A 57,671-nucleotide genomic window follows, 5' to 3' on the forward strand; every position below is an offset into this window, starting at 1 on the left:
ATTTTCACGGCAATCCTTCGATCCACCGTAATACTACAGGCCTAGTAGTCCCCGCGGGACGAATTGAAGACCACCACCAGCCCCGATGAGGGCGCATTTTTCTTCCGTTTCCACTCATCGTGCAGCGGATTTCCACCTCGTGGTCATTGCCAAGTTGATCAAGGGCAGCCCTTGGGATCGCGGGCCGACTCAAGAAGGGCGCCTCCTGAAGCCTTCCTGAACTTCAGGAACGCAGCAGCTCGAGTAGGGAGTAGGCGCGATATACGGCCATCCTATGGCGTCTCCAATCAAAGACAGACTTATTCCCCCTCCTTCAGCATGGACCTCGTATGAGTTCTGGGAAGTTGCTCCGAGCCTACGTCGAAATCCACCCTACTTCCAAGCAACGACCAAACGGATCGGCCAAAGAAGTTAGCACCGGCTTCGCCAGAATCTACCTCGCCTGGCTTCGAATTCCATCTTGCCCCAGCGAGGTCGCAGCAGAATAGGCTCAAGGCTCCTCGACAACCACAATCCGCAGTAGGTCTGACCGCACACTGAGCAGGGCGCTCAGCGCCGGAACAAAAAAAAGCGCGGCAGAGGCTCTGAACACCTCGTGCCGCGCTTGTATAGATTCGAATGCCTCAGGCAGGAGCGCCCACGACGTCTCCGGCAAGGGGACCGTCGTCATCCGGCTTGTCCTCTCCAGCCGCCTTGGCAGCAGCCTTCTTCTTCACCTCCTCCGGCACGGGAGGAGGCTTCGGAGCGCTGGGAGGATTCCGCATCTCGCCGTGATCGATGATGTCCCTCACATGGGCCGCATCGAGCGTTTCATACTCGAGTAGCGCCTTCGCAATCAGCTCGACCGTATCCTTGTTCTTGGTGAGCAAGTCGGTCGCCTCCTGGTACGCATCATCGATGAAGCGCTTGATCTCCACGTCGATCAAACGGGCGGTGTCTTCGGAGTAGTTGCGGCTCTTCGACATCTCCCTGGCCAGGAAAACCGGACCCTCACCGTCGCCGTACTCAATCATTCCCAGCTTCTCGCTCATCCCCCATTCGCACACCATGTTGCGGGCGAGCGAGGTGGCTTGCCGGATATCGCCGGAAGCACCATTCGAGACATCGTCGGTGACAAAGGCTTCCGCGATGCGCCCACCCATCGTGACCACCAGGTTGGCCAAGGCTTCCTTCCGCTGAATGGAATACTTGTCGCCATCCGGCAAATACATCGTCGCACCGAGGTAGGGTCCCCGCGGGATGATCGTGACCTTGTGCAGCGGATGGGTGTGCGGGAGGACCATGTTCAAATAGGCATGTCCCGCCTCGTGCCACGCGGTGCCAATGCGCTCCTTGTCAGACATCGCCAAGCTGCGCCGTTCGCGCCCCCAACGGACCTTGTCGCGAGCCTCTTCCATTTCCGCCAAAGTGACCGCGGTCAAGCCCCGGCGTGCGGCCAACAGGGCAGCCTCGTTGATGAGATTCGCGAGCTCGGCTCCGGAGAAGCCCGGCGTTCCGCGGGCGATGACCGCAAGGTCGGTTCCAGGTGCCAGCTTGATCTTCTTGACGTGGACGCGGAGGATTTCCTCGCGGCCGTTGACGTCGGGAAGCGAGACGGTGACCTGCCGGTCAAAGCGGCCGGGCCGCAGAAGCGCGGGATCCAGCACGTCAGGACGGTTGGTGGCGGCGATGATGATCACCCCTTCCTGGGTGTCGAAACCGTCCATCTCGACCAGCAACTGGTTGAGCGTCTGCTCGCGCTCATCATGCCCACCGCCCATGCCATGACCGCGATGGCGGCCCACGGCGTCGATCTCATCGATGAAGATCAAGCAAGGGGCATGCTTTTTCCCCTGCTCGAACATGTCGCGGACACGCGAAGCTCCTACCCCGACAAACATTTCGACAAAGTCGGAACCGGAGATCGAGAAGAACGGCACGTCAGCCTCGCCGGCAATCGCTCGCGCGAGCAAGGTCTTGCCAGTACCAGGCGCGCCAACCATCAGGACACCCTTGGGAATCGATCCACCGAGTTTCTGGAATTTCCGGGGGTCGCGCAGGAAATCAACGATCTCCCACAGCTCTTCCTTTGCTTCCTGAATACCCGCCACGTCTTTGAACGTGACCTTGTTGTGATCACGCGTCAGCAGCCTCGCCTTCGACTTTCCGAACGACATGGCCCCCCTGCCGGCCGCCTTCATCTGCTGGCGGAACAGGAAGAACAACAACAGCACGATCAGCAGAACCGGAAGGAACGTAAAGATCGCACTGCGCAGGAAATCGTTGTTCGGCTTGAAGGTGCCGGTTTCCTTGAGCAGCGCACCCACGTCGTCGCCCAGCATCATCAGCGGGGCGGTGACTTCGAAGTAGGTCGGCTCGACCGGTTTGCCATCCTTGTCGGTCGCGGCCGACTTGGCTGGCTCGATCTCGCGCACGCCCACGACCACCCCGTTCTCGCCGTCGGTCGAATAAACGGTCAGCGGGGTGTTGTCGTCGATCGGCTTGATCTCACCGAGCGCGGCCGCGCGGCGGAAACCGGCCGGCGAAAGCGTGATCACGTCGGCCGGGGTGGCGGGGGCATCCTCGTGCTTCACCTGGTAGACCACCGACTCGCCGAGAATTCCGGTCAATTCGTCGATCCGCAGTTGAACCTTGAAATCCTTCTTCGTTCCCGCCTCTTCCCCCGGACCACGGGCCGGTTCCTGGGAAATGTAGCCATTGATCACCGCGTTGTAAGCGCTGTCACCATTGGTGACCTTGAGCGGATACTTCGGGTCGTCGGTCTTGATCCGTCCTTGATCCCAGTACGTCTTGAACTGCGCGAAGGTGATGGTCTTCGGCGTGGAAGTCATTCCGGGATTGAAGACCGCGAGGCCGAGGATGAGGAATGCCGCGCCGAGCAGAATGGCGAGACGCCAGTTGAAACCGGGGGGATCGTTAGGCCCGCGTGAGCCTTGGCCCTGCGGCGGGCGGTGTTGAGGCGATTCTGACATGATGGGTGGTTGAAGCGGCTGCTGCCGGTGCTCGCGAAGATCGTAGCACGAGAAACGAGCCACGCAAAAGGCGGCGCAGGGTAACTCTGCATTTCCGAAAGAAAACCCAATTTTTTCCGACACTCTTGCGGGTCAAGCCCGCCTTTGCCATGCATGGGCCGGATGGATCGAGATACCGTACCCGACGAGGTTCCGGAGCCCCGCGCGGGGACGGGGAGCAACCTCGGGTCATGGTGGCGGAGGAGATTGCAGGCCGGGGCCTCGAGTTCCCGGGTCCTCGGACTGATGGTCGACGCCTTCGCGGGCTTCGCGACGATCGACGGCCGCCTGGATCCCGACGAGGCGGATCAAATCCTCGATTTGCTGCGCAATGCCTTTCCTGAAGCCGATCACAGCTGGCTGGCGCGCCGGGTCCAACGGGCGGTAAGGGACCAAAAGCCGCTTGCCCGCACCGCGCTGGATCTCCGTGAACTGCTGGACGACACCCAGAAAATGGCCGTCGGTTTGCAGCTTTTCACGCTCGTCGATGCGGTTGGCAGATCGGGCAGTGGACGAACCTCGTTCGAGGTATTCCTGCGCCGCCTCGGCCGCCCGGACCACGCCCGTCAGATCCTTTCGGAGATGGGAGCGGAGAATCCCGACGAGCAACCCGGCTTCGAGCGGGTGATCTTCGGTCGTGGCGAACTCGCTGACATCCAATTGCCCGACCAGGCGGACGGCCATGCATTCAGGGTTTACCGGGCCTCCGACCTGGTGCTGGTCCGGAACACCGGCGACCAGCCGCTCTGGGTGCGGGGCCGGTCGCTGGAAAGCGGGGCCTTCCTCCGCATGAGGGAGCGCCAGCAGATCGTGATGCCCGGCTGGACGCTGACCTGCGAGGACCTGATCTTCTTCCTCAACGTCAAGCTCACCGGCAAAAGCCCGGCGATCTTCCTCGCTTCCACCGAAGACGGCCTGTCGAGCGAGCGCGCAAGGAGCAGGCAAAGTGCGGTGAGAATCCGCTTCGGCCTGAAGGCGGAAGTCGAAGCGCTGCGCCCCACCGACCTCGTCATCGACGGTTTGGGCGCCCTCAAGCCGGGGAAGCCGGTCCTTTGCTCCCACCATGAACGGCTCAGTGATCCCGCCGGATTCTCCACCACCCTCGACGCCCTGCGCAGACGGCGCGCAGAAGCCGGGGGGCGCTTCCGGCTCGAGGCGGACCAGCGCGACTTCCGCGTCTCCAACGACCCCTCGGTCCTCGAGCGCGGAGACCTTCTGCTGGCACCCGAACTCGCGCCGCGGGTGGTACTTCGGGTGCGCTTCGATCTCGAACGCCGGACCGGTGACCTCTACGTGCGCGAGGCCGAGGGAGCGGTCACGGTCGATGGCATCCCGGTGAAATCCTCCGCGCCGCTTCGCGATGGCTCGATCATCCGGTTGTCGACCACCCAGGCCCTGCGCTGCCGCTTGAGCGAGGGCATCATCGACGAGGAGCGGAATCTCATCGAATCGCTGCGGGCGCAGGACCTGATCCACGAATTTGTTCCCGGAACGCGGGCGCTCGACAACGTGAGCTTCGACGTCGGCCGCGGCGAAATGCTCTGTATCATCGGGCCCAGTGGCAGCGGCAAGAGCACGCTGCTGTCGGTATTAGCCGGCCAACTCGCCCCCACCCGCGGCCGGGTTCGGCTGAACGATTCCTCCTTCTACCAGAACCGGATGGAGTTGATCCGCTTCATCGCCTACATGCCCCAGGAGGAGGCGCTCAACCCACAGCTCACGGTCCGCGAGCACTTGCGTCACGCGACGACCATCCGTCGCCCCTTCCTTTCGTCCCAGGAAGTGGCCCGGCGGGCCGATGCCATCATGGCGGAGCTCGGTCTGCAGGCGATTTCCCGCCGGCGGGTCGGTTCTCCCGGGGAAAAGACCCTCAGCGGCGGCGAGCGCAGCCGCCTCAACCTCGGCCTCGACCTTGGCAGCGCCGCGGAAGTGTTCTTGTTCGACGAACCGATCTCCGGGTTGTCCTCCAAGGACTCCGAGCACGTCGCGGAAACCCTCCGATCGCTCGCCCGCGACAAGATCGTCATCGCGTCGCTCCATCGCCCCGGCGCCTCGGTGCTCAACCTCTTCGACAAGGCCTTGCTTCTGGACAACGGCGGCCGGGTCGCCTTCTTCGGGTCGCCGGCGGCGATGATCGCCTATTTCCGGGAGACCTCGCATGAGCTGGGCATCTCTCATCCGGCCGTCTCCGAGAACGTGCCGCTTGGCGCCGACTTCGTCTTCGATGTGCTGGAAACCCCGCTCGCCCAGATCGGCGGCGGCCAAAATCCCTCGGCGGCCCGGCGCTTCCCGCCCAACTTCTGGCAGGAGCGCTTCGAGAGCCAGGCCTTGGTCAAATCGCTGGGCGAGGTCGCCCCACCGTCGAGGATCGAACGCCTGGCCACCACCCCGACGCCCGCTGTGCATCGCCCGACCGGATGGATGCGCGGGGCGAAACGAAACCTCGCGGTCTTTTTCACCCAGTTCCAGCGCTCGCTCTATTCCAAGGTGCGGAACCGCGGCACGATGTACTCGACGCTGCTCGAGGCACCGCTGCTCGCCATGTTGATCGGCGTGACACTTCGCTCGTCTCCGGAGGGAGCCTACGAATTCCCCACCGCCCTGCATCTTCCCGCCTATCTCTTCCTTTCCGCCACGGTGGCCATGTTCCTCGGTCTCACCAACTCGGCGACGGAGATCCTGCGCGACCGCCCCATCCTCCGCCGCGAGCGCAATTGCCGGGCGAATCCCCTGCTCTACGTCACCGCGAAGTTCTGCGCGCTCGGACTGGTCGCTGCCGGCCAATGCCTGGCCTACACCGCGATCGGCCACTACCTGCTCGATATCCGCGGCACGGTGACAGAGCAGTGGCTGTGGATGACCGTCACCGCGGTGACCGGCACCGGCTTGGCCCTGCTGGTCTCGTCTCTGGTCAGAACCGAGCGGGCCGCCCTGACCGCGGTGCCCCTGCTTCTGGTGCCGCAGATGCTGCTGGCGGGCGCGCTGGTCCCGTTCCGCGAAATGAACCGGGGGCTTTTTGAAAACAGTGGGATCGAGCGCGAGCGCGGTGGCACCCCCTACCCGTCCCGCTTCATGCCCTTGAGGCACGCCTTTGAGGGCATGGTCGTGACCCAGGCAACCCGCAATCCCTACGAACTCGAACGCATCCGCATCCAGCGCCGGGTCGACGGCTTCAAGGAGATTTCCACCACCCTCGAACCCGCGGTGGCGGAGCGCCTGCAACTGATGCTGATCTCATTGGTCAAACTGGGCGCCGCCCAGGCCACCGATCCCGAAGATGCCAGTCGTCTGGCCGAGCGGATCACAACCCTCGCCCGCGGCGGCACGCGGCTGCAAGTCGAGTCGATCAAGGTGCAAAGCAAGGATCCGGAAGCGCGGCCCATCTCGGAGTTCTTCGTCAACAACCGGATCGACCTGCTCATCCGCGAGGCGGAGACCTTCCGGGTCGACTACCGCAACAAGGACAAGCCGCGGCACATCTTCCTCGGATTGAAAAAGCCGTTCGGCGACGATTGGATCGACACGGTCGACTACGACGGAGGGATTCTCGTGCTGGTTATCCTCGGTTCCGGACTCGCCACCTCCCTGGTCCTGACCATCCAGAACCGTAGGACCCGTTAGGTCGCGCTTTCCCGCGGGGTCGCCGCCTGGCTGAGGGCCTGGGAGATCTCGCCGACGACCGACGCGGCGAGCGGCCGCGGCACCACGGCGCCGAGCACCAGGCAACCGAACGCCGTTTCCACCGGCACCACTTCCAGCACCGCGTTGGCGCCGATCTTCACGTGGACATTCCCCGCCTGCCCCGACACCGGGCGATAAGCCTGAGCCAGGCTGCGGGCGAGGAAGTGGAGCTTGCCGAACGCCGGATCTTCCATGACCGGCTTGCCCTCGCGATCGAGGATGAAAACACCCTGCGCCCCGGTGTGGCGGATCAGAGCTTCCCGGAAGCGGGCCAAGCGGTCCAGCAGTGGACCCCGTCCCGGCGGGGCGGGTGCTGCCACGGGAGCTTCCGCCGCCGGCGGCGGTGAGACCTCCGGAACCGGGGCCGCTTCGAACACCCTTGCCGGCACCTCTTCCACCGGGGCGGCAGCCTCAGGTGCGGGCTCCGCCCGGTCATCGGCAAAGCCGACGAATTCGGTGCCAAAACCGGTATCCGGGGTGGCCTTCACCTCGGTCTCCTCGGCATTCGCCAGCAAGCGCTCCGCCAGGCGGCGGGCGGCCGAGGCATCAATCCATGGTTCAAGCGGATCCATCTCGACGGGAGGGGAGCGGCGCTCCGGATCGTTCAAGTTTCATTTCCAACTCGGCACGCAGCGCGTCAAAAACCGCAAGGGCTCCCTCCCCCTCCTCCAGCACCCCGACCGGCAGGCCGCGGGCACTGGCTTTCACGAACAACCCGTCGCGGGGAATCATCGTCCGCAAGACCAGGTCGCCCGGCAACAACTGCCGGAGGGCGGCAACCGACTCGCGGCTTTCCGCCATTTCCTGCTGCAACATTGTCATCAGGACCCCGAGCACCATCAGCCGAGGATGGATCACCCGCAGGCGGTTCAACCCTTCGAGCATCTTCGGCACCGAGCGGATGCCGAGGGGCTCCGCCTGCTGCGGCACCAGCACCGCGTCGCAGGACGCGATAATATCGGCAGTCAGCCCGAACAAGCCCGCCGGCGAGTCGATCAGGCAAACGTCAAAGCCCCTCGCCTCGACCGCGCGGACAAAACCCCGCACCCGCGCGAGGTGGGCGCCGGTCGGGGCCCCGCCGACCTCGTAATCGCTGGCCTGGCCGGCGGCCACCAGCGTGAACGTTTCCAATCGTGTCGGCACCAGCAGCCGTTCGAGGGGAATCCCGGGATCCGCCAGGTAGTCGTAAAAACCCGAAAGCATCCGCGACTGCCGGGTCAGGGAAAGGCCCACCGACCCCTGGGGATCGGCGTCCACCAGCAAGGTGCGCAAGCCCGCCCGCGCGAATGCATGTGCCAAATTGATCGAGACGGTGGTCTTGCCCACCCCACCTTTCTGACTGGAAACCGCTATACTGATCACGCTGGTATGCTCCGGGAAATCGCTGCCGCAGCGTAGCTTCGGCTTGTAAGCACGAAAGCCTTTTCTGCAAGGTGCTTCCGTCGCCCCCCGGGTGATGTTCCCCATCATGTTCAGATCCGGCCACCGCGTCCTCCTTCTCGCCGCCCTCCTCGTCAATCCGTCCTGCCGCGACCATGAGGCAACTGCAGTCAAGGCCGGCAAGGTTCCGGTCGTTGATCCGCGGCTCCTCGAAAACCGCATGCAAGCCGGCGCGCCCCAGGGCCTGCTCGCCTCGCGCGCGGACTCCCCGGTCCACTGGCAGCACTGGGACCCGGCCGTGCTGACCCGGGCGAGCAAGGCCAACCGGCTGGTGGTCGCCTTCATCGGTTCCGCCACCTACCCCGGCTGTGTCGATTCGCTCGACGCCATCGACCGGAACAGCGCCTTGGTCGCCCGTCTCAACGACGAGTTCGTCCCCGTGCTGGTCGATCTCGATTTGGCGCGCGAGGCCGGCCTCGCCGCCGGATTGCTCAGCCAGGAACTCAAGCTTCCGGTGGGATTCCCCTTCCTTCTGGTCCTCTCGCCTACGGGCAACGAGGTCGCCTGGCGGCCGATCCATTACCGCTCCGAAGAAACCATCGACGACGTTTTTACCGCGTCCATCGATGTCGTCGCGCGGATGTGGCAGGAGGATCCCGAATACGTCGAAAGAAACAGCACCAAGGATCACGCCAACCGGCTTGCCCGCCTGCCGCGGCCGGATACCTCGCCGCCCGACGCGGCAGTGCGGTCGGAATTCCTCACCTCCTCCGCCCGCCAGCTTGTCAGCCTCTACGACGCCGACATCGGTACCCTGTCCGGCACCGGCGGCTTGCTGCCGATCGGGATCCTCCAGTGCCTCGCCTCCGCCTCGCTCGATCCGGAAATGCCGCGCGATGTCGCCACCCGCAGCGGCAAAGCCGTCGCCGCCTTCGCCGACAACGTGCTCAAGAGCGCCATGGTCGATCCTCTCGACGGCGGCATTTACGCCAGCCGCCGCGGCAAATCCTGGAACCTGCCGACCACCAACCGCAATTGCATGACCCAGGCCCGGGCCGCCCGGGCCTTTGTCACCCTGCATGCCGCCACCGCCGAACCCGGCGCGCTGGATGCGGCCGTCGGTGCGGTGCGCTTCGCCGAGGAACAGTTCGCGGTCCAGGACGGCTTGTTTGCAAACCAGCGCCAGCCGCAGCCGGACACCCCCAACGACGGGCTGTGGACGCTCGAACAGATTGAAAGCATTCTCACCCCGAAGGAAACCGAGCTCTGGACCGCTTGCTGCGATCTCAAGGCCCTCGGCAACCTGACCGATGCCGGCGGCGACTTTTTCCGGCTGAACTCCCTGGGCTTCCGCACCGGCCTGCGCGAAGCCGCCGTCAGTGTCGGCATCGATCCCGCAGATGCCGCCGGTATCCTGGAGTCCGGCCGCCTCAAGCTTCTCGCCGCCCGGCAGGCCCGCCAAACGGCATCCTCCCCTGCCAGCGCCGCGCTGGCCGCCCCCAGTTTCCGCATGATCTCGGCCTACGCCGCGGTCTTCACCGCGACCGGCGATTCCACCTTCAGGGACAAGGCCGTCGCCCTCGCCGGACGCTGCCGCGAGACCTTTGCCAAGGGCAACCTGCTGGTCGAACAGAACCCTCCGCTCCCGGCGGAAACCTGTGACGCACGCGCCTTCACCTACGCCCTCGCCATCCAGGCGGCGCTGGACCTCGCCGAAATCACCCTCGACGAGAACTGGCGGATCTGGGCCGGCGACCTCGCGACCACCGTCGCGGAAAACTTCGTCACCGACGATGGCAAGCTGGTCGAGGCACGGCCGGCCGTCACGCCGTTGCAGATGCCGATCGAGGACCGGGTCATGCTCTTCGACGACTCGACCGCAGGGATCATGCGGATGAACCTCGCGCGACTCGATTCCCTCGGCCAACCGCCGCCGCCCGCCATCGCGCCGTGGATGACGTCCCTGCCGCCGATGGGGATCTTCCCGGTGATTTGCACCGATTCGATCCTCGCCACCGCCTTCGCCCGTTCGCGCGTGATCCTTGAGCTGCCGGCCGATGCCTCCGCCGAATGGCGCGATGCCGTGACCCGCCTCCCGCTCGACCGCATTGCCCGCCGCATTGGAACCGCCAATGCTGTCTCTGCGCGGCGTCCGGATGGCAGCGTCATGGTCATCCAGGATCCCGGCGATCTCCCCAAGATCGTGTTCCCCGCCCAACCTTGAGCGGATTTTCCGCTCGCCTCGGCGCCCTTCCGTCGGATTGTCTCCCCGCAATGAAAGCCCACTTCCTTTTCCGTCTCCTGCCTCTCTTCGCCATTGCCGGCGCCTCGGCCGATACCTTCGAGCTCAAGGACGGCACCAAGCTGGAAGGAACCATCCTGCGCGAGGACGGCGCCGACTACATCCTCGAGGTGCAGGTGACCAAGTCGATCCGCGACGAACGCCGGGTCCCCAAGGCCGACGTGGTCAAGCAGATCGCCGAAAAGAAGGATGAGACCGCCTTCGAGGAGATCGCCAAGCTCGTCCCCACGCCCGACCTGCTGAACGATGCCGAATACGCCTCGCGCAGCCGCAAGGTGAAAGCATTCCTCAAGAAGTTCCCCAAGAGCCCGAAGAACACCGACGCCCGCAAGATCCTCGATACCCTCGAGAACGAACGCGCCGCGGTCTCGACCGGCGGGGTCAAGTTCAACGGCAAGATCATCTCGGCCGAAGAACGCGCGCCCAATGCCTACGCGCTCGACGCCAAGATCCTCGCCACCGAGATCGAAACCGCCGCCGCGGCCGGCGACGTGCTCACCGCGCTGCGCGCCTGGACGAAGCTCGAGAAGGAATACCAGGGCAGCTCCGCCTACGTCAGCACCATCCCGAAGATCCTCACCGTGATGAAGAGCTACCTCGGCTCGGTCACCTCGACCCTCGCCGGCTACGACGCGCGGGTGAAGGAACGCGCCGCCAACCTCGCCGGCATGGCCGTGGGTGACCGCACCCGCAGCGAGCAGGCGATCGCCGAAGTCGAGAACGCCTACACCGCGCGACTGGCCCGGGAGAAGGCCGACGGGGAAAAGTGGGTGTCGGTGGACGCCTACCAGAAGCAGCCGCTGGAAGAGACCAAGCGGAAGCTCGAATCCGAAATCCGCCGCCTCGGTTCCATCAACACCGACAACTTCCCCAAGACCGAGGAGGCCTACGAGACCGCCTACGCCGAGATCACCAAGCCCGAGGTCACCAAGCAGGAAGTCGACACCGCCCTCTCCAAGGCCCGCTCCGCCAGCATGCCGCAGGCCTACCTCGATCTCCTTGCCAAGGCCGCCCCGGAGTTCCCGACGCCCTGATTTCCCCACCGACGACGTTCCCATGCCAGCGCGCACCTCTTCCCGGAACCGCAAGACCGCGGAAACCCGCATCGACCTCTCCATCGATCTCGATGGCGAGGGCTCCTCGACCATCAATACCGGCATCGGTTTCTTCGATCACATGCTCACGCTGTTCGCGCGGCACGGGCTGTTCGACCTGAAGCTCGAAGCCGACGGCGACCTGGAGGTGGACTTCCACCACACCGTCGAGGACACCGGCATCACCCTGGGAGAGGCGATGAAGGAAGCCCTCGGCGACAAGTCCGGCATCCGCCGCTACGGCTGCTGCTACCTGCCGATGGACGAGACCCTGGCCCGTGTCGTGGTTGACCTGAGCAACCGGCCCCACCTCGAATTCCGGGCCGCCCCGGGAACCCCGTCGGCGCCGAATTTCCCCTTCACCCTGGTGGAGGAATTCTGCCGTGCCCTCGCGTCCAACCTGCGGGCGAACATCCACGTCGAGCTCATCTACGGCCGCGACGGTCACCACATTGCCGAAGCCATCTTCAAGGGACTGGCCCGCGCACTGCGCGAAGCCTGCGAAAACGACCCCCGCGTCAAAGGCATCCCCAGCACCAAGGAAGCCCTCTAACAAGGCGGCATGACCATCGGAATCATCGACTACGGCGCCGGCAACCTGCGCAGCGTCGCCAATGCCGTCCACGCCCTCGGCATCGAACCGCGGCTCGTCGCCAGTCCGGCGGAAATGGACGGGCTGACCCACCTGATCCTGCCCGGCGTCGGCTCTTTCGGCGACTGCATGGGCGAGCTGGAGAAGCGCGGGCTGACCGGACCGATCCGCGACTGGGTGGCCGCCGGCAAGCCCTACTTCGGCATCTGCCTCGGCTACCAGATCCTCTTCAGCGAAAGCGAGGAGACTCCCGGGGTCCCCGGCCTCGGCATCTTTGCGGGCAAGGTCCGGCGCTTCACCGAGGACGGCCGCAAGGTTCCTCACATGGGATGGAATGCCGCCGTGCCGGTCCACCCCGGGGAACCGATCTGGGCGAAACTCGGCAAATCCCCGTACTTCTATTTCGTCCACTCCTACTTCCCGGAGCCGGCGGACCGCTCGATCGTCGCCATGGAAACCGCCTACGGCGAGACCTTCGCCAGCGCCATCCATTCCGGCGCGATCCTCGCCACCCAGTTCCACCCGGAAAAGAGCCAGCAAGCCGGACTCCGGCTGCTCGGGAACTTCCTCGGCGTGGCCGCGGACTGAGTCGACTGCGGGCTTGTGAACGGTCTGCGCACTGACTAGATAGTCAGTGATGCTGAAATACCGTGTCACGAAGTCCGCCCTGCTCCGGCTGCTGGTATTGTGCTCGCTCGCCGGATTGTTCTTCGTCGGCGTGCTCCCGGAATTGGAAGCCATCGGCAAGCCGCGGACCCCGGGCGAGATCCATTTCACCTCGCCCCGACCCGATCCCGTCGCCGCGAGTTCATCCGCGGAACCCCGGCGCCGCCCTTCCGGGCGCGTGTCCGACTGGTTCAGCGGACGCTTCGACGAACTCATGACCTGGGAGCACAATCCCTGGAAAATCAAAAAGACCACCTTCGGCAGCCATTACTTCGAGTTGCTTGCGTCGAAGGACCCGAAGGACAAGGCCAAGGCGGCGGAGTTGCGCCAGCGCGCAGAAGCGCTGCTCCAGCGGGTGTTGGAACGCTACCCGGAGCTCGCCGTTACCATGAAAAACGTACCGGCGGCGCAGAACGGCTTCCTCAAATGGCTCGAGCTCTCCGAGCGCATCAATGCGGATCCGAGCCGCCCGGGAACTCCTGGATACCGGGATATCGGCCTGCCGAAATCGTGGACAGAGTTCATCAATGACAAAGCATCATGGGACGCCGCGGCCATCAGAGCCTGGCTCGCCGGGGAAAAGGATCTGCTCGAGGAAGTTCGCGCCATCGGCTCGCTGCCGGATCAATCGGTCAACGGCATCGATATCGACCGCTATGGCTTCATTTCGGCCCGACTTGGCAAGAGCCTTACGGAGATGCTGCTGATGGATGCCCGCCTCGCGGCCGAAGAGGGTGATGTCGACCGGGCCCTCTCCTCGGTCAAGGCCGCGACCGGTCTCGCCGCGCATTTCGGGAATGTGGAAACGCCCTCGCTGCTCGCGGTCACCGTTCAGATCCTGATTCAGCGCCAGGTCGAGGATTTCACCGTGTCCCACATCCTGCCCGCGCTGCCCGCCGGTCAACTCGATGCCCGGGCTTGGGAAGAGGTCGTCGATGCCCGCGTGCGACCACCGGCCGAGTTCGCCCGCATCATGAAAGGCGAGTGGCACATCACGGCCCGCCAGTATCTCCTGCCCATGCTGACCGACACCGAAGACCCCAAGTATCCGGTCGATCCGGAGGCCCTGATCGACCATTTCTCCGGCGGCTTTGTCCAGGTGATCGAGAACTACCAAAGCACCTCCCCTGCCGACTGGACCACCGTGTCGCCGCCCGGATTCCCGGACAACAGCCACCTTTCCCGAGAAAGCCGCGAGTTGACCGATACCCTCTTCGTCGGCACCAGGGCGTGGAGCAGGGGCTTGGAGCGATCCCAGAACGGATCCGGGTTGACCCAAGCTGCCTTCGCCATCTTGCAGGGCCAGCCGGTCCAAAACGACCCGATCCACAATCTTCCCTACCGCTGGAATCCGGCGACCCGTGAACTGGCCGCACCGGATTCACCGGAGTTTGAGGGGATGGATCTCCCCACCATCACGGTGCCGGCCCCATAGCCCGGCGGGATTTCCCCCGGCCCCCTGAATGGGTCTATTTCCTAGTCACCCGCTCGGGAGCTGCCTAAATCAATCCATCGTGCGTCACGTTGCCGTCATCATCGAAACCTCCACCGAATACGGTCGCAACCTGATCCGGGGCATCGCCCGCTTCGGCCGGCTCCATGACTGGCAGATCCATTTCGAATACCGCGGCAAGACCGCCGGCGAGCCGGAATGGCTCGAGGACTTCGAGGGCGACGGCGTGATCACCTCCAGTCCCGACCAACGCTTTTCCAGGAAGCTGGCCAAGCGCGGCATCCCGGTGATCGACCTGCAAGCCACGGTTTCGGACGACAAGGGCGAGCACCTGTTCATCGACAGCAATCACCGCGCGGTCGGCCGGCTGGCCGCGGAGCACTTCATCGGCAAGGGCCACCGCCACTTCGCCTTCCTCGGCTACAGCGACCACAACGTTTCGCTCGAGCGCGAGATCGGCTTCACCGAGGCGCTCGCCGCCCGCGGGCACAAGCCCTTGAGCCACCACACCCCCGAGCGCAAGGACCGGACCTACGAGTCGATGTATCGCGGCAACGAAGCCTTCATCGCGTCGCTGCCGAAGCCCTGCGCGCTCTTCTGCGCCTGGGATGAGGTCGCCTTCCGGGCCGTCCAGACGGCCATCGAACAGGGCATCTCCGTCCCGGAAGACCTCGCGGTGCTGGGGGTCGACAATGATCCGGTGTTCTCCAGCACCTCACGCATCCCGCTTTCCAGCATCGACCCCGACATCGGCCGGATGGGCTTCCTGACCGCTACCTGGCTGGGCGAGATGATGGCGGGCAAGCGGCCGAAGGAAATCCAGCTCGAGCGCCTCGTCCCGCCGAAGGGCCTGGTCGTGCGGCAATCGACCGCCCTGGACGCCATCGAGGACCCCGTCGTCCGCCGATTCCTCGAGCTGTTGCGGCGCCAGCAACCGGGGCTCTTGACCATCGAGGATCTCGCCCGCGACTGCCACGTGTCGCGGCGCCTGCTGGAACAGCGGGTGAAGGTCGCCACCGGAAAAACCCCGCGCCAATGGTTGAGCCAAACACTGGTCGAAGCGATCCAGCGCTTCCTCACCCAGACCGACTTCACCCTGGCCCACATCGCCGATCAATTGGGCTTCGGCCATGCCGAACGGCTCAGTCATTTGTTCCGCCGGCAGACCGGAATCACCCCCGGTGAGTTCCGGAAATCGCACTCAAAATAGGCCCCGGGCGCCTTCGCAAAACCGCAAAGCACCTTCCCGTCATCGTATTGCGGAACAGCCCCTTCCGACCCTAGTGTTTCGGTATCAGCTGCAGGAAAAACCTGCCTTTGAAACCTCGAAACCAATGTCAGTTCCAACCGCCATCTCCTTTCCCGTCACCAACGGCACCACTTCGCAAAACGGCACCCGCCCGTAAGCGACAGGCTCTCGACACAACACCGGCCCCTCTCACGAAGGGCCGGTGTTTTCGTGTCCGGAAATCGCAATTGTTGCGTGAAAAGATGATCTGCTGACTACTCGAGGGTCTTGATCCGGATGTTCTTGTAGAAGGTGATGCTGTCCGGATCGTGGGCCTGCAGCGCGATCGCCCCGCCGCCCTTCTGCAGCTTGCTCTTGTCCGCCTCCGGCGTGTAATCGACCAGTTCCTTGCCGTTCACGCTGATGGTGATCTTGCCGTCATCGACGCGGATCACGTACTTCATCCAGGTGTTGTCCTCGAAGGGCTCCTTGTTATCGACCACCGCATAGAGGCCTCCCGACTTGCGCCAGTCCGACTGGGTGTTGTTGACCTGCACCTCGTAGCCCTTGCCCGGCCAGCCCTCGTCCTGCCACTCGCTGTGGATGAAGATTCCGCCGTTGGAGTGCTCCTTGGTCATCACGTCCATCCTCAGCTCGAAGTTGTCGAACTTCGCGTCGTTCACCTTGCCGACGTAGAAGGCATGGGAGCAGCCTCCCTGGGCACGGATCGCGCCGTCCTCGATGCGGAAGGCCTCCTTGTTCCCGGCGACCTTCCAGCCGTCGAGGGTTTTGCCGTCGAAGAGCGAGGTGAAGCCTTCCTCCGTTTCGGCGGTGGCGGTGAAGACGAGCGCCGCTCCCGCGGCAAGGGCTGTGATTAGCTTTTTCATAAGACGATCAGCTTACGAATGGAGCAATTCCCACATTTCGCAACACGCGATGCGATGACAGGAATGATCACTTTCCCAAGGCCGCCATCGAACGGTCGTGGAAAGGCCGCAAGACGAGCAGGGAAACCAGTCCCCCGATCCCGGCCAGGAACATGTCCGTCTGCGTGTCCCATGGATCGCCCTGGGTGCCGAGGAACGATTCGGACGCCTCCGCCGATACCAACGCCGCCGCCCATTCGATGAGCTCGTAGCAAGCGCTGAACGCCAGCGTCACCGACAGCGCGGTGAAATTCAGCCAGCCGCGCCGGGCGAAGACGCCGTTGCGGATGAAGATTTCACGGCTCAGCATCGCCGGCACGATACCTTGGAACAGGTGCCCGAGCCGGTCGTAGTGGTTCCGCTCCGTGCCGAGCAGCCCCTTCACCCAATCCCCCGCCGGCACCCGCGCATAAGTGTAGTGGCCGCCCACCAGCAGGATCACCATGTGGATCCCGATGAAGGCCAGCAGGAAGGTCGACAGCCGCCAGCCGCGCCGTGCGGCCATCCCCAGCGCGATGAAGCCGATGAACACCGGCACCGTCTCCAGCCACCAGGTGGTGCGGTCGTAGGGCTGCCACGCCGACCAAGCGATCCACGGCAACACTGCCACGAGGAGGATCAGGTTCGGACGCAGCGGCATCCCCCATCATTGCCACGACCGGCGGGGCCTCCATTCAAAAAATCGGGGGACGGAAAGCAAACCCACCCGGGTCTTCCCTCCGTCCCCCATCCCTCTTCTGTCGGAAGAACTGTTGGTCAGGCGTCCAAGCGCAAGGCCGCCTTCTGGGCGGCCGATTTCGCCTCGCCCTTGCTCGCGGCGTCGTCGGAGTTGGTCAGGCGCATGCCGACCGGCTTCGACACGCCGAACTCCTCCATGGTGACGCCATACATCACGTCGGCGCGGGCCATGGTCCGCTTGGAGTGGGTCACGATGATGAACTGCGAATTGTCGATGAAGCGGTCGAGCACCTTGACGAAACGGTTGATGTTCGACTCGTCGAGCGGCGCGTCGAGTTCGTCGAGCACGCAGAACGGGCTCGGCTTGATCATGTAGATCGAGAACAGCAGGGCCACCGCGGTCATCGAGCGCTCGCCACCGGAAAGGAGCGAGATGCTCTGCAGCTTCTTTCCCGGTGGCTTGGCGATCACCTCGATGCCGGACTCCAACGGATCGTTTTCGTCCACCAGCATCAGGTCGGCCTTGCCCTGTTCGCCGAAGAGTTCCTTGAACATGTCGCGGAAGTTCAGTTTCACCTGCGCGAAGGTTTCCGAGAAGCGGCGCTCGGTCTCCTCGTTGATCCGCTCGATGACCTCGATCAGGTTCGCCTTGGAGTTCACCAGGTCGTCGTAGTTCGAGCGGACCTCGTTGAAGCGCTCCTCGAGTTCTTCGTATTCCTGGATGGCATCGACATTGACCGGCCCCATCGAGTCGAGGCGGCGCTTGAGATCGCCCACCACGGCCTCCACGAAGCTCCAGTCGGGCTCGCCGGTCATCTCGCCGGGAAGCACCGGAAGTTCGTCCTCGTCCTTGGTGGCATCGACCACCACGATCGGCTGCTCCTCTTCCTCGGAGTCTTCGTTTTCGACCAGGGTCTGGCGGCCGCCGCGCGACTGCTGCGACTTCTGCGAGGCGATGCAGGAAAGCAGCGCGTGGGCATCCGGTTCGAAGCTCGCCAGCTCGACCTGGTGCCGCTCGAGGATCGAGTTCACCAGGTTCTCGAGCCGCAGCTCGATCTTGGTGATCGCCACCTCCTCGCGGCCACGCTGTTCGGAAGCCTTCGAGTAATGACGGCGGGCCTCGGCCAAGGCAGCCTCGGCCTTGTCGATCGCTTCCAGCAATTCGTTGCGACGGCCGGCGCGGGACTCGATCTCGACGGCAAGATCCTCGGACTCGGCCTGGTGCGTTTCGACTTCCTCGGACAGCCGGGCATTCTCCGCGGCGGCGGCTTCAATGCGCTGCACGAACGAGTCGATCTCGGTCTCGCGGCGGATGGAAAGTTCACGCAGCTCGCTCAGCCGCGCCTCCATCGGCTGCTGCTGGGCTTCCGCGGCCTGCTTGGCCTGCCGCTCGACCGCCAGCGAAGTCCTCAGCTCGTTGAGTGCCTGGTTGAGTTCGGCCTCGTCGCGCTGGGATTCCTCCACCTGCGACTGCAGGCGCCGCTGGTCTTCCTCGTGGCCTTCGAGACGTTCGCGCGCCATTGCCAGCTCGCTCTCCAGGCCGCTGCGGCTGTCGTGCGCCGCCTGATCGCGGCTTTCCAGTTCGCCGCGCTCCCAACGGACATTGTCGAGCTTGGTCTGGACGCTTTCGACCTCGCGGGCCGCCAGCGTGAGCTGGCCCTGCAGGGTGGAAAGCTCCACCTTGTGACGCTGGACGCGCTCGCGGCTGCTTTCGACTTCCTCCTGCAGCTCCTTCATGCGGGCCTCGAGATCCTTCACCCGCTGCACCGCGGCCGCCTCGGCCTCGGTCAGGGCGGCGACTTCCGTCTCCAGATCGCGCACTTCGTTCTGCAGCTCGAGCACCGAGACATTCCCTTCCCCGGCGTCGCCGCCGTGGAGGATGCCTTCCGCGCCGAGCAGCTCGCCCGCCTGGGTGACCATGGTCACATCGGGAAGGTCGGCGCGCAGGCGCAGGGCGGTCGCGAAATTCGGCACGATCAGCACCTTCTCGAGCAAGCGCTCGATGACCCGCGAGACCCGGGCATCGGACTTCACGCGGTCGAGCGCCCACGCCACCGCCCCTTGCGGCAGCGCTTCCATCTGCGTGCCGTTGGAGTGGCCGACGAAGGTCTCCGGCAGGATCGCCGCCTGGCCGAGGCGCTTCTCGGTGAGGCGGGAGATCAAGGCGTCGGCGAGCTTTTCGTCCGAAACCAACACCGCCTGGAGATGGCTGCCGAGCGCCGTCTCGATGGCGCGGGCGCAGGAGCGGTCGGCCTCGATGAAGCCGGCCAGCACGCCGTGGATGCCGGGCTTGAAGCGCTCGGGATCGTCGAGCCCGTCGAGCACCTTGCGGGTGCCCTTCTGAAAGCCTTCGCCGCTGGCCACCAGCTGGCGCACGACCTGCAGCCGCGACGAGCGCTGGGTCAGCGTCTTGTGGGCTTCCGCGGCGGCGGCCCGGGCGGCGTCGAGATCCCCGCGGGTGTGCTGGTAGGTCCGTTCCGCCTTCTGGAAGGTCTCTTCCAGCTCGGTGGTGCGGGCGGCGTGCTCGTCGAGCAGGTTCGAAATCTCGTCGCGCTGGGCGTGGGCTTCCTCGATCTCAAGGTTCAGCCGCTGCTCCTCGTCGGCCAGCATGCGGGCGCGCTCGCGGCTGGTCTCGAGCTGGGCCAGCGAGCTCTCGATCTTCGCCTGGGTGGAAGCGATGATCGTCTGCGCCCGGTTCGCCTCGGCGCGGGCTTCGCGCAGCTGCGCCTCGATCTGCTCGCGGTCCGCCCGGGCGATGTGGGTGCGCTCTTCCTGGTCGGCGAGCTGGATTTCCTGCTCGGCGATCCGGCGGGCGAGCTGCTCCATCGCCTCGTTGGCGGCGACCACGTCGAACTCCTGCTGGGCGAGCTTCTCGCGGGTGGTCTCGATTTCCTCGCGGTTCTGCGAAATGCGGCCTTCCAGCTCGGCCTTGCGCTCCTCGTTGAAGGCCACCCGGCCCTGGGCCGCGGCAAGCTGGTTGCGGTGCGAGTTGAGCTGCTGGCGGAGGTCGGCGAGTTCGCCTTCGAAATTGCGCGCTTCCAAGCGGGCGTCGGCAACCGCTTCCTCCTTCGGCTCCATCAGGCGCTCCAGTTCGGCTTCCGTCGCCTCCAGCGAGCGGATCGAGGTGCGGAGTTCGTCGCATTCCGCCGACAGCTCGACGAAGCGCTTGTGCCCGAGATGGGTGTCGAGGATCCGGACGTCGCCTGCCAGTGCCTGGTAGCGGCGGGCCTTGGCGACCTGGCGCTTCAGGGAATTCATCCGCCGCTCCTGCTCGGCGATGACGTCCGAGACGCGCAGCAGGTTGGCCTCGGTGAACTCCAGCTTGCGCAGCGCTTCCTTCTTCTCGCGCTTGTACTTGGTGATGCCCGCGGCTTCCTCGAACACCATCCGGCGTTCCTCCGGCTTGGAGGAAAGGATCTGGTCGATCTGGCCCTGGGCCATGATCGAATAGGCCGTCCGGCCGATCCCGGTGTCCATCAGCAGGTCGTGGATGTCCTTCAGCCGGCATAGCGTGCCGTTGATGCGGTACTCCGACTTGCCGTCGCGGAAGACCCGGCGGGTCAGGGAGACCTCGTTGTAGTCCACTTTCAGCGACTCCTCGCAGTCGGCCATGGTCAGCGTCACCTCGGCCATCCCGAGCGGCTTGCGGCGCTCGGTGCCGTTGAAGATGACGTCGGCCATTTCCCCGCCGCGCAACGCCTTGGCGGAGGTTTCGCCGAGCACCCAGCGGATCGCGTCGACGACGTTCGACTTGCCGCAGCCGTTGGGCCCGACGATCCCGGTGACACCCTTGTGGAACTCGAACTTCGTCTTGTCCGCGAAGGACTTGAAGCCGTGGATCTCAAGCGATTTTAAATACATGCGACAGAAGCGGGTTAGAGGTTCAGCCCGGGAGGGATTCCGGACCCTGCGAGCCTATCCCAAAAACTTGCCGCGGAAAGCTCTTCGCCGAAAATCGTCCATATCTTGTATCAAAATCCGCAAGAACATACCACCTGTGGAGTTTTGTGAAAATTAAGGATTCTGAACCATTTTACAGGATCCCACTCCTCCCGGCACTCTCGACCCTCCCCGGAAGCCGTCGGACCGCCCGATAAATGGAATTTACACCGACGCCGCGATGGCAAGACTCCGCACCATCATGGGAAGGACCGCGAAGATCCGCCGAGGGGCACCGTGGCTCGCTGCCGTTGGCGGCCTTGCCTTGGGTCTCGCGACGCGGGCCACGGTTCCCGGACCAAGCAGCGATCCGACTTCGACCGCGTCCGTCGAGGGCCAGAAAAGTCCGGAATTGCCCATTCCTGGCGGTCCCACAGCCGCTCGGATCCAAGATCTGGCGAACCTCGATGCGGCCGGCTGCGAGGCTCTGCTCAAGGAACTCACCACCTATCCCCGGCAAGAGTTCGGCATTGCGGCCGAAGCGGTCCTTCTCCGGTGGATGTCCCTGGCCGGCCCGGACGAAGTCCTGGCGGCGGTCGCCTCGAAGGACACCCGCTACCACCTACCCCTTTTCAATGCCTGGGTGACGCTGGATCCCCATGCCGCGATGGATTCCACGACCCGTCCCGAGTTCGCGGTGCCCCGAGCGCTTTACGCCCTTGACGAAGCACGGCCCGACTTCGCGGACTATCTGGCTGCGGCGTGGAAACCGAATACGACCACCAACCAGGACCTCGAGCGCTCCCTGACCCGTTTGGCGCGGGAGCAACCGGAACTCGCCCGCACCCTTCCCAACTCGCCGCCGGACCTCCGGAAGCGGGCAATTGCCGCCGTTGCCCGCGGATGGGCGAAAAAAGACCCTCAGGCCGCGCTGGCATGGTTGCGGGAAATGGATCCCAAGACCGAGCCCGGGCGATCCGGCATGGTCTCCTTGTTCAGCTCCTGGGCCGAGACAGATCCCGCCGCAGTTGCCGCGGCGCTGAAAGAGGCAACGTGGCTAGACCTCCGTGGCTTCGGATCATCCATCGAAAACCTCCGGACCCCGGAGCGGCCGGACGCAGCCGTCGATGCAGCACTTCGTGGAGACCCCTTCGTCGACGTCACCACCTTGCATGAGCTATTAAAGGAAGCCCGGCTCGATTGGACTTCACCCTCACCCATCAACTCTTACGGCTGGAACCCCGTCGATTTTGAGCAAGCGGGCCTTGAGTGCGCCAACCTGCCGCCCGGGCCGGAGCGCGACTACCTGATGGACGCGATCGTCCAAGGATGGTCCGCCGGCGATCCGGAGGCCGCGCTGGACTTCGCCGACCGCCACCAGCTCTCCTCCGCTTCGGCGGAACGCCTGCGTTCCCGGCCCACCCCGGCGATGCGCGAAGCGGCACTGGCAGATCCCGGGCAAGCTTTCGCCACGCTGTTCAATCCGGAGAATGCGCCGATCGCCGGCATGACCCGAGAGCAGGCAACCGAGCTCATGCAGCAATGGGGCCGGACCCACCCTGCAGACGCCGCCGAATTGATCGCGGGCTCCTGGGATCCCGAGGGATTGCCTCACCTCAATCCGATCCTGCTTGAGAACGTGCTTGGCGTTGGCTGGGCGCAAGAGGACCCGATCGCGGCAACCGACTGGGTCAGTTCGCTCCCGGAAGGTTCCCTGCGACAGCCGGCCTGGATGGCGATGGAGGACTACGTCACCCGCGTGGCACCGGATCTCGCCTTCACCCTGAGCGCCCGGCTGCTGGACGATGAGGATCTTCGCCGGCAGCGTCTCCAAAGCGAACTGCAGCAATCCCGGCGAGAGATCGGACAGGAAGCGGCGCTCCGCTTGCTCGAAAGCCTCGACCTGACCGACGACGAGCGCGACACCTTGCACGATCTCCTCTCCCCCGCCCGATGAACCGCGGTCTCCTCACCCTGCTTGCCGCCATCTCCGGCTACGCGATTGGGTCGCAAATCCCCGGCAATGCAGCAGCGCCCACTCATCCCACCGCCGCACCGACCAAGACCAGCCTGCGGCCGGAGCGGCCCCGTGGGAGCGGCCTGTCCCGCATGGAACAGCTCACGGCGATGGCCGCCAAGCTGACCCGATCCGAGTGGCCCGCGTTTTTCGAGGCACGGCTCCATTCGGCCCGGGACGCCCGCCTCGCCGCCCAACTGTGGGCGGAGGCCGACCCCGCGGGCTTCTGGGGATGGCTGCGCGAAAGTCGCGACCGCGATCAGTTGGAACGCTTCGCCGAGGATTTGCTCACCGTCTGGACCCGGCTCGACCCGCAAGCTGCCATGGACGCGGTCATGGGTATCACCGACTCCGCGCTGGGTGATCGGCTGCGCGCGGGGGTCATCGATGCCGCCTTGGAACAGGACACCGCCCAGGGTCTGGCCTTTGCAGCCCGCGGCGGCGATTTCAACGGCATCAGCACCGGACTGACCTCGTGGATCACGCGTGACCCCGCTTTGGCGACCCGTGGCCTCGCCGCATTGCCGACGAACTGCGACTACCGCAGCTACCTGAAGTATGCCCTCTCTTTCTGGGCAGAGCAGGATCCCGCCGCGTGCCTGGCCTGGCTAAAAGAGACACCGCCCCGAAGGGACCAACATGGTAGGTCCGAGTGGGCCACCAAGGGCTTCAAAACCCTGGCCTTCTCCGATGTTACAGACGCCTTGGATGCCGCGCTCAGCGTTTCCGACCCTGACCATCGTTCCCAGGCCCTCGCCGGGGTGATCGCCAGTGGCCTCATCCCACCCGATGAAGCCGCGAGATTGCTCGCGCAGGTGAACCGGATCGAAACCACCCAGATGGCTTGGGAAATCGGTGGCTACGACCATTCCGGAAAGGGCAACTTCGAGAACCGTGCCGGGATCATCAACCTGCTCCCCGTCAATGGCAACAGCCACAACGGCTATCGGAACCTCGCCAGCGAATGGTCCAACGCCAACCCCGCGGCGGCTTGGGACTGGGCGACGACGATTCCCGATCCATTCATGTCGCGGGTCGCGATGATCGCCATGGTCGACAAAGTCGAAGTCAACCAGCTCGACCGCATCGCCGACCTGCCCTTCCGGGCATTATCGAATGACCTTTTGCGGGCCGCGATGTCGAGGATTCCGGTCGATCAACGCGGAGAGTGGATTGACCGGATGCCCGATGATCGCGCAGCTTGGGCGCGCCGGATCGCGGCTGACGAATAGCGACTGAATCCCCGCTTGAGTTGTCCGACAAATCCCAATCTACTCGTTCTCCCTCAACGCCTCCTATCTGCATGTCCGATTTCCTGACCGTCTCCCGCACCGCCCACGACGAACTCGTGACCGCCGCCTACCAATCCCGCGGCTTCAGCGCCGACGAGGCGGCCGAGGGCACCAAACTGGCAGCAGAGGCGGCACGTCACGGCATCCGCACCCACCACGCCCTCAAGGCCCTGCACCTCGACCACCTGTTCGGCAGTGCGTTCGGTGGCTGTGTTCCCGGTGCGGAGATCGAGGTGGTGAAATCCCGCTTCCCCGGCTCTGAGACCTGGAACTGTAACCGCAAGCTCGGCCAGAGCGTCGCCTACCGCGCGATCAACCGCTGCATCGAGCTCGCCGACCAGTTCGGGATCGGCCAGGTCAGCGTCGACAATGCCTTCCACTACCTGTGGGGCGGCGGCTACGTGATGGAAGCCGCGGAGCGCGGCTACATCGCCTACACCAACTGCACCTCGACCCTGGCGGAGGTGGTGCCTTTCGGCGGCAAGTTCCCCACCCTCGGCACCAACCCGCACTCCTGGGGTTTCCCGACCACCGAAGCGCTCGGCTTCCCGCTGGTCAGCGACTGGGCCACCTCGACCGTCGCCATGGGCCGCGTCCAGGCGCTCAAGCGCGAAGGCAAGCTGCTGCCGGACGGGGCAGCGGTCGACAAGGACGGCAAGCCGACCAATGACCCGAACGAGGTCGCCGCCCTGCTGCCCTTCGGCGCCCACAAGGGCTACGCGATGTGCCTGCTCAACGAACTCTACGGCAGCCTGATCGGCGGTTCCCTGCCGACCCTGCGCGGCCGCCCGGCCAAGGCGCCGGAGGACGAAAAGACCAGCAGTTCCTTCTATTTCCAGGTCATTCACCCCGACGCGATCTCCGGCGGGGCTTTCGCGAAAGGCCGCGACCAGATGGCAAACCTCAAGGCGGTCCTCGACGACGTGCTCGGCCATGGCAACGAAGCCTGCATCGTGCCCGGTCAATTCGAGGCCGAGGCCCGCAAGCGCTCCGACGCGGCCGGCGGCCTTCATTTCACCGCGGCGGAACTGGCGGAATTCGGCGAACTCGCCGCTGAGATCGGCGTCGCCCCGCTGGAAGCGAAGTAGCGCACCGTTGCACGTTGCGTGCGTGGCTGGCGGTCATGCCGCGGCGCTTTCCGATCACCATCAGACGTCGTGCCCAGGCTGCCATTTCTCCGCCGCAACTTGAAAAGTTGCGCTACGCCCGCGCTTTGCCGTCGATCGCCGACACCCGCACCAGCCCGCGCGTCGCCGAGCTCAGGAACACCTCGTCGGCGGCCTCCAGGTCGGCGGCCGTGAGCGGGCGTTCCTCCACTTCCCGCTGCTCCATCACCCGCGCCCGCATCGTTCCGGGCAAACATCCGGACGACAGCGGCGGCGTGGCGTAACAGCCGTCGCGGACCAGAAACACGTTCGCCGTGGCGGCTTCGCAAAGCTCGCCGCGGGTGTTGTAGAACAAGGCCTCGTCCGCCCCGGAACGGCGTGCCTGGTCGAGTGCGAACAGATTCTCGGCATACGAGGCACATTTCAGCCCCGCCAACGGTGATCTCTCGTTGCGGGGAAAAGGCGAGGTCCACAAGGACACCGATTCCGGCGGTTCCGGGCACGGCGCCGCGGTGATCCACAGCCGCGGATCGTCCCCTAGCTCCAGCGACCTCAGGTCACCCGTCCCGGCCGTGACGGCCAGCCGCAGCCTCGCCCGTCCCGTGTTCAGGCCGCGGCGTCCGAGCAGTTCCACCATCGCTCCCTCCACCTGTTCGAGCTCCAGCCGCCACCCCAAGCGCTCCGCCCCCGCGGCCATTCGCGCCAGGTGCCGGGCCAGCTCCACCGGTTGCCCGTCCGTGGCAAGGATCGTCTCGAACAAGCCGAGCCCGTGGGTCAAGCCGCGGTCACCGGGGGAAACCGGCAGCTTGCCCTCGAGGAATTCACCGTTGCACCAGTAGCAGCTCACGCCGCGAATCTGACCGCCCGGGGCCACCGCCGGAAAGCCCGCATTGCACCTTCCGTCCATGCGGGTTGGACTGGCGGTGGATCTTGAACTACCTCGCCCATCTCCACCTCGCGGAAAACAGCGCCGCCTCCCGCGTCGGCAACTTGCTCGGCGACTTCGTGCCCGGCCGGCCGGAATCGCTGCGCGACCGCTTCCCCGCGGCAGTCCTCGACGGGATCGTGCGCCATCGCGCGATCGACCGCTTCACCGACGTCCACCCGATCACGCTGCGCCTGAAGGAATGCATTGCCCCGCCCCGCCGCCGCTTTGCCGGGGTGATCACCGACATCCTTTTCGACCACTTCCTCACCCGTCAGTGGGACGACTTTTCCGACCAGCCCTTCGCCGGATTCATCGACGCCTGCAACGCCGCCCTGCGCGAGCACCGCGCGATCCTGCCCGCGGAGCTCGCCGACACGCTCGAGCAACGGATCACCGACCGCTGGCTGGAGCACTACGGCAGCGACGAAGGCCTCGACGACGTCTTCCACCGCGTCGCCCGCCGGCGTCCCGCCTTCGCACCGGTCGCCGACGCGGTGCAGGACTTGCAACAGCACCGGGATCGCTTCGAGGCCGGCTTCCATGAGTTCTACCCCGAACTGCGCGATTGGGTCCGCGCCCTGGGTCCGGAATCGGCGGCGATTTAGTCCTTCGGTCGCCGCGCCGGTCCTGCCTACGTTCCGCCCGACCCCATGCGCAGCCTCATCTTTTCCGCCGGAGCCCTCGTCGCCGCCCTCGGTTTCATCGCCTTCCACCAATCGCGCGACCCCAACCTGCTGCAGGGCGGCCTGACCCTCGGCGGCGGCTGGATCATCTGCGGCCTGTTCTCGCTGCGCTCGAAGTGGCACGGCATCGTGGGTGCCGGCGCGCTCGCCTTCCTCGGCGCGTTGCGATCTTTGCCCAGCGTGACCTCTGTCGCCAGCGGCGACCCCACGGCCCGCTTCAACGTGCTCGCAGGGTTGATCTGCCTCGTGGTCCTGATCGCCGTCGTGCACGCGTTGCTGGCGGAGCGCCGGCAGCGTTCGATCGACAAGCTGAAGAACGGCGAAGATCCCGGGCCGTGAGGCACCTCACTCCACCGGATCCGCCAGCACGGTCCTCGCCATGTCCCTGCGGGCCTGCCACAGCAGGTAGGAGCGGTGCACTGCCGCGATGACCGCGACGAAGAGCCAGAACTTGAAGGCCCGCGGCACCGCCCGCGCGACTTCCACCGGCAGGTCGGAAAGCGAGAGCAGGCTCATCGACGCATAGACCGGCAGGCTGACCGGTGACATGCCGATCAACCAGGCGGCCACCGCGGCCATCGAATTGCTGAGCGAACCGAACACCGCGCCGACCATGATCGGCACCACGCCGACCAGGATCACCATCAGCCCGACGAAGCGGCCGCCCTTCGCCTCGAGCATCGCTTGGAACCCCAGGCCCGCGGCGAGCAGGACGGCAGCGAAAGCCACAAACAGGTGCGACGGCACCTCGTGGCCGGGGAACCACCGCGACTCCACCAGGCCACTGGTAAACCAGAACCACCCGCCCGCACCGGCCAGGGCCATCAACACCACCGCCCAGTAGCCGGTCGCCGCGTCGGAGAGCAGCGGCAGGGCCTTGGCGCCTTCTTTCCGTGCCCGCCGCCAGCCGCGAATCTGGTGATCGGAACTGGGTGTGATGATGGTCGCCAGCAGGAAGATCAGCAGCAGCGTCACCAGCCCGAAGATCCCCGACATCGCCACCGCCTCGCCCGGGTCGGGCTGCCAGTCCGGGATGATCCGCATCATCCGGTTGAAGGCGCGAGACGGGAAGAGGCTGCCGGAGTCGATCAATGGCAGCGCATTGCCCAACAGGAGCAACTGGATCCAGACGAAGAACCCGATCGCCCAGAGTTTACCTAACAGATGCGACTCGTGGCGCCGCCACTTGCGGCACAACATGATGCTGAACACCAGGACCAGGCCGCCCTGGCAGAAGGCGGTGAACACCGCCTCGGAGAAATCGAGGCCGAAGAACTTCACGGTCGGGACCAGCTGCTGGAGCGTCTCCAGCGCCGCGCCCGCGGTCTTCGGCAAAAGCTTCGGCATGCTCTCCTGGACCACCGGCGTGACGGACAGATATTTGAAGAAGACCAACCCGAACTTCGCCATCTGCGGCACCACCGTGTAGAGTGCGAAGACGAGACCAATGGAGGTTAGGAACGCCCAGCGCCGGTTCTTCACCACCGTGCCCGTCAGAAGACCGGTGAAGTGGTAGGTCAGGGTCGACGTGAACACGATCCCATAGAGCGGCAGCCACACCTGCCAGGAAATCCCGCCGCGCCACATCGCCCACGCCGTGAACGGCAGGGTCGTGAGAAACATCACGTACTCGCGCACCGGCAGCCCGAACAGGTAGCCCACGACCTTGGCCAACGGCGTCATCGGGATCAGCCGCTGGTAGTCGATCACACCCTCGTCGCGCTCGGCGGTCATCCCGCCCGCGACCTGAGCGGTTCCCAAAATGAACAGCACGATGCCTTGCAAGACCAACAAAGGCAGGATCGCCCCGCGAGCTGCGTCTTCCGCGTCGAGATGAGTCCGCACGCCGATCGAGCTGGCCATCGAAACGATGAAACCGGCGAACAGGACCGTGATCAGCACCCAGATCCCGAGCCCGCGGGGACGGAGGCGGGAGCGGCAGTAGCGGCGGAAAATCGGGTTGGTCCAGAATTTCCAGGCCGGATGGCGGGAGGATTCGGCAGGATTCATGAGTGTCGGTTGGATTCCGCGACGTCCACCAGGATGTCCTCGAAGGACGACCGCTTCTCCTCGAAGGAACGGAGCCGGATTCCCTGGCGGATCAGGCCCTCCATCAGGTCGGCCTGGTCGTCGTCGCTGCCATTGAAGCGGAACACGACCTGCTGGCCCGCGACCTCGAGGTCGTGGACGCCCTCGCGGGATTCCAGCCAGGCGGCGCCCTCTTCCAGGCGGTTCAACAAAGTCGCGGTCAGGGTGCGGCCGGTGTTGCCGAGCTGTTCCCGCACCTGGTCGACGCTTCCCGAGGCGAGCAGGCGGCCGCGGTTCATCACGCACAGCGAGGTGCACATCTCCGCCAGCTCGCTGAGGATGTGGGAGCTGATGAAAACCGTCGCACCGGTCTTGGCCAGCTTGCGCAGGGCATTGCGCAGGTCGCGTCGTGCCAGCGGGTCCAATCCGCTGGCCGGCTCGTCGAGGATCAGCACCCGCGGCCGGTGCAGCAGCGTCTTCGCGAGCACCACCCGCTGGGTCTGGCCACGGGAGAGTTCCTTGCACCACTTGCCGCGCTGGTCGGTCAGCGCCACTTCCTCCAGGCACTCCGCCACCCGGTCCCGCCGCTGCGCCCGGCTGCCGAGGCCATACGCGGCGGCATGGAACTCGAGGAACTCCGCCACCTTCAGGTCCGACGGCACCGGCGCCAGGTCCGGCATGTAACCGACGATCCGGCGGGCGGCCTCGATGTCCTCCAGCACGTCCACCCCGTCGAGCTGGACTTCGCCGTAGGTCGGTTCCATCAGGGTTGTTAGAACGCGGAAGGTGCTGGTCTTTCCCGCACCGTTGGGACCGACCAGCCCGAACACCTCCCCGGGAGGCACGCTCAAGGTCAGGTCATCGACGGCGACAAAGTTCCCGTAGTCGACCCGCAGGTCGCGGATGTCGATGGCGGGCTGGAATTGCTCACGGTTGGCGATCATGGCAGTGAGTCAGAAATCAAGGGGGTCCCAGTCGACGGGCATGGTCAGGCCGATCTCTTCCATCTCCTTCACCGCCTCGTCGCGCCGGCGCTGGCGCTCCGTCTCGTAGCTTTCGCGCTGGTCGGGCCTCAGCACCGAAAGCATCGCGGCGTTGGTATCGCCACCCGGGGTCGTGCCGATGTCGCCGCCGATGCCTTCCAGCCGCATCCCCGGGTCGTAGTCCCGCGACCCGCGGGCCATGATTCCGAAAACCTGGTCGCGCTGGGCGTCGTCGAGACCGACGATATTATCGAGCCGCTGCACCCTCGCGTCGGCCTCGCGCTGGACCCTCTCGGCCCGCTCCGCCATCCGCGAATCCTGGAAGTCGGTGAGCTTGTCGCCGCTCAGCACCCCGGCCATGAACTCGTCGAGGCCCTCGTCGGGCCGCACGTTCCGCGAGGCCTCCGCCATGTCCTCGACCGTCGTGCTCTCGGCGGTCACGAGGTCGCTCCACGCCTTCGCGTCCGCCTCGATCTTCCGCTCGAACCACGCCTTCAACGACCCTTGCTGGTCCTCGGTCAGGTCATACTTGCGCGCGATCTCGCCGCTCATGCTGTCGATCATCTGCTTCTGCTGGCGCACGCGGATGCGGTCGAAGAGCGGCGAGAAATCGCGGATCAACGGCTTGCTGACGCGAAGCAGGTCGTCCGGCGTGACCGGCCGACCCGCGCGGAGGTCGTCGAAAACGTCCCGCACCCCGTCGCGGAATTCCCGGCCCGACCCGCGCCGCTCCGGGTGCGCTTCCTGCAGCGCGGCCACGCGGTTGTTCGCCCGCTTCAGTTCGACTTCCAAGCGCGCGACCTGCTCCTCCGGCGAACCTTCGGCCCCGGGCATGCTCTGCTTGAAAAGGCTGGCTCCCACCGCGCCGATCGAGACGCCGATGACGAGGGGGATGAAGGACTTCAGCGACGAGGCGATCGACATGGGTTCAAGTTGGCGTGGCAGACGTGGCGACGGCATCATGAAGACATGATGAAGCCGGGATGAACTATGGGTGACGCTGGCGGAGTTGCGATGGGAATGACAGGGCATTCTTTCCATTGACCGGACAGATCCCGCGCCCGCCGCCCGTTCTACATGGATGGTGATCCGGCTTCTTTTCTTCCTGGTCCTCGCGACGCCCCTCGCTGCAGCGGAGAAGCGCATCAAGGTGTTCGTCGGGCTCTGCGACAACGCCACCCAGGGCATCGTCAAGGTCGGGGCGAAGATCGGCGACGGCGACAAGCCCGCGGACAACCTCTACTGGGGATGCAGCGACGGTTTAAAATCCCACTTCAAGGCAAGCCGCCGCTGGAAGCTCGAGAAAACCGAAGCCGCCACCGGCGACCCGCGGATCCTCGAGCGTCTGACCTTCCGCCACGCATCCGGCGACGCCGTGCTGGTTGCCGAAGCCTGGCGCGGCTCGGCATTAAAGGAGTGCTACATCGCCTTCGAGGCATCCCTGGTCTCGGGAGAACAGGACCTGGTCGCCTTCATCGGCCACAATGTGCTGATGGACACACCCATCAAACCCGTCGCCGCCAAGGCGAAGTCCCGGCCGGAAGCGATCGTGCTCTGCTGTCTCAGCGACCGCTATTTCCGCGAGCGGCTCACCGACGCCGGGGCGAGGCCGGTGCTGCTGACCACCCAGCTGATGTATCCCGGTTCCTTCATCCTCCACGACGCCCTCGAGCCGTGGCTGGCGGGAAAAGACCGCGACGCCCTCAGGGACGCCGCCGGTCTTGCCTACGCGAAGAACCAGAAGATCAAGGCGGCCGCGGCGAAGGGGGTGTTCGCGCGGCTCGACCCGTGAAACCTCAGGCCGCCGGGGTGTCGGCGACGACGACCACCTTGGTCTTGCCCCACTCGTCGCCCAGACGGCGCAGCGGCACGTCCTTGTCCTTCTTGGTGTAGAGCACGAAAGCCTCGACCAAGCCGAAGAACGGGATTGCCATCGAGATGTTCCGCACCACGCTCGCTTGCCAGTCGCCCGACAGGCTCTTGCCTTCGAGGGTCACCGCCTTGAGCTTCATCACCTTCTTGCCGATGCTCTGGCCGTCGAGGAACGGCAATGCGTCGCGGGTCAGGAAATAGGCGACCCAGACCATCCAGGCGAGGGTGCCCGAGACCTTGCCGACGATCGCGTAGAGACCCGCCGCGACGAAGGCATCGATGATCGCGGCAACCACCCTCGCGTCGAAGGCTCCCTCCGAACCGGGGGCGGGCGCTTCATCCTCGTCGTCGATGACCATCTTGGCCTGCTCCTCCTTGGCCTCGGTCGGACGCGGTGGCGGCGGCGAGATCGGGGGTGGCGGTGGGGGCATGTCCGGCGGCGGCGGACCGGCCGAAGGAGGCGGTGGTGGCGGAAGATCGGGCGGTGGCGGAACGGACGACTTTGGCGGCTCTGGCTCGTTTTCCATCATTTGCCACCGAACTAGCAGAGCCTCCGCGGGCGGTCGAGAGGCAACTCAGGCTTCGTCCCGCAGGCCGGCGAAGACCCGGTGCGAGAAGTATCGCTCCATCCGGTCGGGGAACACGGTGATCACCCGGGCGTCGCCGCCGAGCCGGCGCTTTGCCTCGAGCGCCGCCGCGTAGTTGAGCCCGGAACTCGGCCCGACGGGAAACCCCTGGGCCCACAGCTGGCGGGTCAGGTCGAGGCACAGATCCTCGCCGATGTTCAGCTCCTCGATGGCCCCTCCGCGCGGCCCTTGCTGCCATTCCCGGTAGAGCGCCGACAGGCACTCCGCCACGCCCGGCACCTCCTTGCTGAAGGCGAGGCTACAGCACTCCGCGTTTCCGCCGAACACCTTCCCGCCGCAGGGGATGGCGGCAAACGCGCGCGCCTCACAGCCCGCCGCATCGAAGGCCTCCCACAGGCCGCGCAAGGTCCCGCCGGTGCCAACGCCGCTGACCACCGCATCGACGCAGCCACATTCCATCTGGGCGAGGATCTCGGGCCCGGTGAACAGGCGGTGGGCTTCCGAGTTGTCAGGGTTTTCGAATTGCCGGGCCGCGAACCAGCCGTTCGCCGCGGCGGCCGCCGCGGCTTCTTCCAAGACCTGGGCCATTCCGCCGTCGATCCGCCGGACTTCGCCGCCGTAGGCGCGGATCATCATCCCCCGCTCGTTGGTCGCGGAGGCCGGGATGAAGGCCACGAATTTCAAGCCCATCTGCGCGCAGGCCAACGCCAGCGCAATGCTGGTCGAACCGCTCGACGCCTCGACCACCGTGTCACCGGCCCGCAGCTCGCCACGGCGCCACGCCTTTTCGAGGATGTGGCGGGCGATCCGGTCCTTGGTCGAGCCGCTCGGGTTCATGAACTCGAGCTTGCACCAGACCGCCCCGAGGGCCGGATCCAGCGTCACCGGCACCAAGGGGGTCGGCGGCACCTGCCGGATGAAACGACCGCCCGCGGGAACGGAGCGGATGGCCTGGAGGACGTCGGCTGACATGACCGGAGCCAAGCAATCCCACCCGGCGCCGCCAAGCCCGGAACGCCGCCGAGGCCGGTCTTGGCATGGCAGGACGAAATTGGAAGCCTGTCGCTTCAATGGACCTCGTTCCCAGTGAAAAGGCTTTCGTCGACGCCGTCATGGAGCCGCTCGGTGACGATCCGCCACGACGCGAACTGCTCGAGACGGTGGTCGCGACCGCCGGGGTTTATCGCCGGCCCGATGCGGGTCGCGAGGAAAGCGCGATTGCAAGAATGCGCGAGACGGCACCGCGCTTCCTGTCTCTACACCGGCTTGCCTGGGGATGCCTGATGGTTCTCGCACTCGCCGCCATCGGGTGGAGCACGGCCAGTCCCGCGGCGCTTCGCTCCATCGATGCCATCTGGGCGGCCAACTCGGCGGGCCGGATGATTTCAATGACCACCTGGACTTCGCCACGGGTTCCTCCGCTTCCCCGGCCGCACGTTCAATCGGATCGCTTCGAGGATGACCCCTTCTGCAAGCGGCTGCTCCGAAGGCTGCCGGAGGACAAGAAACGGCTCTGGCTTGGGGATCTGGAGCACCAGGACCAAGCCGGCCGCTGGGCTGCCGTGCGGGACGCCCATCCCGGTGATCCCGCGCACTTCTATGCTTGGGCCCTGGCCTTCCGGTCGGAGCTGGGCCGCTGGCCGGAGGAATTCGTCCAGCGCGTTGAGGATCTCGACCCGGACAACGGGATGTTCCACCTGTTCAACGCCGCAGCAAGATTGGACGCCTCGATCGGGAAACCACCGGTTCCGCTCCTGAGCCGGGAGCAACGGCGCGCCCTCCGGGCAAGCGGCAAACCACTTCCGGGCTCCGCCCGTTCGGCGAAGGTGATAACCAACCGGAAGGCCTTCGACGCCGCCCTCGTGGATCTGGAGCACGCTCTCGCGAAACCCCGCTTCGATGACTATCTGGAGCGACTGAACCGGATCCGCCGGGCAGCCTCAACACCGCCCCGTGAGTTTGCCGAAGTCTACGTGGGACAATTGCTCACGTACTCGCAGCCCGAGGACTATTCATCGGGGTGGGTCTTGTGCCGATCGCTCGGCGAGGCATTCTCCCTCGCCGCCGAAGACGCGGCGAATTCGGGCGACAAAGAGCAGCTGGCGAAGATCGAACACCTCCTCGTCCGGACTTCCCGGCACCTCTTGGAGAGCTCTTCCGGACTTATTCCGTCGCTTATTGCGAGGAAGGTCACGATGCAGGGCGCGGAGGGGACAGCCAAGGCATGGAAGGCGCTGGGCGAACCATCCCGGGCATTGCCCCTTGAAAACCTCGCGACCCTGCTCGACCGGAAGAAGCATCCCGCCCCAAGCGCGGTCCCCGACGCCCTGGACGAGAACCGTGGCAGCTCCATCGCCTCCGCGTCGCTTCAACTCCCGCATCAAAGTCCCGGCGCGACGCTGGTCACCGAGCAAGATCTGCGTGGTGGCCGCCTCGCGGAGTATTCGATGTATGAGCGCTTCTTGCTTCACGGCATCGCGATCGCCTTCGCCCTGGTGCTGCTTTTCCTGATCGTCGCTCCCCACCCCGGACGCGCAAATTTCGGGAAGCTTCCCGCCCGGCTGGGCCGCATTCTGGATGCCCGGGACTTTGCCTGGATCGCCCTGCTGGGGGTGGCGGCCCCGATGGCCCTTTACGCCGTCTCCACCCGGTGCGTATGGCTCGCCTCCCGCGAGTTCGGCATGTCCCCCGTCCGTTCCATCGCTTGGGTGGCGCAGGCCCTGTCTCTGGTCGTCTCAATGGTGCTGGCCGCGCTTCAAACCCTCCGTTGGCGCTTCCGGAAAAAGGACGTGTTCCTGGGTTTCGGCTGGTCCGGCTTTGACCCCGGATGGTTCTTCCTCTTCATCGGGCTGGCTGCCATCCTATCCGCGGCGGGCCTTCAACGCTTGCTGGCTTCGCTTCATCTCGATCTTGAGGCGGAATTGTTCGTCATCCTCTCCTTTCCCTGCCTCGCGCTGATCTGGCTCCTTGTCCTGGCCGTCGGGTTTTTCAAAGGACCGGAGGCACGGGCCCTCCATCGGAGAATGATTCTAACGGCATTGCGGCCCTTCGTGATCATGGCCCTCGTCGTCACAACGCTCGCCATTCCGTTCGTGAAGCGGGAGGAACTGCGGCACGTCGCGGAGATCCGCTACGAGTCCCTGGAAGGAGACGACACGGTCTTCGTGCACCGGAAGGAACGGGAGTACGCCCGCTGGTTGGCCGAAGACGCCCTCCGCCACCTCAAGGCTTTGGAGTGACCGGAGCCGTCATCCGCTGCGACGCCACCAGCGAACCGAGGATGAGCACACCTCCCGCGGCGAAGCCCCAGCCCGGACGCTCGCCGAGGAACAGCATCGACTCGAGCGTCGCCGCAATGGGGATGAGGAATCGATAACCCGCCAGCAACGGCATCGGGTGCAGGGTCGACAGGTGATTCCACAGGCTGAACGCCGCCGCCGACACGAAGGCCAGCCACAGGGTGAAGCCCATCGCTGCAGGCGGCATCAGCTGCGCCGCCCGCGGAAATGCACCCGCACCGGCCACCAGCAGGCCCAGCCCTCCCCCCAGCAGCGAAAAGCCGGTCGCCGCCCGGGCGCCGATCGTTTTCCGCAGCTTCCCGAATTGCACCAACCCGAGCGTTCCCAGCCCCGTCGATCCCACCAGCAGCAGGGTCCCGAGCCAGGGATTGCCCGCCCCGGCACCCGGTGACGCCGCGGCCAGGGCCACGCCCGCGCCCCCGACCAGGATCGCCAGCCACTGCCCGCGGGTCGGCCACGCGACCCCGGCCAGCAGCGGCGCCAGGACCATCCACCAGAAGCTGCCCAGCGAGGACAGCAGGCCGGCCAGGCTCCCGCTCGCCGCGGCAATCGCCAGGTAGAACAGGAGGTACTGGCCGAAGGTCTGGGTCAGCGCGAAGCCTAACAGCAGCTTCTTCGGCGTCGCCCGGAACTCCTTCCGCGGCTGCTTGGCGACCAGCAGCAGCATGACCCCGGCAAGCGTGAAGCGCACCCCGGCGAACCACCAGCAGTCGGCCGCCCCGGCCACGATTCCCTGCTCCTTCCAAATCGCATACACCGACTTGATGCCGGGGAAAGCACTTCCCCATAGCAGCGCGCACACCAGCACCGGCGGCAGCACCTTGGTCCATCGGTCGTCGCCACCGCTCACGAAGCCGAACGTGGATCCCCGTCCCCGCGCTTGGAAGCGCGATCTTCCGCCGCCCCCCGATTGGCCGCTATCCTTGATCCTTCCTTGCCTTGCGAGGCGATCGGGGCATCCTTGACCCATGCAACTGGTGACCGATCAGATCCGGAATTTCCTCCAATACATCGCCGTCCAGTTCATCGAGTTCCCGGCCGAAGCCCAGCTCAAGGTCACCGAACTCGGCCCCAAGCGGCTGCGCTTCAAGCTGGTGCTGCGGCAGTCGGACGTCGCCCTGCTGATCGGCCGCAACGGCTTCAGCGCTTCCGCCATCCGCGGCGTGATGAAATCGCTGACCGAGCGCGAGGACGTCAACGTCAGCCTGCAGATCCATTCCCACGAGGAGGAGGCGGAGATGCAGGCCCGCGAAAAGCACTGACCGGCAAGGGATCACGGCCGCCCGAGAGTTCTCCTTGCCAAATCCGGTCGAGCGCCGCTACTTTCCCGCCCGCCGCGACAGGCACCCCGGTGCCGTCTCATGGTCCCGTAGTCCAACGGATAGGACGATGGCCTCCGAAGCCGTAGATTCAGGTTCGATTCCTGACGGGACTACCACTTTCGGCCGCAGCGCTTCGGCCCCGACGGGAACTCGGAGAAACCCGTGCCGCCGCTGCCAGATGGAAGAGATATATCTTGTCTCTTGGATTTTCCCCTAAAAGCTTCGCCCGACCCCCGTCACCGGCAAGGCCATGCTTTATCTGAAATCCCCCCTTCTCAGGACCATCCTGCTCTTTGCGACGGGCATCCCTTGCGGTCTGCACTCAGCTCCGGGTGACCTCGATCCCACCTTCGGCAACGGAGGAAGCGCAATTACCGATTTCTCAACTCCCGAAGATCCGACCTACGATGGCGCCCGGGATATCGTCGTGCAAGCGGATGGAAAAATCCTGGTCGCGGGTTCGTCCGACGGGGTCCTCGCCCTGGCGCGATACGACGAAGGCGGCTCGCCGGACCTCGCATTCAACGGAACCGGCAAGGCGAGGTTTCCGGGCATCGGGTGGGCAAAATCGGTTGCCCTGCAAAGCAACGGCGGAATCATCGTTTCCGGGGAACGCTACCTTGCCCGCTTGCTGCCCGGCGGAACACTGGATCCTGATTTCGGCACGGCTGGCATCGTGCAGGAGACGGACCCCGAGTATACTCTTGGTGAGGCGGTGGCGATCCGGCCGGACGGGCGGATTCTCGTCGCCGGCTACCGTTCCATCTATCAATACGGGGCATTCGGCACGAAACTCTACCTGCACGACGGTTTCGCGGTCGCTTGTTATCTCCCGGATGGCACGCCGGACCCGGGCTTCGGGACGAACGGGCATGCGAGCATCGACTTGGGCGACGATGCCCGGGTCCGTGCTCTCGCCATCGACAGCCAGGGCAGGATCGTCCTGGCAGGATCCCGCGACCATCACTACATGGCGATCGCCCGCCTCCTTGCCAATGGAGCACCGGACACCACCTTCGACGGGGACGGTTGGATGACCCTCCCCCTCCACCAGCTCGCCGGAGCGGTGGTGATCTTGCCCGGCGACCAGATCCTTGCCGGTGCCGTAAATGGGCCCTACGCGGCCTTGGTCCGCTTGCTCGCGGACGGGACTCCCGATCCGGCATTCGGCAACGCGGGGACGGTCTCGACTTTCCTTGAGATCGGGGACAATTCACCTGGAGAAGCCATCGGCCTCGCGATTGGGCCGGACGGTGGGATCGTCATGGCAGGGACCACCGACGACAACGGCCCTCCGAGACGCTTCGCGGTCGCCCGGTTCCTTCCCGACGGTTCTGCCGATCCCGCCTTCAATGGCTACGGCTACTCCGTGATCCGACTGGCGGATGGAGGATCATCCGCCTATGCGGTAGCCCTCGACGCGAACGGCAAGATGCTGGTGGCTGGCGGAGCTGCACCACAATCCTGGCCTCCGTCCCCCTCCAACTTTGCCGTCGCCCGTCTCCTCGCCGAGGGACCGGGAGCGCGTTTCAGCAACGCGGCGGGCGAGGGCTGGCTCTCCACTGTTAATTTTGGCGGTGCTTGGGTCGGTGAAAGTCCTGCCATCCGGACCGTGGTCCTGAAGAACCATGGCACGGAGGATCTCACCGGTCTCGAAGCCGGGTTCACCGGCCCTGACGCATCGAGTTTCCGGATTTCAACCCCTCTGCCGGAAGTGATCCCGCCGGGATCCAGCGTGCCGATCGAACTGCAATTCCTCCCCCAAGCCCAAGGAGCGCTCTCCGCCGCACTGTCGCTGTCCTCGAATGACCCGACCCGCAGTCCTTCCCTGCTCGAATTGAATGGCACGGGTTACACCCGTCCGCGGATCCGCGTGGAGCGAACGGACGGCACTCCCGTCGAGAGATCCAACGATGACCTCGGTGGGCTGATCGACTTCGGAGCGACGCCTGCCGGAGTTCCGGTCGATGTGACCTTGGTGATCCGGAACATCGGCTCTGCCGACATGACCGGCCTCGAGTGTTCGGTCCCGGGATCGAAATCGGACCAGTTTCCGATCGTTAGCCAGCCGGAGGCTCCGTTGGCACCTGGCGGCAGCACCACGCTGACGGTGCGGTTCAACCCGACATCCTTCGGCGAAATAACCGCTCCCCTGAGAATCCCCAGCAATGCCGACTCCCAGTTCTACATCCGGATGATCGGCACAGGCGTCGCACCCGAGCTGAGCGTCGAGGAATCCCTGATCGGGAAAATTGAAAACGAAACCTCCACCGTGAACTTCGGTCAGCATCCAACAGGATCGATGGCCAGCCGTTCGTTCACGATCCGCAACACGGGATCGCAGGAACTGTCGATCGGATCCCTTCGCCTCGAGGGCAGCGATGCCGGAGCCTTCGGGATCTCGATTCCTTCTCTGCCGAAACTAGCTCCCGGTGCATCGACGCCCTTTACCGTGAGTTTCCAGCCCTCTTTGCCCGGATCGCCCGAGGCAACCTTGGTGATTGATTCCAATGATCCGGCGCGGAGTCCCTTTTCGTTCCAGCTGACCGGCACCGCCTTGGCCCCGGACCTCATGCTTTTCGACGGTAACGGAGTGCCCACCACGAACGGCTCGACGGTCGACACGTTCGGGCAGGTGCTCCCGGGTGGCTCAATCGAGCTCGAATTGAGCCTTTCCAATTACGGGAAGGCGGATCTGGCGATCGGGGCCATCGATCTCACCGGACCGGATGCCACCAACTTCACGCTCGTCGATCCTCCTTCGGGGATCCTCGGGGTCTATCAGACAGCAACCTTCTCCATCCGGTTCCATCCACCGGCCCCGGGATTGAGCTCGGCTCAACTGAAGATCACGAGCAACGATCCGCTCGCGAATCCGTTCATCGTCAACCTCGAGGCAACCTCCGTGGCTGCCGAGGTCCGGGGCGACGGACGCATCGATGCCGAATTCGGCACGGGACGGAATGGTGGAGCCCTCGTCGAGGGCATGGAGCCCGACTATGACCTGATGATCCTCCCGGACGGGCGCATCGTGGTCACCGGGACGCTCGTCGACCCGACGAATCGTGATTTCCTGATCGCAAGGTTCCTGGCGGACGGCAGCCCGGACCCCGCATTCAACGGCACCGGCCGGGTTGTCCTCGACCGTGGGGTGTATGACGATTGCCGCTGTGCCGCACTCACCAGCGATGGCCGGATCTTGCTGGCGGGATTCACCGACAGTGGAAACTTGCTGGCCTCCGTGCTCCCGGATGGAACCCTCGATCCGGCCTTCGGCAGCGGAGGAGTGATCATCGGGGATTGGACGATCACCCCGCGAGCCATGGCGGTTCAGGAAGACGGAAAGATCATCCTCAGCGGCTACTCGTACACCGAGATGGGCCCCGCCATCACGGTGTTTCGACACCTGGCCGATGGAAATCCCGACGAGAGTTTCGGGACCGATGGCTCGATCTCCTTCCGCCTCCAGACGGGTGATGACTTCGAGGACGCGCGGGCCGTGGCAATCCAGCAGGACGGGAAGATCCTGATCGCGGGTCAAAGCCAAGCGCATCTCTTCGTCGCCCGCCTCCTTGAGGACGGTTCCTTCGACCCGGACTTCAATGGCTCCGGACGGCGGATCGTTCCTGACTTTGAATGGTCGGCGGCAAGTTCGTTGGAGATTCAGGACGATGGCAAGATCCTCCTGGGAGGCTACGGGTTCTCGGACGGCAAAGGCAATTTCCTGGCGCTCCGGTTGTTGCAAGACGGAACCCGTGACCCGATCTTCGGTGAGGCCGGCGTGGTGATCTACGGATCGGGTTTCCCCTACGGCAGCTGCCACGACCTGGCCGTCCAGGAGGATGGCAAGATCCTGCTGGCGGGCACCAACGGTCAGATCGCGGTCGTCAGACTGCACCCGGATGGCTCGGTCGATCCTGAATTTGGGACGAACGGCTTGGTCCTCGCGGGTCCCGGCGAAGGACTTGGAATTGGCGTGCATCCGGATGGCGACGCGATTGTGGTCGCCTATACCGGAGGAATGGGCCTTCTGCGACTTGGTTCCGGACTTCCAGCCGGAGGATCGTTCGGGATTTCACCGGCTGCCGCGGTGCTGGCGGGCGAGATGATGAGCGGAATCTTCGACGGCTGGAGTGGCGATGCGCTCACCTACCGGATTCTTCTCGATGACCTCCCGGTTGCCGCCGGGTCGAACGGCGCCTCGCTGCCTTTCACCGCCCCGCTGGAGAGCGGGATCCACGGGGTGAAAGGCATCATCACCGATTCTTCGGGGAAGACGACCATTGTGGTCACAACCTTGCGTGTCGTCCCCACCGTCGAGCAATGGCGGTCCTTGCACTTTGCAGACATTCCGACCGAAGCCGGTGACTTCGACGATCCTGATGCCGACGGCTGGAACAACCTGCTGGAGTTCGCCACCGGAAGCGACCCCCGCTCGGGGAGGCGGCATGCTCCGACCCTCGACCCGTCGGGCAGCTGGCTGACTTTCACTTATTTCCGGAGCAAGTCCGCATTGCTCGATGGAGTCGGCTTCGAAGTGGAGTGGGCGGACGACCCCTCCGGTTCAGCATGGTCGACGACCGGGATTTCAGAGCAGGTCACGGACTTCGGCGACACCGAGCGGGTGCGGGCAACATTGCCTGGAGGTGGCGCAGGGAAGCGATTCGTCAGGTTGAAAGTAGGCCGGGAGTAAATCCGCCGTCACCGGGCGAACCGCCGGACGACACCCGCAGCGCGGCCGAACCGGACGGGGCGGTCGTATTCAAACAAATCCCTTGGGGTCTCCGAACCTCGCATTGACAGCCAGCCGCTTCCGGTTAAGCGCTTTGTTGTGGTCCATCGTATTCTTCAACTGCCGGCCGCCGTCGCGCTGGCTTCCGTCGCACTGGGTCAGGACTGGGAACGGGAGGACGTGACCTTCGAAAAAATCGAAGCCCGCGCGAAGCATCTCGCGGACTCCGACTATGTCGCGCCGGACAAGGAATCCTTGCCGGCCTGGATGAAGGACCTGACCTACGACCAGTACCGCGACATCCGCTTCATTCCGGAACGGGCGCTGTGGGCCGCGGAGAAGCTGCCCTTCCGGGCGATGCTCTTCCACCCGGGATATATCTTCCGGGAACCGGTCACGGTGAACGAATACACCGAGACCCATCAACAGCGGATCCGGCTGACCGACGAGTTCTTCAGTTATGGCCCGCTGGTGGACGCTCGCGGGGACTTGCCGCCCGAAGCAGGCTTCGCCGGCGTGCGCCTCCACGCGCCGTTGAACAATCCGGGAATCTTCGACGAGCTGATCGTGTTCCAAGGGGCGAGCTACTGGCGGGCCCTCGGCAAAAACCAGCGCTACGGCATTTCATCCCGCGGCGTGGCGATCGACACCGGGGCGGATGGCGTCGCCGAGGAGTTCCCGATGTTCCGTGAGTTCTGGCTGCGCAAGCCGGTGGCGGAGGACAAGGCATCGATGATGTTCGCGCTGCTCGACGGCCCTTCCTACACCGGTGCCTACGGCTTCGTCATCCAGCCGGGAGACGACACCGTCGTCTCGGTACGGGCCGTGCTCCACGCCCGCAAAGAGGTCAAGCGCCTCGGTCTGGCACCGATGTCGAGCATGTTCTGGTTCGGGGAAAACTCCCGCCGGCGATTCGATGACTTCCGTCCGGAGGTCCACGACTCGGACGGCCTCGCGATCCGCATGGGCAGCGGCGAGCGGATCTGGCGGCCGATCAGCAACGACACGGGCCGCTTGGAATTCAGTTTCTTCTCGATGCAGAAGTGCGAGGGCTTCGGCCTGCTTCAGCGGGACCGCCGCTTCGCCGCTTACGAGGACGGGGAAGCCGCCTACGACCTGCGGCCCTCGCTGTGGATCGAGCCCACCAGCGACTGGGGCGCGGGCAAGGTCATGTTGATGGAAATCTCCACCACCAACGAACTCGCCGACAACACGGTGGCCCTGTGGGAACCCGCGCACACGCCGCAAGCCGGCGAGCGGATCGAGTTCTCCTACAAGCAGCACTGGACGATGTCCGAGGATCCCTCGCAGGCCGGGGGCCACGTGGTGGCGACGCGCACCGGACTCCACGACTGGCAGCCGGAGCAGCGCACGGTCGCGGTCGAGTTCGCCGGCGGTGCGCTCGAAAAATGGCAGGGCGATCCCCCTGAAGCCGTGGTCAGGATCATGAGACCGGGCGATGCCAAGGCGAAGATCCAGGGCGTGGCCGTGCAAGCCCTGCCCGGCGGACGCTGGCGCGTCGGCTTCCAGATCGCACCGCAGGAACAGGACGGCAAGCTGGCGGACATCGGCCCGCTGGAGCTGCGATGCAGCCTGAAGAAGGGCGAGGATTTCCTGACTGAAACATGGGCCTACCGCATCATCCCCTAGAGACGCTGCGACCGCTGAGCGAAACGGAACTCTCGGAATGGGAGGAAGCCTACGCCGCGGTCGAGGCCTATCTCCAGGCCCTGCGCTTGCGCAACCGCTTGCTGGTCGCGGAGCTGGTCCGCGGCATCCTGTGGCGTGCCTCCGCCCGCGGTGCCATGGAGCCCGGGGTGCCGGCGCGGGTGCTGGCGATGGAAGAGACGCTCAGCGAGATCGCCGAGTGGACCCAGGACATCCTGGAGGTGCCGCTTGAAAACCGCCGCCTCGCCGCACGGGGACGCCTCGCGCTGTTGCTGGCCGACATGCCGGGCAAGTGGCAGGGCGTCTTCCTGACCCCGCCGCCTTGGCCGGACGCCTTCACCGAAGGGATGCGCAAGTCCTACCTCGCCGCCGGCCCGAGTTTCGCCGAGCTGACGATGGTGCCCAAGCCCCTCGAGTTGAATGTCATCGGCACCGGAGCCGCCCAGTGGTGGGAGTCGATGGATCGCCGGCCGATCGTGCGGCGGATGTTCGCCGCCCTGTTCCTGACCCTCATCGGAGCCGTCCTGTGGTTCGTCTTTTTTGAATGATGGACGACACCCGCCCAGCCAGCCCGAAACAGACCCGGCCGTTCTTCAGCCCCTTCCGGGCGGCATTGCGGCGGCTGGTCTTCTTCGGCAGCGTCCTGGCCGTCAACGTGGCTGCCACCTACTGGCTCTACGACCTGTTCGCCCGGCTCGGCATGCACCGTGCCTACGTGCTGATGCTCGGCGTGTTCTTCATCCTCAACGGCCTGCTGGTGCTGGGATCGTTCCACGCGCTGTTCGGGGCCTGGGACATCCTCTGGGGCCGCCGGCTCGCGGTGCGGATCTCCAAACTGGCGGACCAGGCCGGCGCCCCCCCCCTCGCCCGCCGCTTCGCCGTGGTGATGCCGGTCTACAACGAGGACAGCACCCGCTTCTGCGCCCGCATCGAGGCGATCTACCGCTCGATCGGGGAAACCGGCCACCTTGCCTCCTTCGATTTCTTCATCCTCAGCGACACCCGCGACCTCGACCTCTGGATCATGGAGGAGACGGCATGGACGAACCTTTGCCGCAAGCTCGGCGGCTTCGGGAAGATCTACTATCGCCGCCGTATCAAAAACGAGAACCGCAAGGCCGGCAACATCGGCGACTTCGTCCGCACCTGGGGTGGCGGCTACGAGGGCATGGTCGTGCTGGATGCCGACAGCCTGATGGACGGCGGCGACATCGTCAAAATGGCGCGGGTGATGGAGGCCTACCCGAACCTCGGGATCCTCCAGACACCTCCGAAGCTGATCCGCGGCTCGTCGGTCTTCACCCGCCTCCAGCAGTTCGCCATGCGGCTCTACGGACCGCTCTTCATCCGTGGCTTGAACTGGTGGCAGCTTGGCGGCGGGAGCTACTGGGGGCACAACGCGCTGATCCGGGTGAAGCCGTTCTCCGACTTCTGCGAACTCCCCGCGCTGCCCGGCCGTGAACCGTTCGGAGGCAAGATCCTCAGCCATGACTTCGTCGAGGCCGCCCTGATGGTTTCGGAGGGCTGGGAGGTCTGGCTCGCCTGGGACATCGAGGGCACCTACGAGGAGGCTCCCCCGACCCTGATCGACCACCTCAAGCGGGACCGCCGCTGGTGCCAGGGAAACCTCCAACACCTGTGGCTGATCTTCGCCCGCAAGCTGCCGCTCACCGTGCGGATGCACCTTTTCATGGGCATCATGGCCTATCTCGCCAGCCCGCTCTGGTTCCTGTTCCTCGTGCTCGGCACCTGGATCGCCTGGGACCGCGAGGCCAGCGGGCTCAGCAACTTGCCCTACAGCGGCACCCCGGTCGATCGCTGGCTGGGCATCGACGGCACCACCCAGAGCCTGATCCTGACCGGAGTGATCTTCGGCCTGCTGTTCCTGCCGAAAATCCTCGCCCTCGCGGGCGCGCTGATCGTGCCGAGGATCCGTCGCTCGTTTGGCGGCGGAATTGCCTTGGTGACCGGAACCCTGCTGGAAACCCTGTTGTCGGTGTTGCTGGCCCCCTGCGTGATGGCCGCCCACACCTTCATGGTCCTGGGCATCGTGCTCGGCCACGCCGTCGGCTGGGGAAACCAGAACCGCGAGACCGACGGCACCGGCTGGGGCGAAGCCGCCAGGGTGCATGCCGCCCCGACACTGATCGGCATCGGCTGGGCCGCCCTCGCCTGGCACATCAGCCCGGTGTTCGCCGGCTGGATGTCGCCGATCCTGCTTGGACTGATCCTTTGCATCCCGGTCTCGGTGTGGACCAGCCGCGTTCGCTACGGCAGGGCCCTGGCCCGGCAGCGGGTTCTGGCCATTCCGGAAGAGCTCGATCCCCCGCCGATCCTGCGACTCGCCGACGTCGCCACCGCTTCGGTGGACCGGGCGCTCGATGCCACGGCCGCGGGCCGCTACGGAGTCGTCGCCGCGGTGGTCGACCCCTATGTGAACGGGGTCCACGTCGCGCTGTTGGAGCCCGGCGACATCACGCCCGGCGACGAGGCCTTGGTTGAACGCTGTCTCACCGATGGACCGGAGTCCCTGTCGAAGTCCGAAATGGCCGGCTTGCTCTACGTGGCCCCCGCCATGCTGATGTTGCACCGCGCGGTGTGGTTGCGGCCGGCTGGCGGCATCCACTCCGTATGGACCCGCGCAGTGGAGAGTTACCGCCGGAGGATCGACGCCGGCACGGTGGAAGAACCCGTCTAACACCCGCAGCCCGTGCCTCCCATCGCGACCCGCTTCGCCCCGAGCCCCACCGGCTACCTGCACCTCGGCCATGTCTTCGCGGCGAAGGTCGCGCGGGATCTGGCCCGCGATCATTCGGGCACCTTCCTGCTCCGTTTCGAGGACATCGATCACACCCGGGTGCGGGAGGAATACTATGCGGCGATTGAAGAGGACCTGGCGTGGCTGGGATTGGAATGGCCCGGCCCGTCGCTCCGCCAGTCCGACCGCGCCCAAGCCTATGCCGGGGCACTTGAGTCCCTCCGGGAGGCAGGCGTGGTCTATCCCTGCTTCTGCACGCGCCGGGAAATCGAAGAAGAGGTGTCGAGCATGTCGCGGGCGCCCCACGGCCCGGAAGGAGCCCTCTATCCCGGAACCTGCCGACACCTCACCGACGACGAGCAGGAGCGCAGGATTCGTTCCGGCAGGCAGCCCGCCTGGCGTCTCGATGTCGCGAAGGCGGCGGAAATCACCGGATCCCTCGCCTTCACCGACATGATCCATGGCAAGCAGGCGGTCGATCCGGCCCTGCTCGGCGACGTCGTCCTCGCCCGCAAGGACATCGGCACGTCCTACCACCTCGCCGTGGTGGTCGACGATGCGTTCCAAGACATCACCCACGTCACCCGGGGCGAGGACCTGCTGCCATCGACCCACATCCACCGCCAGTTGCAGGCAATCCTGGAACTCCCGGAACCGACCTACCTGCACCACCGGCTGGTGACCGATGAAAATGGCGTCCGTTTGGCAAAGCGCCACGACGCCCTTTCCGTCCGGCAGCTGCGCGAAGGCGGGAGTTCACCGGACCAGATTCTCGGCATGCTTGAAGCTCGAGCTTGAGCCTTACAAACCGCCCTGCTTTCCCGTCTTGTGAATGGCTCCCATCCTGAGACATTCCGGTCGGGTTGAGTTTAGAGCCATACAACATTCTCGCGGGTTTCGTTTTCGGGATGATCGGATTCGGGGCCTGGCGCTACGGCCGCTCGCTCGACCGCTGGAAACCGGTGGCCATCGGTCTGGCCCTCATGATCTATCCCTACCTGACGCCGTGGGCTTGGCTCACCTGGACCATCGGCATCGGCCTGTTGGTCCTGTTGTGGTTCCACCACGATGTGTGAGCGCCGGGGGATGGCATCGGCCGCGGCCCACCTTGTGCCCGCATTTCGCTCTGGCATCTTGCGGTCGGCTTTTCGATGGTTCCCACCCATGTCTGACATCCGCATCACGCTCCACACCGACAAGGGCGACATCGACGCCACCATCTTCGCCTCGAAGGTTCCCATGACCTCGGCGAACTTCCTCAATCTCGCGAAGCGCGGTTACTACGAAGGGATCTCCTTCCACCGGGTCATCGCCAATTTCATGATCCAGGGCGGCGACCCCACCGGACTGGGTTCCGGCGGCCCGGGCTATCGCTTCGCCGACGAGATCGACCCGTCGCTGAAGCACAACAAGGCCGGGATCTTTTCGATGGCCAACGCGGGCCCCAACACCAACGGCAGCCAGTTCTTCATCACCCACCTGCCGACACCTCACCTCGACGGCAAGCACGCGGTTTTCGGCGAAGTGACCCAGGGCCAGGACGTCGTCGACCGGATCGCCAAAGGCGACAAGATCAAGTCGATCACCCTCCATGACGATCCGACCGCGCTGTTCGAGAGCCAAAAGGACTACGTTGAGCACTGGAATTCGATCCTCGATCGCTGATCCTGGCAACGGAATCGGCTATTTACTTAAGTTCCGTTAATTATCCTCAGCCCTTGGTGTTTCTCGTCCGGAGACCACACCAAGGGCCTTTTACTGCACTTTTTCAGCCCGAGGTTCCCAAAATCGGACAAATCACGCCACCACCGGAATCCCTGAAACCTACGCAATCACGTAAAACCTCTCAGTTCACTTGATTTTCCGCGGGGTCGGGTGCTTCTTCCGGCCCGTCAGCCCCCCGCTGACGCTGTTCCCCCACCCCCCTATGTATTCCCCCGCATCCCCCCGCGGTGGAGTCGCGCCCGCAGGCATCTTTGCATGCCTGTGCCTCGCGGCTTCCGCCCTCGCAGAAGACACCAATGTTCCTCGCGGAACCCTCACCGTGGATCGCGACCTGATCCGCGTCGGATTGAAGTCCCAGCTTTCTTGGGACATCACCTATCCCACCAAGGCCGCTGACCTGGTCAACAAGGACAAGGACGGCAACTGCGTGCCCAAGACCCGGGTCCGCATGCAGGTCCGCGTCCTCGCCGCAGCCTTCGGCAACAATGTGCGTTACCTCGATGTCGATGGCCGGATCATCGTCAATGGCAGCAGCACCCGCATCTTCAGCGGTGACCAGACCGACGTGAATCCGTCGAAGGTGGTCTTTGACAAGATCGTCGAGAGGAACTCGACCATCAGCGTCACCGGATTCGCCTACGACTACCAGACCCGCCCGACCACCACCTACTCCTGCACCACCACCCGGACTGACAAATCCGTCGTGGCGCTGTTCGACGGTGAAGCGTTGCCGAGCCACCAGGCATCGATGTACCCGGGCATGCAACTGAACGCGCTGGACTACATCGCGAACTACATGGACGCCGGCAACAAGGCGAACATCGGCTCCGACCAGGTGATCTTCCTCGGCGACTTCAACCCCTACGGCAGCGCCGGGTATGACCTGAACGACTACGTCATCATCATCACCTTCACCGCGGCTTGATCGCCATGAAAGCCGCTCCCCCCATCCTCGCCCTCACGGGCCTGTTCGCAGGTCCCCTGATGGCGGCCCCTCCCGGTGTCAGCCCCTTTGCCGGCCTCGCACAGTCGCCGCCTACCGGAGACTCGGGGAAGACAACCGTCCGCCCCGGCAACCAGTCGATCATCGCCCAGTCCACCATCCTCCATGACGGTGAAACCTGGACGCTGCTGCCCAAGGGTGCGGTTCTCTACACGCCGCCATCCAGGCAGGCCAATGTGGATGCCAAACCCGTCGGCAAACTGCTGACGTGGAACGAATTCCTCGTCAAGAACCGTGCTTGGATCGGCACCCAGGAGGTCGATCTCGACCAGGCCGCGGGCAAGCGCCTGATCCCTGAGGACCGCCTGCAAGCGTGGTCCAAGCAGAACCAGGTGATCGTCGCCGTCTACCTCTCCGGTCCCATCTCCCTGGTCTCCCCACCTTCGGAATCCATCACGACCACCGCCCAGAATCCATGAAATCGACCCTCGCACTGGCCATCGCCATCGCCGGATGCCAGCTCCCCCTGCTCGCCGGCAGCGAAAACTACACGAACTTCGTCCGGCAGTATCAACAGGGAACGGGCGTGAGCTGGGACATGCAGAATGTCGCCGCCAAGGGAGCCGCCACTGCTCTGGCGGGCCTCGAGGCAAACGGCGCGCTCTTCCAGCTTTGGACCATCGACAAGGAGGAGGGCACCGACTATCTGCTCGATCAGAAGACCGTCGGCGCCTACCTCCCGAAGGCGGAGGTCAAGGTCGTCACGCTCGACCCCTACGAGAAGTTCCCCCGAACCCGTGCCGACAAGCCGTTCACGGTGAACATCACCGTCGGCGACCTTCTCGCCGGAACCACCGGCCTGCCTCTCGCATCGACGAGCGTCCTCGCCGAGCACCACGTCGTCCTTTACCAGGAGGACGAAATGTCGATTCCTTCCGGTTCCCCGACCGCCGGCACCCCGCTGGCGAGCGGCTATATCACGACCAACGGCTTGACGGCCTTGCCCTTCGAACGGTCGACGATCCAACCGGCCGACGGCAAGAACCCCGCCGGCGAGGAGCACTTCGTCGTGCACGCCCTTTCGGACGGATCGATCGCGCAAACCCAGATCGCCGCCGGCTTCGTCCAGGTCTGGCCGGTCGCCAGCGGATCGATCAACGGCATCACCGAAGGCCAGCGGATCGCCTACGACCCGCCGCCGCTCACGCTCGTGCTCAACGACCTCTATCCCGGCAGCTACAGCTACCTGCGGATCCGCCACGTGGCTTCTGGCACCACCAAGCGCCTCGAGCAGTCCAGGTTCGTGCTCAGCCAGGAGCCGACCCATACGGACAAGTTGATCACGGTGTCCGACTACAACGACGAGTTGTCGGGCGAAGGCACCTACAACTTCGAGTTGGTCACGGAAACGCCCTTCGGTGCGGAAGTGCTCAGTTCGGTCAGCATCGAAGTGGACCGGGTGCTCCAGATCCGCGCCCAGATGACCGGCGTGGAATGACCCGGATTTGAGACCCTCACAAGTTCCCCCCGATACCCGGGCCGGCCGGCAGCGACGGAGAATGCGACACTCCCCCCGACGCATCCTTCGCGCTGTCCGGCCGGTTCGATTCTTCAGTCGTTCCACCCGGGCAAGGTTTCACTCAGAATCGCGGTGATCCGCCGGCGTTCGGAAGCTTTCAGCCAGTCGAAAAACGGATCCTCGCCCGCAAGCACGGCGTGCATCCGTTCCAACACCACCCGCTTCACCCGCGCGGGCAGGTCCCGGAAAGCGTCGGAGTAGACCATGTAGGAACAGCGGTTCTTGAAGATCCTGCTGTAGAGTTGGAAGTCCGCCAGCGACTGGCCGTCGCGGGTACTTGGGAACCGCGCGGTGAATGCTTTCTGGAAGGCTTCCCCGCCCTCGATCCCCTCGCCCGGATCCGCTTCCCCGGTGAAGAAAAGACACTGGACGATCTTCTCCGCCATCGCGTCCGCCACCCGCCCCGCGGAACCCTGGTCCGCGTCCGCGGTGGGGTCGAGGACCTCGCTCAGGTAGCGGGCCCGGCGATACTGGAGCGAAGCCGCGTTCAGAAGGCTGTGCATCCGGCATTGGTGCTCCAGCACCATCAAGGCCACGATGTCACTTGTCGGCCTGGGATATTTCGAGACATCGATCTCAGCCCGCAGGTCGGCGAGCTCGCTGGGTCGCGGCAAGCCCTCGTCCCCTTCCGCATAGACGCGGTTGCCCAGGTGGCCGAGCGAACTACGACCCGTCACGTAGTAACCGCCCCAGCGCTCGGCGAGCGGCGTCGAATGGGTCACATGGCTGGTTCCCATTGCGAGCAGCGGGTGACCGTCGGCATCCGGATAAACCGAACGGACCAGCAAACCCGGCACGTTTTCGGTCCGCGACGTGCCGTGGCACGACATGCAGTTCGACAGGTCGCGTTCGATCCTCATGCCTCGCGGACCCTTTTCCTCGATCAGATAGAAGACCGGTCCCAACACCGGATCCTGCACCACCGCTTCGATCGCGCCGCCCGGGACGTAGCCGACGTAGGTATTCTCAGAAAAGTACAAGCTGCGCGGATTCCGCGGGTCGATCAGCGGGTTCTGGTGGCTGGTCTTGGAAAACACCAGCATCTGCGACTCCTCCGGGACATCCAGCTCGTGCAGCACGAACTTCAGGCGATCCAAGCCCGTCGCCCCCTCGACCTTCCGCGCGCCGGATTCCAGATCAGCCGCCAGTTTCGCCAGCGAGTCGGTGGCCTTCGTGTCCGAATAGCGCAGCGGCGGCAGATCCCAGAAATCCGCCTCGCCCGCGGCCCACTGCACCAGGGCCAGAAAGATCAAGCAACGCTTCACGTCCCCAGATAACGCCACCGCGGCCGGTTTTCATACGCCGATCTTGCGGGATGCGCCGCCTCAATCGTCGCCGAACAGGTCCACCGCCAGCCGCCGGACCGTTTCCGGCCCCAGCAGGAATGCGTGCGGATCATTGCCGATGCGGCCGTAGAAAATCACGTTGGTGGCGCTGTCGCTGCCGGGGGCAAGCACCAGCTCGCGCTCCTCGATGCCCGTGAACATCGCATTCTTGTCGTAGGCCTTCACCGCCAGCTTGAACCGCAGGACCGGCTTGGCCAGTGCCGCCAGGGCATCGGGATCATCGGGCGCCAGCCAGGTGTCGCACTGGATGTCGAGCAAGAGCTTGAGCAGACGGTTGGCGCGGTCGGTGACCAGCTCCGGCCCGCGGTCGACGCCGCCTTCGCGCGCCTTCCATGTCTCGGTGAGGAAATCGTATTCAAGCACGAGCGGCGGACGCCCTTCCATGTCACGCTCGAACCCGATCAGGTCGATCGCGGGAATCGACCAGACGCCCGGATGCCGCCACTGCCAGGACCGCGTGAAGATCTCGAAGATGAACTCGTCGTCCAAGCGCATCACCGTCGGCACGCCGACCCGCATCGCATACCAGATGCCCTCGCGCGACTGGCCGAAAACGATCTCGAAGCCCTCGTTTCCAAACGACGCGAAACGCAGCGACAAGGACGGACGATCCAGCCCGTACGGCTCCAGGTTCACCGCGGCGTCGCTCACGAACTCCGCGACCTTGGTCTGGGTCATCGCCTTGAGCAGCCGGTAGATCGCAATCTCGTTGATCGGTTCCATCCGGCCGTTGTGCCGATATTGCCACGCTTGGCCCTTCTCACGAGCGACCAGGATCTCCTCGGAGGTCGCGGGAGAGATCAGGATCCCCTGCAAGCTCTCGACGTCGATGTTGGTGAGCATCGGGTTCCGCAGCTCGTTGACCGTATCGGGCAGCCCTGCGAGGGAAACCACCTCGTCGCCCGAGCCTTCCGCCGCTGGCGATCCATCCTCCGCCACACCCGGGCCGAGCGGCTTGAGCCGCAGCTCAAAAACCGTGCCGGGCCGGTCGCTGACCGTGGCCAGCACGGTGTCCGCCTCCGGGGTCGCCGGCGGGTAAATCTCAAGCACCACCTCTTCTTCCTGACCGAAATGCCGGATCGCGATCTTTTGGCGGCCGTTGGTGTCGTCGGCCGGCAACGTGACCTCGGAGCGATCCGATACCTTGACCGCGCGGAGCTTGAACAGATCCTCGATCAGCTTCTTCACCGCCTCCGGATCGGTGCGCAGCTCCAGCGGCTGGACGATCCGCCAGGGTGCCTGGGCGTCGAAGCGGGCCATCACCAGGTTGCTGTCGCTGCCCTGGATGCGGATGGACTCGAGCCCGAAGGGATTGAAAAGGAACGGGTGATGATCGCGCAAATGGCGGAAGCCGTCCTTGAAGATCGGATGGATATCGCCGGTGCAAGCGTAGATGAAGCCTTCGCGCCCGTCATCGAGCGGTTGGATGAACACCGTCGGGAACTCTTCCCCCGACTCCTCGTCGCGGTGGATCCATTCGGTCTTCCGGCCCAGGAGGTAACGGGCCATCTCCTCGCCGTCCTGGTCGGTGATTTGGATGCCGATGGTGCCCTCGCGCAAGTCCGCCTTGGCGGTGTCGATCTTGCCTTCCGGGATGATGTCCTCGACCCGGGTTCCGATCGTGAACTGCCGGATCGCCGCCGCGGCGCGGGGGTCCATGCGGTCGTCCCACGGCTTCTTCAAGTGCCAGATCCCGTCCTTGAAGACGGCCTCGGCCCGGACGCCGTTGCCCGACAGCACGAAGCGGCGGATATCCTTGGTATCAAACTTGTAGAGATACTCTCCGACCCCGGTTGCCGGCGCCCCGAACAGCTTCTCCAGGCTGCCCTGGCTGAGGCGGAGCGCAGCCGTGAGGCTCACCGCGACGGTGACCAGCAGCAACAGCAGCGTGTAGGTGAAAGAGCGCATGGAATCAGGCGCGACGCGAAGACCAGACGATGGCGGCGATGGCCAGCGCGAAGGCCGGCAGGAAGAACAGGTTCACCCGGTTGATGAACGACACCTGGCTGTCCAGCAGCGGCAGCTTGTAGGTGCCCAAGGTGCGGGGGCCGGTGCCGGTCAGCTCCTCGCGTCCGATCAGCCAGTTCACGCAGCTTGCCAGGAAGTCCTTGTTCATGTCCGAGAAGTACTTCGGAGAGAGGAAGTCCGAGTTCGAGATCACCACCATGCGGGAGATCTGGTCCCCCAGGTCGTCGCGGGTCGCCGCGCCGCGGATCACCGCGCCGGCCAGCCGGATCGGTCCGGGGTTGTCCTCGCGCAGGTCGAATTCGGGTTTGGCGGTCGAGAACGCGGTCTCGCCCCAGAAGTTCGGACCGGTTGCCAGCAGCGTGTACGGCCGGATCCCGCGGCCGGTCAGGTCCTCGTTGTCCTTGTCCCGGATGTCGAGGCTGCAGGTTTCCCCTTCGAGGGTCGTCGTCTTCTCCCAAAGGTCACGGGTGAACTCCATGCCGCCCTGGAACTCCGCCCGGACATTGGTCACCACATGCTCGCCGCGTTTGGTGATGACGCGGTCGCGGCCCGGCGTGATCCCGAGATTCCGCAGGAAAGCCCGCAGCCGGGGCGGAGTCTCGCCGCCCAGGGTCACCAGCAGCGACGACTTCGGCCGGGTCCAGTACTCGGAGAGCACCTCCAGCTCCTGAGGGGTGAAATCGTAGGCCGGATTGATGATCGCGACCGCCGCCGCGTCGTCCGGGATTTTCGCCAGCCCCGCGATCTGCAGCGGCTCGGTCAGGGCATTCTGGGTCAGCAAAGCACCAGAGAAATTCATCAGCGGTGAATCCGCGCTTTCACTGGAATAACCGCTCTTGTCCGCCAGCAGGTAAATCTGCCGCGGTTTGCCCTCGATCGCCGCCACCAACCCGGTGGTCAAGGCATCCTCGCCGAGGAACCCGCTGATCTTGCGCTTTCCTTCGAGATCGGTTTCGAAGCTGGCCATCGCGGTCGATTCCACGAAGCGCACGTGACGGCTCGCCAGGCGTTCGGTTCCTTGTTCCGGGACCGCTTCCCGCTCCTCGGCGGTCCGCGCGTCGATGATGGCCAGATCGGAGGTGAACATCGACTTGGAGAAGGCGCTGGCAAAGGCCTTGCCGTATTCCTTGGCGACCTGCTGGGTTCGGTCCGGCGACCGCACCGGGTCCAGCAGCTCGAGCTTCACCTTCCCGCCGGAGAGGCGGAAGTATTCCTCGCCCAGCGCACGCACCCGGTCATAGAGGCCGTTGTTGCGCTTGAACGCGATCAACATCCGGATCGGATCCTTCCGCTCCTGCACCGCCGGTGACTCGAGATAGCGCCGGGTCGCCGACGACAGGGTGAAGGCGGTGTCCGAACTGAGGTCCTTCGGGACGTAATGGAGCGCCCCCAGGTAGTTCACCGCCAGGAACAAGAGGATGAAACAAATGACCTGCGCCAGGGTGAGCGCCCCGGTGCCGAAGCGATGGACCGGCTTCGCCTGGGTTTTATCGGAATCCTTGCTCATGAATCTTCAGCGACGCCAGCGACGGTAGTCGACGACTTGGTAGGTGATGAAAAGGACGAACACCGTCGCGCTCAGGTAGTAAACCACCGGCCGGGTATCCAGCAGCCCCTTGGCGAAGTAGTGGAGGTGCTCCTGGCTCGAAATGTAGTGGAACATCGGCGCCGCGCGGAAATTCTCACCCCAGATCACCGTCACGTAGCCGAGGAAATACTGGATCACCAGCAGGCCGATCGTCATCAGCCCGGCGATGATCTGGCTGGAGGTCAGCGCCGATGCCAGGCATCCGACCGCCGTGAACGCCGCCCCCATCAGCAGGATGATCGCGTAGGCGCCGAACATCGCCCCCGGCGAATAGGCCGGAGGCACGTCGGTGACCCATTCATACATCCGGAACTGGATGAAGCTGGGAATCCACAGCAGCGTGTAGAACACCATCGCGGCACCATATTTCGAAAGCACCACCTGCCAGGTCTTCACCGGGGCGGTCAGCAGGCCTTCCAGCGTGCCGCTGCGCTCCTCCTCCGCGAACGAGCGCATCGTGATCAGCGGGAAAATGAACAGGAACCAGAACCAGAACAGCGGCGTGTGGAAAACCGCCCACACCAGGCTGTCCTGACGGGGGGAATCGCGGAATCCCTTCATCGCCGTCGACAGGGCGGCCCCCTGCATCACGGTGACGAAGGCAAACACCACCCAGCCGAAGGGATTCAGGAAGAATCCTTTCAGCTCTTTGCGGAGCATGATGAAGAGCAGGCGCATGGTCGGTCCCTCGCGGGGCCGCTTGTTTAGGGAAAGTCCCTTGCGGCGGAAACACCAAAATCGGCGGATCGGGCGATGTCCGTCCGCCGGACTCTCCGCGCCGTTTCAAGCACCCGGCGCCCCACGTCCGGCCCCAAACCCCGGCGCCAGCCACCGCAATTACCGCCACTCCCGCCAATTGCCGACATTCCAACATCCCTGCGGCTTTTTCATCGCATCTTCACATGAACCTCGGATACACCGTCGAGAGTCGAAATCGTTAGATCCTTTTCATCATGGAATACGCCTCGGAAACGGAAGTCGGTACCGCCGGCAAGCATGTGCGGTCGCTTTCCGCCGCCTTGAACCAAGTCTTGTTCGGCCAGTCGGAATTGGTCGACCTCGTCCTGACCGGCGTGCTGGCCCGCGGCCACATCCTGCTCGAAGGCCTGCCGGGACTGGGCAAGACGGAGCTGGTCAAGGGCTTGTCCAAGACGCTGCGGCTCGGCACCAAGCGCGTCCAGTTCACCCCCGACCTGCTGCCCGGCGACATCACTGGCAACCCGGTGCTGCAGGAGATCGACGGCCGCCGGGCCTTCGTGTTCCAGCCGGGCCCCCTCTTCACCAACATCGTGCTGGCGGACGAAATCAACCGCGCCTCGCCCAAGACCCAGTCGGCCTTGCTCGAGGCGATGCAGGAACGGCGGGTCACGGTGCTCGGCGAAACCCATGAGTTGCCGAAGCCTTTCTTCGTGCTCGCCACCCAGAACCCGATCGAACTCGAAGGTACCTATCCCCTTCCCGAGGCCCAGCTCGACCGCTTCCTCTTCAAGCTCGAGGTCACCCGCAACAACGTCGAAACCCTTGAGAAAATCGTCACCCAGCGCGAACTCGGCGCGGAACCGAAGGTGGAGGCGATCATGGATGCCGCCACGCTCGAGGATGTCCTCAACCTGGTGCGGCGCATCTATCTTCCCGACGTGGTGGCGAATTACATCGCCCGGCTGGTCGATGGGACCCACCCGGGGCAGAGCAATGCCGCGCGCGGCATCCGCTACGGGGCGAGTCCGCGTGCCGCCCTGTCCCTGGCGTCCGCCGCCAAGGCCCGCGCCCTGATGAACGAGCGGACCCATGCCTCGTTCGAGGACGTTCGCTTCGTCGCCCCGGCCGTGCTGCGTCACCGCATCGTGCTGGAGTACAACGCACGGGTCGAGGGACTGTCCAACAACGACGTCGTCCGCAGCCTGCTCGAAGAGGTGCCGTTCCAGGGCGGGGCCACGCCGAAGACCCTCAAGCCCGTGACCACGGCCTGATCATGCGTCCGAGCCACCTCCTCGCCCTCGCCCTCCTCGCCAGCCCCCTGGCGGCCCAGGAAAGCCTCTTCCTCCACATTCCCGATCCCAAGTCGAAGACGCGGGTCGAGGCCGTCGCCCTGTTCAGCCGCGCGGCCCCCTGCGGCTACCTGCCGGTGCGGATCACGGTCAACAACGCCTCCGAGAAAGACGGGGCCATCAATTTGGGCACCACCTCCAGCGACGGACGCTACGGCGGCGAAGGCAGCGAGATGAGTTCGTCGTTCCGCCTCGACGCCCCCGCCGGCAAGGCCACCGTCCACGACATCCTGGTGCCCTGCACGACGGTGCTGAACTTTTACGGCAGCGGCCAGCAGTCGATCGAGTTCCGCCTCTCGGGATCCTTCG

Annotated in this window: 44 protein-coding genes and 1 tRNA gene (1 of these 45 running past the window's edge); 28 read left to right on the forward strand and 17 right to left on the reverse strand. The window is 65.0% G+C overall.

Features of this window, described 5'->3' with window-relative positions; translation table 11 throughout:
* Positions 1 to 623: 623 nt before the first annotated feature.
* Positions 624 to 2,972 (reverse strand): ATP-dependent zinc metalloprotease FtsH, encoded by a 2,349-nt coding sequence (gene ftsH, locus IG178_RS18620; RefSeq protein WP_193214089.1) that lies wholly within the window; start codon positions 2,970 to 2,972, stop codon positions 624 to 626.
* Positions 2,973 to 3,134: 162 nt separating this feature from the next.
* On the opposite strand from ftsH, the gene IG178_RS18625 reads away from it, so the two are divergent.
* Positions 3,135 to 6,632 (forward strand): ATP-binding cassette domain-containing protein, encoded by a 3,498-nt coding sequence (locus IG178_RS18625; protein WP_193214090.1) that lies wholly within the window; start codon positions 3,135 to 3,137, stop codon positions 6,630 to 6,632.
* Here IG178_RS18625 and IG178_RS18630 read toward each other — a convergent pair.
* A complete protein-coding gene (locus tag IG178_RS18630) occupies positions 6,629 to 7,264 on the reverse strand; it encodes a hypothetical protein (protein WP_193214091.1) in 636 nt (211 codons plus the stop codon). The genes IG178_RS18625 and IG178_RS18630 overlap by 4 nt on opposite strands.
* Positions 7,251 to 8,162 carry a ParA family protein gene (locus IG178_RS18635; protein WP_343226017.1) on the reverse strand — a complete coding sequence of 304 codons (912 nt, stop codon included), beginning with the start codon at positions 8,160 to 8,162 and terminating at the stop codon, positions 7,251 to 7,253. The genes IG178_RS18630 and IG178_RS18635 overlap by 14 nt, the downstream gene beginning before the upstream one ends.
* Between IG178_RS18635 and IG178_RS18640 the strand changes: the two genes are divergently transcribed.
* The 6 genes from IG178_RS18640 (at position 8,161) to IG178_RS18665 (ending at position 15,389) form a co-directional block, all read left to right on the forward strand.
* Positions 8,161 to 10,296, forward strand: coding sequence for a DUF255 domain-containing protein (locus tag IG178_RS18640; protein ID WP_193214093.1), 2,136 nt, complete (start codon positions 8,161 to 8,163; stop codon positions 10,294 to 10,296). The genes IG178_RS18635 and IG178_RS18640 overlap by 2 nt on opposite strands.
* A 50-nt stretch (positions 10,297 to 10,346) precedes the next feature.
* A complete protein-coding gene (locus IG178_RS18645; RefSeq protein WP_193214094.1) occupies positions 10,347 to 11,408 on the forward strand; it encodes a PTPDL family protein in 1,062 nt (353 codons plus the stop codon).
* Positions 11,409 to 11,430: 22 nt separating this feature from the next.
* Positions 11,431 to 12,021: an imidazoleglycerol-phosphate dehydratase HisB gene (gene hisB / locus IG178_RS18650; protein WP_193214095.1), complete on the forward strand. Its 591-nt coding sequence runs from the start codon at positions 11,431 to 11,433 to the stop codon at positions 12,019 to 12,021.
* Positions 12,022 to 12,030: 9 nt separating this feature from the next.
* Positions 12,031 to 12,648 (forward strand): imidazole glycerol phosphate synthase subunit HisH, encoded by a 618-nt coding sequence (gene hisH / locus IG178_RS18655; protein WP_193214096.1) that lies wholly within the window; start codon positions 12,031 to 12,033, stop codon positions 12,646 to 12,648.
* A 49-nt stretch (positions 12,649 to 12,697) separates the two neighbouring features.
* A complete protein-coding gene (locus IG178_RS18660) occupies positions 12,698 to 14,161 on the forward strand; it encodes a hypothetical protein (RefSeq protein ID WP_193214097.1) in 1,464 nt (487 codons plus the stop codon).
* A 79-nt stretch (positions 14,162 to 14,240) separates the two neighbouring features.
* Entirely contained in the window at positions 14,241 to 15,389 is a 1,149-nt protein-coding gene (locus tag IG178_RS18665; RefSeq protein WP_193214098.1) for a substrate-binding domain-containing protein, read from the forward strand.
* Positions 15,390 to 15,682: 293 nt separating this feature from the next.
* Here the strand turns inward: IG178_RS18665 and IG178_RS18670 are convergent, their stop codons facing one another.
* The 3 genes from IG178_RS18670 to smc all read right to left on the reverse strand — a co-directional run bounded on the left by IG178_RS18670 (position 15,683) and on the right by smc (position 20,872).
* Positions 15,683 to 16,294, reverse strand: coding sequence for a 3-keto-disaccharide hydrolase (locus IG178_RS18670; protein ID WP_193214099.1), 612 nt, complete (start codon positions 16,292 to 16,294; stop codon positions 15,683 to 15,685).
* 67 nt (positions 16,295 to 16,361) lie between these two features.
* Complete coding sequence (locus tag IG178_RS18675; RefSeq protein WP_226895585.1) at positions 16,362 to 16,973, reverse strand: DUF2238 domain-containing protein; 612 nt, start codon at positions 16,971 to 16,973, stop codon at positions 16,362 to 16,364.
* Between the two features lie 116 nt (positions 16,974 to 17,089).
* Positions 17,090 to 20,872, reverse strand: coding sequence for a chromosome segregation protein SMC (smc, locus tag IG178_RS18680; protein WP_193214100.1), 3,783 nt, complete (start codon positions 20,870 to 20,872; stop codon positions 17,090 to 17,092).
* Between the two features lie 577 nt (positions 20,873 to 21,449).
* Between smc and IG178_RS18685 the strand changes: the two genes are divergently transcribed.
* From IG178_RS18685 to IG178_RS18695, 3 genes are all read left to right on the forward strand, one after another.
* Entirely contained in the window at positions 21,450 to 22,847 is a 1,398-nt protein-coding gene (locus IG178_RS18685) for a hypothetical protein (RefSeq protein ID WP_226895586.1), read from the forward strand.
* Positions 22,844 to 24,139: a hypothetical protein gene (locus IG178_RS18690; RefSeq protein WP_193214102.1), complete on the forward strand. Its 1,296-nt coding sequence runs from the start codon at positions 22,844 to 22,846 to the stop codon at positions 24,137 to 24,139. Before IG178_RS18685 ends, IG178_RS18690 begins: the two co-directional genes overlap by 4 nt.
* A gap of 71 nt (positions 24,140 to 24,210) precedes the next feature.
* A complete protein-coding gene (locus tag IG178_RS18695) occupies positions 24,211 to 25,287 on the forward strand; it encodes an Ldh family oxidoreductase (RefSeq protein ID WP_193214103.1) in 1,077 nt (358 codons plus the stop codon).
* A 112-nt stretch (positions 25,288 to 25,399) separates the two neighbouring features.
* Here IG178_RS18695 and IG178_RS18700 read toward each other — a convergent pair whose 3' ends face one another.
* Positions 25,400 to 26,152 (reverse strand): aminotransferase class IV, encoded by a 753-nt coding sequence (locus IG178_RS18700; RefSeq protein WP_193214104.1) that lies wholly within the window; start codon positions 26,150 to 26,152, stop codon positions 25,400 to 25,402.
* Positions 26,153 to 26,235: 83 nt separating this feature from the next.
* Here IG178_RS18700 and IG178_RS18705 point away from each other — a divergent pair, with 83 nt between their 5' ends.
* Both IG178_RS18705 and IG178_RS18710 read left to right on the forward strand, forming a co-directional pair.
* The gene (locus IG178_RS18705) at positions 26,236 to 26,838 is read left to right on the forward strand and encodes an acyl carrier protein phosphodiesterase (RefSeq protein WP_193214105.1); all 603 of its coding nucleotides are present in this window, start codon (positions 26,236 to 26,238) and stop codon (positions 26,836 to 26,838) included.
* A 45-nt stretch (positions 26,839 to 26,883) separates the two neighbouring features.
* Complete coding sequence (locus tag IG178_RS18710; RefSeq protein WP_193214106.1) at positions 26,884 to 27,255, forward strand: hypothetical protein; 372 nt, start codon at positions 26,884 to 26,886, stop codon at positions 27,253 to 27,255.
* Between the two features lie 6 nt (positions 27,256 to 27,261).
* Here IG178_RS18710 and IG178_RS18715 read toward each other — a convergent pair whose 3' ends face one another.
* From IG178_RS18715 to IG178_RS18725, 3 genes are read right to left on the reverse strand one after another with little or no spacing between them, the layout of a single operon-like run.
* Positions 27,262 to 28,926 (reverse strand): hypothetical protein, encoded by a 1,665-nt coding sequence (locus IG178_RS18715; RefSeq protein ID WP_193214107.1) that lies wholly within the window; start codon positions 28,924 to 28,926, stop codon positions 27,262 to 27,264.
* Positions 28,923 to 29,888: an ABC transporter ATP-binding protein gene (locus IG178_RS18720; RefSeq protein WP_193214108.1), complete on the reverse strand. Its 966-nt coding sequence runs from the start codon at positions 29,886 to 29,888 to the stop codon at positions 28,923 to 28,925. Before IG178_RS18720 ends, IG178_RS18715 begins: the two co-directional genes overlap by 4 nt.
* Before the next feature lie 9 nt (positions 29,889 to 29,897).
* Positions 29,898 to 30,851: a hypothetical protein gene (locus tag IG178_RS18725; RefSeq protein ID WP_193214109.1), complete on the reverse strand. Its 954-nt coding sequence runs from the start codon at positions 30,849 to 30,851 to the stop codon at positions 29,898 to 29,900.
* A gap of 160 nt (positions 30,852 to 31,011) precedes the next feature.
* On the opposite strand from IG178_RS18725, the gene IG178_RS18730 reads away from it, so the two are divergent.
* Positions 31,012 to 31,719 carry a hypothetical protein gene (locus tag IG178_RS18730; RefSeq protein ID WP_193214110.1) on the forward strand — a complete coding sequence of 236 codons (708 nt, stop codon included), beginning with the start codon at positions 31,012 to 31,014 and terminating at the stop codon, positions 31,717 to 31,719.
* Between the two features lie 4 nt (positions 31,720 to 31,723).
* Here the strand turns inward: IG178_RS18730 and IG178_RS18735 are convergent, their stop codons facing one another.
* Complete coding sequence (locus IG178_RS18735; RefSeq protein ID WP_193214111.1) at positions 31,724 to 32,230, reverse strand: RDD family protein; 507 nt, start codon at positions 32,228 to 32,230, stop codon at positions 31,724 to 31,726.
* Positions 32,231 to 32,374: 144 nt separating this feature from the next.
* Complete coding sequence (locus IG178_RS18740; RefSeq protein WP_193214112.1) at positions 32,375 to 33,358, reverse strand: PLP-dependent cysteine synthase family protein; 984 nt, start codon at positions 33,356 to 33,358, stop codon at positions 32,375 to 32,377.
* A 98-nt stretch (positions 33,359 to 33,456) separates the two neighbouring features.
* Here IG178_RS18740 and IG178_RS18745 point away from each other — a divergent pair, with 98 nt between their 5' ends.
* Complete coding sequence (locus tag IG178_RS18745) at positions 33,457 to 35,625, forward strand: hypothetical protein (protein WP_193214113.1); 2,169 nt, start codon at positions 33,457 to 33,459, stop codon at positions 35,623 to 35,625.
* Here IG178_RS18745 and IG178_RS18750 read toward each other — a convergent pair.
* A complete protein-coding gene (locus IG178_RS18750) occupies positions 35,609 to 36,535 on the reverse strand; it encodes an EamA family transporter (protein WP_193214114.1) in 927 nt (308 codons plus the stop codon). The genes IG178_RS18745 and IG178_RS18750 overlap by 17 nt on opposite strands.
* 118 nt (positions 36,536 to 36,653) lie before the next feature.
* On the opposite strand from IG178_RS18750, the gene IG178_RS18755 reads away from it, so the two are divergent.
* From IG178_RS18755 to IG178_RS18810, 12 genes are all read left to right on the forward strand, one after another.
* A complete protein-coding gene (locus tag IG178_RS18755; RefSeq protein WP_193214115.1) occupies positions 36,654 to 36,947 on the forward strand; it encodes a KH domain-containing protein in 294 nt (97 codons plus the stop codon).
* A gap of 101 nt (positions 36,948 to 37,048) precedes the next feature.
* Positions 37,049 to 37,123: transfer RNA gene (locus IG178_RS18760), tRNA-Arg, on the forward strand.
* Positions 37,124 to 37,257: 134 nt separating this feature from the next.
* Positions 37,258 to 41,700: a choice-of-anchor D domain-containing protein gene (locus tag IG178_RS18765; RefSeq protein WP_193214116.1), complete on the forward strand. Its 4,443-nt coding sequence runs from the start codon at positions 37,258 to 37,260 to the stop codon at positions 41,698 to 41,700.
* Between the two features lie 138 nt (positions 41,701 to 41,838).
* The gene (locus tag IG178_RS18770; RefSeq protein WP_193214117.1) at positions 41,839 to 43,389 is read left to right on the forward strand and encodes a glucan biosynthesis protein; all 1,551 of its coding nucleotides are present in this window, start codon (positions 41,839 to 41,841) and stop codon (positions 43,387 to 43,389) included.
* The gene (locus tag IG178_RS18775; RefSeq protein WP_193214118.1) at positions 43,365 to 43,955 is read left to right on the forward strand and encodes a hypothetical protein; all 591 of its coding nucleotides are present in this window, start codon (positions 43,365 to 43,367) and stop codon (positions 43,953 to 43,955) included. Before IG178_RS18770 ends, IG178_RS18775 begins: the two co-directional genes overlap by 25 nt.
* Positions 43,955 to 46,105 (forward strand): glucans biosynthesis glucosyltransferase MdoH, encoded by a 2,151-nt coding sequence (gene mdoH, locus IG178_RS18780; protein WP_193214119.1) that lies wholly within the window; start codon positions 43,955 to 43,957, stop codon positions 46,103 to 46,105. The genes IG178_RS18775 and mdoH overlap by 1 nt, the downstream gene beginning before the upstream one ends.
* A gap of 12 nt (positions 46,106 to 46,117) precedes the next feature.
* Complete coding sequence (gene gluQRS, locus IG178_RS18785) at positions 46,118 to 46,963, forward strand: tRNA glutamyl-Q(34) synthetase GluQRS (RefSeq protein WP_193214120.1); 846 nt, start codon at positions 46,118 to 46,120, stop codon at positions 46,961 to 46,963.
* Between the two features lie 65 nt (positions 46,964 to 47,028).
* Positions 47,029 to 47,241 (forward strand): hypothetical protein, encoded by a 213-nt coding sequence (locus IG178_RS18790; protein WP_193214121.1) that lies wholly within the window; start codon positions 47,029 to 47,031, stop codon positions 47,239 to 47,241.
* A gap of 88 nt (positions 47,242 to 47,329) precedes the next feature.
* The gene (locus IG178_RS18795; protein WP_193214122.1) at positions 47,330 to 47,830 is read left to right on the forward strand and encodes a peptidylprolyl isomerase; all 501 of its coding nucleotides are present in this window, start codon (positions 47,330 to 47,332) and stop codon (positions 47,828 to 47,830) included.
* Between the two features lie 262 nt (positions 47,831 to 48,092).
* Positions 48,093 to 48,815, forward strand: coding sequence for a hypothetical protein (locus IG178_RS18800; RefSeq protein ID WP_193214123.1), 723 nt, complete (start codon positions 48,093 to 48,095; stop codon positions 48,813 to 48,815).
* A gap of 5 nt (positions 48,816 to 48,820) precedes the next feature.
* The gene (locus IG178_RS18805) at positions 48,821 to 49,312 is read left to right on the forward strand and encodes a hypothetical protein (RefSeq protein ID WP_193214124.1); all 492 of its coding nucleotides are present in this window, start codon (positions 48,821 to 48,823) and stop codon (positions 49,310 to 49,312) included.
* Positions 49,309 to 50,331, forward strand: coding sequence for a hypothetical protein (locus IG178_RS18810; RefSeq protein ID WP_193214125.1), 1,023 nt, complete (start codon positions 49,309 to 49,311; stop codon positions 50,329 to 50,331). The genes IG178_RS18805 and IG178_RS18810 overlap by 4 nt, the downstream gene beginning before the upstream one ends.
* A 113-nt stretch (positions 50,332 to 50,444) precedes the next feature.
* Here the strand turns inward: IG178_RS18810 and IG178_RS18815 are convergent, their stop codons facing one another.
* From IG178_RS18815 to IG178_RS18830, 4 genes are read right to left on the reverse strand one after another with little or no spacing between them, the layout of a single operon-like run.
* Positions 50,445 to 51,677, reverse strand: a complete 1,233-nt coding sequence (locus IG178_RS18815) for a hypothetical protein (protein ID WP_193214126.1) — start codon at positions 51,675 to 51,677, stop codon at positions 50,445 to 50,447.
* A 60-nt stretch (positions 51,678 to 51,737) separates the two neighbouring features.
* On the reverse strand, positions 51,738 to 53,666 hold the full coding sequence (locus IG178_RS18820) for a DUF4340 domain-containing protein (RefSeq protein ID WP_193214127.1): 1,929 nt from the start codon (positions 53,664 to 53,666) through the stop codon (positions 51,738 to 51,740).
* A gap of 4 nt (positions 53,667 to 53,670) precedes the next feature.
* Positions 53,671 to 55,233, reverse strand: a complete 1,563-nt coding sequence (locus IG178_RS18825) for a motility-associated ABC transporter substrate-binding family protein (RefSeq protein WP_193214128.1) — start codon at positions 55,231 to 55,233, stop codon at positions 53,671 to 53,673.
* A 6-nt stretch (positions 55,234 to 55,239) separates the two neighbouring features.
* Positions 55,240 to 55,992 (reverse strand): ABC transporter permease, encoded by a 753-nt coding sequence (locus IG178_RS18830; protein ID WP_193214129.1) that lies wholly within the window; start codon positions 55,990 to 55,992, stop codon positions 55,240 to 55,242.
* A 275-nt stretch (positions 55,993 to 56,267) separates the two neighbouring features.
* Between IG178_RS18830 and IG178_RS18835 the strand changes: the two genes are divergently transcribed.
* The gene (locus IG178_RS18835; RefSeq protein ID WP_193214130.1) at positions 56,268 to 57,284 is read left to right on the forward strand and encodes an AAA family ATPase; all 1,017 of its coding nucleotides are present in this window, start codon (positions 56,268 to 56,270) and stop codon (positions 57,282 to 57,284) included.
* 2 nt (positions 57,285 to 57,286) lie between these two features.
* Positions 57,287 to 57,671, forward strand: partial view of a hypothetical protein gene (locus tag IG178_RS18840; protein ID WP_193214131.1) — the beginning only. Its footprint extends 1,388 nt past the window's final position; the window shows 385 of its 1,773 coding nt (coding positions 1–385); its start codon is at positions 57,287 to 57,289; its stop codon lies beyond the right edge, outside the window.

The sequence above is a fragment of the Neoluteolibacter marinus genome (assembly GCF_014904755.1).
GTDB classification, from domain to species: domain Bacteria; phylum Verrucomicrobiota; class Verrucomicrobiia; order Verrucomicrobiales; family Akkermansiaceae; genus Haloferula; species Haloferula marina.

Coding starts and splice junctions, on each gene's coding strand:
- ftsH (WP_193214089.1), bottom strand. CDS start 2,972: ATGTCAGAATCGCCTCAACACCGCCCGCCGCAGGGCCAAGGCTCACGC.
- IG178_RS18625 (WP_193214090.1), top strand. CDS start 3,135: ATGGATCGAGATACCGTACCCGACGAGGTTCCGGAGCCCCGCGCGGGG.
- IG178_RS18630 (WP_193214091.1), bottom strand. CDS start 7,264: ATGGATCCGCTTGAACCATGGATTGATGCCTCGGCCGCCCGCCGCCTG.
- IG178_RS18640 (WP_193214093.1), top strand. CDS start 8,161: ATGTTCAGATCCGGCCACCGCGTCCTCCTTCTCGCCGCCCTCCTCGTC.
- IG178_RS18635 (WP_343226017.1), bottom strand. CDS start 8,162: ATGATGGGGAACATCACCCGGGGGGCGACGGAAGCACCTTGCAGAAAA.
- IG178_RS18645 (WP_193214094.1), top strand. CDS start 10,347: ATGAAAGCCCACTTCCTTTTCCGTCTCCTGCCTCTCTTCGCCATTGCC.
- hisB (WP_193214095.1), top strand. CDS start 11,431: ATGCCAGCGCGCACCTCTTCCCGGAACCGCAAGACCGCGGAAACCCGC.
- hisH (WP_193214096.1), top strand. CDS start 12,031: ATGACCATCGGAATCATCGACTACGGCGCCGGCAACCTGCGCAGCGTC.
- IG178_RS18660 (WP_193214097.1), top strand. CDS start 12,698: ATGCTGAAATACCGTGTCACGAAGTCCGCCCTGCTCCGGCTGCTGGTA.
- IG178_RS18670 (WP_193214099.1), bottom strand. CDS start 16,294: ATGAAAAAGCTAATCACAGCCCTTGCCGCGGGAGCGGCGCTCGTCTTC.
- IG178_RS18675 (WP_226895585.1), bottom strand. CDS start 16,973: ATGCCGCTGCGTCCGAACCTGATCCTCCTCGTGGCAGTGTTGCCGTGG.
- smc (WP_193214100.1), bottom strand. CDS start 20,872: ATGTATTTAAAATCGCTTGAGATCCACGGCTTCAAGTCCTTCGCGGAC.
- IG178_RS18685 (WP_226895586.1), top strand. CDS start 21,450: ATGTCCCTGGCCGGCCCGGACGAAGTCCTGGCGGCGGTCGCCTCGAAG.
- IG178_RS18690 (WP_193214102.1), top strand. CDS start 22,844: ATGAACCGCGGTCTCCTCACCCTGCTTGCCGCCATCTCCGGCTACGCG.
- IG178_RS18695 (WP_193214103.1), top strand. CDS start 24,211: ATGTCCGATTTCCTGACCGTCTCCCGCACCGCCCACGACGAACTCGTG.
- IG178_RS18710 (WP_193214106.1), top strand. CDS start 26,884: ATGCGCAGCCTCATCTTTTCCGCCGGAGCCCTCGTCGCCGCCCTCGGT.
- IG178_RS18715 (WP_193214107.1), bottom strand. CDS start 28,926: ATGAATCCTGCCGAATCCTCCCGCCATCCGGCCTGGAAATTCTGGACC.
- IG178_RS18720 (WP_193214108.1), bottom strand. CDS start 29,888: ATGATCGCCAACCGTGAGCAATTCCAGCCCGCCATCGACATCCGCGAC.
- IG178_RS18725 (WP_193214109.1), bottom strand. CDS start 30,851: ATGTCGATCGCCTCGTCGCTGAAGTCCTTCATCCCCCTCGTCATCGGC.
- IG178_RS18735 (WP_193214111.1), bottom strand. CDS start 32,230: ATGCCCCCACCGCCACCCCCGATCTCGCCGCCGCCACCGCGTCCGACC.
- IG178_RS18740 (WP_193214112.1), bottom strand. CDS start 33,358: ATGTCAGCCGACGTCCTCCAGGCCATCCGCTCCGTTCCCGCGGGCGGT.
- IG178_RS18745 (WP_193214113.1), top strand. CDS start 33,457: ATGGACCTCGTTCCCAGTGAAAAGGCTTTCGTCGACGCCGTCATGGAG.
- IG178_RS18755 (WP_193214115.1), top strand. CDS start 36,654: ATGCAACTGGTGACCGATCAGATCCGGAATTTCCTCCAATACATCGCC.
- IG178_RS18765 (WP_193214116.1), top strand. CDS start 37,258: ATGCTTTATCTGAAATCCCCCCTTCTCAGGACCATCCTGCTCTTTGCG.
- IG178_RS18775 (WP_193214118.1), top strand. CDS start 43,365: ATGGGCCTACCGCATCATCCCCTAGAGACGCTGCGACCGCTGAGCGAA.
- mdoH (WP_193214119.1), top strand. CDS start 43,955: ATGGACGACACCCGCCCAGCCAGCCCGAAACAGACCCGGCCGTTCTTC.
- IG178_RS18795 (WP_193214122.1), top strand. CDS start 47,330: ATGTCTGACATCCGCATCACGCTCCACACCGACAAGGGCGACATCGAC.
- IG178_RS18800 (WP_193214123.1), top strand. CDS start 48,093: ATGTATTCCCCCGCATCCCCCCGCGGTGGAGTCGCGCCCGCAGGCATC.
- IG178_RS18805 (WP_193214124.1), top strand. CDS start 48,821: ATGAAAGCCGCTCCCCCCATCCTCGCCCTCACGGGCCTGTTCGCAGGT.
- IG178_RS18810 (WP_193214125.1), top strand. CDS start 49,309: ATGAAATCGACCCTCGCACTGGCCATCGCCATCGCCGGATGCCAGCTC.
- IG178_RS18820 (WP_193214127.1), bottom strand. CDS start 53,666: ATGCGCTCTTTCACCTACACGCTGCTGTTGCTGCTGGTCACCGTCGCG.
- IG178_RS18825 (WP_193214128.1), bottom strand. CDS start 55,233: ATGAGCAAGGATTCCGATAAAACCCAGGCGAAGCCGGTCCATCGCTTC.
- IG178_RS18830 (WP_193214129.1), bottom strand. CDS start 55,992: ATGCGCCTGCTCTTCATCATGCTCCGCAAAGAGCTGAAAGGATTCTTC.
- IG178_RS18835 (WP_193214130.1), top strand. CDS start 56,268: ATGGAATACGCCTCGGAAACGGAAGTCGGTACCGCCGGCAAGCATGTG.